At 65.2% G+C, this 56763-nt stretch carries 48 protein-coding genes (2 of these 48 cut by a window edge); 29 read left to right on the plus strand and 19 right to left on the minus strand.

What is annotated here, in order from left to right:
* A protein-coding gene (locus LRX75_RS04275) for a DNA translocase FtsK (RefSeq protein ID WP_420851145.1) crosses the window boundary here: on the minus strand, nt 1-1491 show its 5' portion. Its footprint begins 1191 nt before the window's first position; only the first 1491 of its 2682 coding nucleotides appear in the window; the start codon lies at nt 1489-1491; its stop codon lies off the left edge, out of view.
* A 284-nt stretch (nt 1492-1775) separates the two neighbouring features.
* Between LRX75_RS04275 and LRX75_RS04280 the strand changes: the two genes are divergently transcribed.
* The 4 genes from LRX75_RS04280 to pbpC all read left to right on the plus strand — a co-directional run bounded on the left by LRX75_RS04280 (nt 1776) and on the right by pbpC (nt 11602).
* Nucleotides 1776-2171, plus strand: a complete 396-nt coding sequence (locus LRX75_RS04280) for a BRA0787 family protein (RefSeq protein ID WP_113149859.1) — start codon at nt 1776-1778, stop codon at nt 2169-2171.
* Between the two features lie 264 nt (nt 2172-2435).
* Nucleotides 2436-3833 (plus strand): FAD/NAD(P)-binding protein, encoded by a 1398-nt coding sequence (locus LRX75_RS04285; protein ID WP_231812209.1) that lies wholly within the window; start codon nt 2436-2438, stop codon nt 3831-3833.
* 186 nt (nt 3834-4019) lie between these two features.
* Entirely contained in the window at nt 4020-9473 is a 5454-nt protein-coding gene (locus tag LRX75_RS04290; protein ID WP_231812211.1) for an alpha-2-macroglobulin family protein, read from the plus strand.
* Nucleotides 9473-11602 carry a penicillin-binding protein 1C gene (pbpC, locus tag LRX75_RS04295; protein ID WP_231812213.1) on the plus strand — a complete coding sequence of 710 codons (2130 nt, stop codon included), beginning with the start codon at nt 9473-9475 and terminating at the stop codon, nt 11600-11602. Before LRX75_RS04290 ends, pbpC begins: the two co-directional genes overlap by 1 nt.
* Nucleotides 11603-11627: 25 nt before the next feature.
* Here the strand turns inward: pbpC and LRX75_RS04300 are convergent, their stop codons facing one another.
* Nucleotides 11628-11837, minus strand: coding sequence for a hypothetical protein (locus LRX75_RS04300; RefSeq protein WP_162742919.1), 210 nt, complete (start codon nt 11835-11837; stop codon nt 11628-11630).
* A 390-nt stretch (nt 11838-12227) separates the two neighbouring features.
* On the opposite strand from LRX75_RS04300, the gene LRX75_RS04305 reads away from it, so the two are divergent.
* Entirely contained in the window at nt 12228-12440 is a 213-nt protein-coding gene (locus LRX75_RS04305) for a hypothetical protein (RefSeq protein WP_113149855.1), read from the plus strand.
* Nucleotides 12441-12458: 18 nt separating this feature from the next.
* On the opposite strand, the gene LRX75_RS04310 is transcribed toward LRX75_RS04305, so the two are convergent.
* A complete protein-coding gene (locus tag LRX75_RS04310; RefSeq protein ID WP_231812215.1) occupies nt 12459-15482 on the minus strand; it encodes a PAS domain-containing protein in 3024 nt (1007 codons plus the stop codon).
* A 355-nt stretch (nt 15483-15837) separates the two neighbouring features.
* Between LRX75_RS04310 and LRX75_RS04315 the strand changes: the two genes are divergently transcribed.
* Nucleotides 15838-17790 (plus strand): AI-2E family transporter, encoded by a 1953-nt coding sequence (locus tag LRX75_RS04315; protein ID WP_420851146.1) that lies wholly within the window; start codon nt 15838-15840, stop codon nt 17788-17790.
* 19 nt (nt 17791-17809) lie between these two features.
* Here LRX75_RS04315 and LRX75_RS04320 read toward each other — a convergent pair whose 3' ends face one another.
* Nucleotides 17810-18511 carry a FadR/GntR family transcriptional regulator gene (locus tag LRX75_RS04320; RefSeq protein ID WP_231812217.1) on the minus strand — a complete coding sequence of 234 codons (702 nt, stop codon included), beginning with the start codon at nt 18509-18511 and terminating at the stop codon, nt 17810-17812.
* Between the two features lie 248 nt (nt 18512-18759).
* On the opposite strand from LRX75_RS04320, the gene LRX75_RS04325 reads away from it, so the two are divergent.
* From LRX75_RS04325 to hydA, 5 genes are all read left to right on the plus strand, one after another.
* Nucleotides 18760-19557, plus strand: coding sequence for a transporter substrate-binding domain-containing protein (locus LRX75_RS04325; protein ID WP_231812219.1), 798 nt, complete (start codon nt 18760-18762; stop codon nt 19555-19557).
* Between the two features lie 63 nt (nt 19558-19620).
* Nucleotides 19621-20292 carry an amino acid ABC transporter permease gene (locus LRX75_RS04330; RefSeq protein ID WP_231812221.1) on the plus strand — a complete coding sequence of 224 codons (672 nt, stop codon included), beginning with the start codon at nt 19621-19623 and terminating at the stop codon, nt 20290-20292.
* Nucleotides 20292-21053, plus strand: coding sequence for an amino acid ABC transporter ATP-binding protein (locus LRX75_RS04335; RefSeq protein WP_269456055.1), 762 nt, complete (start codon nt 20292-20294; stop codon nt 21051-21053). Before LRX75_RS04330 ends, LRX75_RS04335 begins: the two co-directional genes overlap by 1 nt.
* Nucleotides 21054-21080: 27 nt before the next feature.
* Complete coding sequence (locus tag LRX75_RS04340) at nt 21081-22346, plus strand: cysteine desulfurase-like protein (RefSeq protein WP_231812223.1); 1266 nt, start codon at nt 21081-21083, stop codon at nt 22344-22346.
* Between the two features lie 22 nt (nt 22347-22368).
* The gene (gene hydA / locus LRX75_RS04345; protein ID WP_231812225.1) at nt 22369-23814 is read left to right on the plus strand and encodes a dihydropyrimidinase; all 1446 of its coding nucleotides are present in this window, start codon (nt 22369-22371) and stop codon (nt 23812-23814) included.
* 11 nt (nt 23815-23825) lie between these two features.
* Here the strand turns inward: hydA and LRX75_RS04350 are convergent, their stop codons facing one another.
* Nucleotides 23826-24740: a polyprenyl synthetase family protein gene (locus LRX75_RS04350; protein ID WP_231812227.1), complete on the minus strand. Its 915-nt coding sequence runs from the start codon at nt 24738-24740 to the stop codon at nt 23826-23828.
* A gap of 416 nt (nt 24741-25156) precedes the next feature.
* On the opposite strand from LRX75_RS04350, the gene mtgA reads away from it, so the two are divergent.
* The 4 genes from mtgA (at nt 25157) to LRX75_RS04370 (ending at nt 27577) form a co-directional block, all read left to right on the plus strand.
* On the plus strand, nt 25157-25843 hold the full coding sequence (mtgA, locus tag LRX75_RS04355) for a monofunctional biosynthetic peptidoglycan transglycosylase (RefSeq protein ID WP_231812229.1): 687 nt from the start codon (nt 25157-25159) through the stop codon (nt 25841-25843).
* A 71-nt stretch (nt 25844-25914) separates the two neighbouring features.
* Nucleotides 25915-26562: a glutathione S-transferase family protein gene (locus tag LRX75_RS04360; protein ID WP_231812230.1), complete on the plus strand. Its 648-nt coding sequence runs from the start codon at nt 25915-25917 to the stop codon at nt 26560-26562.
* A 173-nt stretch (nt 26563-26735) separates the two neighbouring features.
* Nucleotides 26736-26918, plus strand: a complete 183-nt coding sequence (rpmF, locus tag LRX75_RS04365) for a 50S ribosomal protein L32 (RefSeq protein WP_062477634.1) — start codon at nt 26736-26738, stop codon at nt 26916-26918.
* 251 nt (nt 26919-27169) lie between these two features.
* Nucleotides 27170-27577, plus strand: a complete 408-nt coding sequence (locus tag LRX75_RS04370; RefSeq protein ID WP_231812232.1) for a hypothetical protein — start codon at nt 27170-27172, stop codon at nt 27575-27577.
* A gap of 69 nt (nt 27578-27646) precedes the next feature.
* Here the strand turns inward: LRX75_RS04370 and phaR are convergent, their stop codons facing one another.
* Complete coding sequence (gene phaR / locus LRX75_RS04375; protein ID WP_113149843.1) at nt 27647-28228, minus strand: polyhydroxyalkanoate synthesis repressor PhaR; 582 nt, start codon at nt 28226-28228, stop codon at nt 27647-27649.
* 223 nt (nt 28229-28451) lie between these two features.
* Here phaR and LRX75_RS04380 point away from each other — a divergent pair, with 223 nt between their 5' ends.
* The 6 genes from LRX75_RS04380 (at nt 28452) to LRX75_RS04405 (ending at nt 35935) form a co-directional block, all read left to right on the plus strand.
* Nucleotides 28452-29633, plus strand: coding sequence for an acetyl-CoA C-acetyltransferase (locus LRX75_RS04380; RefSeq protein WP_231812234.1), 1182 nt, complete (start codon nt 28452-28454; stop codon nt 29631-29633).
* A 111-nt stretch (nt 29634-29744) separates the two neighbouring features.
* On the plus strand, nt 29745-30470 hold the full coding sequence (gene phbB / locus LRX75_RS04385; protein WP_113149841.1) for a beta-ketoacyl-ACP reductase: 726 nt from the start codon (nt 29745-29747) through the stop codon (nt 30468-30470).
* A gap of 151 nt (nt 30471-30621) precedes the next feature.
* On the plus strand, nt 30622-33897 hold the full coding sequence (locus LRX75_RS04390; protein WP_231812236.1) for a helicase-related protein: 3276 nt from the start codon (nt 30622-30624) through the stop codon (nt 33895-33897).
* A gap of 13 nt (nt 33898-33910) precedes the next feature.
* A complete protein-coding gene (locus tag LRX75_RS04395; RefSeq protein ID WP_231812238.1) occupies nt 33911-34336 on the plus strand; it encodes an RNA-binding S4 domain-containing protein in 426 nt (141 codons plus the stop codon).
* Nucleotides 34337-34634: 298 nt separating this feature from the next.
* On the plus strand, nt 34635-34973 hold the full coding sequence (gene fdxA, locus LRX75_RS04400) for a ferredoxin FdxA (protein ID WP_110729830.1): 339 nt from the start codon (nt 34635-34637) through the stop codon (nt 34971-34973).
* 389 nt (nt 34974-35362) lie between these two features.
* Complete coding sequence (locus LRX75_RS04405; RefSeq protein WP_092989597.1) at nt 35363-35935, plus strand: CarD family transcriptional regulator; 573 nt, start codon at nt 35363-35365, stop codon at nt 35933-35935.
* 318 nt (nt 35936-36253) lie between these two features.
* Here LRX75_RS04405 and typA read toward each other — a convergent pair whose 3' ends face one another.
* Nucleotides 36254-38086 carry a translational GTPase TypA gene (gene typA, locus LRX75_RS04410; RefSeq protein WP_092930901.1) on the minus strand — a complete coding sequence of 611 codons (1833 nt, stop codon included), beginning with the start codon at nt 38084-38086 and terminating at the stop codon, nt 36254-36256.
* A gap of 135 nt (nt 38087-38221) precedes the next feature.
* Nucleotides 38222-40309 carry a M3 family metallopeptidase gene (locus LRX75_RS04415; RefSeq protein WP_269456056.1) on the minus strand — a complete coding sequence of 696 codons (2088 nt, stop codon included), beginning with the start codon at nt 40307-40309 and terminating at the stop codon, nt 38222-38224.
* Between the two features lie 256 nt (nt 40310-40565).
* Between LRX75_RS04415 and LRX75_RS04420 the strand changes: the two genes are divergently transcribed.
* Nucleotides 40566-41096, plus strand: a complete 531-nt coding sequence (locus LRX75_RS04420; RefSeq protein WP_231812240.1) for a MarR family winged helix-turn-helix transcriptional regulator — start codon at nt 40566-40568, stop codon at nt 41094-41096.
* Between the two features lie 20 nt (nt 41097-41116).
* A complete protein-coding gene (locus LRX75_RS04425; protein ID WP_231812242.1) occupies nt 41117-42310 on the plus strand; it encodes a multidrug effflux MFS transporter in 1194 nt (397 codons plus the stop codon).
* A 36-nt stretch (nt 42311-42346) separates the two neighbouring features.
* On the opposite strand, the gene LRX75_RS04430 is transcribed toward LRX75_RS04425, so the two are convergent.
* Both LRX75_RS04430 and tenA read right to left on the minus strand, forming a co-directional pair.
* Nucleotides 42347-43570, minus strand: coding sequence for an argininosuccinate synthase (locus LRX75_RS04430; RefSeq protein ID WP_231812244.1), 1224 nt, complete (start codon nt 43568-43570; stop codon nt 42347-42349).
* 154 nt (nt 43571-43724) lie between these two features.
* On the minus strand, nt 43725-44387 hold the full coding sequence (gene tenA, locus LRX75_RS04435) for a thiaminase II (protein ID WP_269456057.1): 663 nt from the start codon (nt 44385-44387) through the stop codon (nt 43725-43727).
* Between the two features lie 96 nt (nt 44388-44483).
* Between tenA and LRX75_RS04440 the strand changes: the two genes are divergently transcribed.
* The gene (locus tag LRX75_RS04440; RefSeq protein WP_231812246.1) at nt 44484-45125 is read left to right on the plus strand and encodes a LysE family translocator; all 642 of its coding nucleotides are present in this window, start codon (nt 44484-44486) and stop codon (nt 45123-45125) included.
* A 119-nt stretch (nt 45126-45244) separates the two neighbouring features.
* Here the strand turns inward: LRX75_RS04440 and LRX75_RS04445 are convergent, their stop codons facing one another.
* The 3 genes from LRX75_RS04445 to LRX75_RS04455 form a co-directional block, all read right to left on the minus strand.
* Nucleotides 45245-45466 (minus strand): amino acid transporter, encoded by a 222-nt coding sequence (locus tag LRX75_RS04445; protein WP_231812248.1) that lies wholly within the window; start codon nt 45464-45466, stop codon nt 45245-45247.
* Between the two features lies 1 nt (nt 45467).
* Nucleotides 45468-46688 (minus strand): dual-specificity RNA methyltransferase RlmN, encoded by a 1221-nt coding sequence (gene rlmN / locus LRX75_RS04450; protein WP_231812478.1) that lies wholly within the window; start codon nt 46686-46688, stop codon nt 45468-45470.
* Nucleotides 46689-46951: 263 nt separating this feature from the next.
* On the minus strand, nt 46952-47455 hold the full coding sequence (locus tag LRX75_RS04455; protein ID WP_092935801.1) for an invasion associated locus B family protein: 504 nt from the start codon (nt 47453-47455) through the stop codon (nt 46952-46954).
* Nucleotides 47456-47923: 468 nt separating this feature from the next.
* On the opposite strand from LRX75_RS04455, the gene LRX75_RS04460 reads away from it, so the two are divergent.
* Complete coding sequence (locus LRX75_RS04460) at nt 47924-48496, plus strand: sigma-70 family RNA polymerase sigma factor (RefSeq protein ID WP_113149832.1); 573 nt, start codon at nt 47924-47926, stop codon at nt 48494-48496.
* Nucleotides 48497-48516: 20 nt separating this feature from the next.
* Here the strand turns inward: LRX75_RS04460 and LRX75_RS04465 are convergent, their stop codons facing one another.
* The 4 genes from LRX75_RS04465 to LRX75_RS04480 form a co-directional block, all read right to left on the minus strand.
* On the minus strand, nt 48517-48897 hold the full coding sequence (locus tag LRX75_RS04465; protein ID WP_113149987.1) for a YkvA family protein: 381 nt from the start codon (nt 48895-48897) through the stop codon (nt 48517-48519).
* 82 nt (nt 48898-48979) lie between these two features.
* Nucleotides 48980-49288, minus strand: coding sequence for a 4a-hydroxytetrahydrobiopterin dehydratase (locus LRX75_RS04470; protein ID WP_231812250.1), 309 nt, complete (start codon nt 49286-49288; stop codon nt 48980-48982).
* A 46-nt stretch (nt 49289-49334) separates the two neighbouring features.
* The gene (gene thpR, locus LRX75_RS04475; RefSeq protein WP_231812252.1) at nt 49335-49925 is read right to left on the minus strand and encodes an RNA 2',3'-cyclic phosphodiesterase; all 591 of its coding nucleotides are present in this window, start codon (nt 49923-49925) and stop codon (nt 49335-49337) included.
* A gap of 189 nt (nt 49926-50114) precedes the next feature.
* Nucleotides 50115-50750: an arylesterase gene (locus tag LRX75_RS04480; RefSeq protein ID WP_420851147.1), complete on the minus strand. Its 636-nt coding sequence runs from the start codon at nt 50748-50750 to the stop codon at nt 50115-50117.
* A gap of 63 nt (nt 50751-50813) precedes the next feature.
* On the opposite strand from LRX75_RS04480, the gene LRX75_RS04485 reads away from it, so the two are divergent.
* The 4 genes from LRX75_RS04485 (at nt 50814) to LRX75_RS04500 (ending at nt 55690) form a co-directional block, all read left to right on the plus strand.
* Complete coding sequence (locus LRX75_RS04485) at nt 50814-51530, plus strand: ATP-binding cassette domain-containing protein (RefSeq protein ID WP_113149828.1); 717 nt, start codon at nt 50814-50816, stop codon at nt 51528-51530.
* The gene (locus LRX75_RS04490) at nt 51527-54076 is read left to right on the plus strand and encodes an ABC transporter permease (RefSeq protein WP_231812256.1); all 2550 of its coding nucleotides are present in this window, start codon (nt 51527-51529) and stop codon (nt 54074-54076) included. The genes LRX75_RS04485 and LRX75_RS04490 overlap by 4 nt, the downstream gene beginning before the upstream one ends.
* Before the next feature lie 184 nt (nt 54077-54260).
* A complete protein-coding gene (locus LRX75_RS04495) occupies nt 54261-54998 on the plus strand; it encodes a Bax inhibitor-1/YccA family protein (RefSeq protein ID WP_231812258.1) in 738 nt (245 codons plus the stop codon).
* A gap of 134 nt (nt 54999-55132) precedes the next feature.
* Nucleotides 55133-55690: a GNAT family N-acetyltransferase gene (locus LRX75_RS04500; RefSeq protein WP_231812480.1), complete on the plus strand. Its 558-nt coding sequence runs from the start codon at nt 55133-55135 to the stop codon at nt 55688-55690.
* A 42-nt stretch (nt 55691-55732) separates the two neighbouring features.
* Here LRX75_RS04500 and LRX75_RS04505 read toward each other — a convergent pair whose 3' ends face one another.
* On the minus strand, nt 55733-56128 hold the full coding sequence (locus LRX75_RS04505; RefSeq protein ID WP_231812260.1) for a DUF2794 domain-containing protein: 396 nt from the start codon (nt 56126-56128) through the stop codon (nt 55733-55735).
* 521 nt (nt 56129-56649) lie between these two features.
* On the minus strand, nt 56650-56763 hold the final stretch of the coding sequence (locus LRX75_RS04510) for a DUF1223 domain-containing protein (protein ID WP_231812262.1). It continues 684 nt past the right edge of the window; 114 of the gene's 798 nt are visible here — the last part of the coding sequence; its start codon lies off the right edge, out of view; it ends in the stop codon at nt 56650-56652.

Below are 56763 nucleotides of genomic sequence, written 5' to 3' on the forward strand. Positions count from 1 at the left end.
GAACTTCGTTTCCTCGTAGCTGTGTGACTCGATCATCTCGCGGAAATAGACGGTTTCGCGCACCGGGTTCGGCAGTTCGATGCCGATGACGTTGCGGCCGGGAACGACGGCGACGCGGGCGGACAGCGCCGACATGGAGCGGGCGATATCGTCGGAAAGGCCGATGACGCGCGAGGATTTGACGCCCGGTGCCGGCTCGAATTCATAGAGCGTGACGACCGGACCCGGCCGCACGTCGATGATCTCGCCGCGCACGCCGAAATCTTCCAGCACGCTTTCGAGCAGGCCCGCGCTCTGTTCCAGCGCCTCCTGGCTCATGGAGGTGGTCTGCTGGATCACCGGTTCCTGCAGAAGCTCGACCGACGGCAGCTGGTAACCTTCCATCTCCGGCAGAACCGAGAGATCGATGGCGCGCGCAGCGGCGCTCAGCTGCAGCGACGGCGTCAGCCGGGCGGCAAGCTGCGTGGCCCGGATGCGCGGCTTGACGGCGGCCGGCGCGTCCTCGGCAGGCTCGGGCGCGGCCAGCACTTCGGCGACCGGTTCCGGTGCGGCCTGCGGCTCCGCCTCGGCGACCGCTTCGACCGGTGCGGTCCCGTCCATGGCGGAGGGGGCCGCGACCTTTGCCGGGCCGACCTCGATCACGCGATAGAGCGCCGTGACCGATTCCGGGCTGGTCCGGAAGGCGATCGTCGGCGGCACGGGGGCAGGCGTTTCGGCCGCAAACGGGATCGCCATGGTTTCGCGCCCGGCTTTCACCGATGCCGTTTCCCGGATAGCAGGCGCCGGGATGAGGGAGAGCGACGGATCGAAATCCGGGTTGGAGAGCAGCGTTTCGAAGAAGATCGCATCGTTGATCGCGAAGCTGAAGGCGCGGGGCGCCAGCGAGACCGGCGCGGGCGTCTCTGCCGGGGCAGCGACGTCTTCGATCGCGGGTGCGGCTTCGGCTTCGGGCTCGGCGGCCACGACGACACTCTCCGGCTCAGTGTTTGCCGGTGCGTCCAGCTGCGCCATCTGCGGCCAGGCATCGGCCTGGGCGAATTCGCGGCGCAGCTTCAGGGCCAGAGCCAGGGCGCCGCGCGCGGTCGCGAAATCGGGTTCCGGCAGATCGAAGGTCTGTGTCATTTCGGGTCGTTCCATCGAGGCCGTTGCCTCTGTCATGTCGGAGATCGACGCTGGGGGATGCTCGTCGATCTGTACCATTTCGAGCATGGGCGGCGATTTCGGGCTGCGCTTGGGATAGGCGCTGTCCGGCGTGCGGGTGAAGCGGACGTTCGGGCCGATGACGAAGTTGCTCTGCCAGATCGGCGCGCGTCCTTCGATCTCGCCGGCGGCCATCTCGTCGGCATTCTCCGTATCGGTGCCCGACAGGAAAGCGCCGCCGAGCGTCTCCGGCGTACCGTAGATCCGCTTGACCGGCTCGATGCGCGGGGGCGCATCCTCCGCCTTCGCATTGTCGATACCGTGGGGAAGATTCGTTCTGGATAGACGCATGGGAACCTGCAAACTCGGGAACATGAGGGCCGATGGGCACCTCTATTCAATAGAAAATAAAGGTTAATCAGCCCTTTCCACGCAGCGCCGGCAAGGAGGACGAAAGACTGGCGTGCCGGTGCAAAGCTATTGTAATCCTTGGCTTAAGGATTTGCGCCCACACGAAATGCGCAAAAAAATTTCTCGAAAGGGTGGAACCCGTCGGCAAAGCGGGTCATTAATGTGTCCGGCGGAAATGTGCAGGCGCGACCCGCCCGCGTCGAAGCAAATGTGAGGAGACGCAGATGAACACTCTACTGCCAGAACTTCACCAGGGGCATGCTCCGATTACGCTGCATCAGCTGTTCCGCGAGGCGATCGACGCCTACGAGGAATGGGACGGGGGCGCGGATGCGCCGACCATCTACTTTCAGGGTGCACTCCTGCCGATCGCGCTGGTCTTCGATCATATGCGCGGATGCACCGATATTCTGCCGACGTCCGTCCGGGAGGTGGTGACGTCGCAGCTGACCAAACCGTGGTCGAGCGAGAGCCCGCTCGACGATATGACGGTCTCCACGGCTGCCCGGATCATGGGTATCATGATCCGCAAGCGCCAGGTGCGCAGCGGACGGGCCGATATCAACGCCTTCCTTCGCAGGATGGAGCGACAGCAGGCGCATCGCCTCGTTCGCACGTAAGTCAAAGGGGCCGCGAAAGTGGCCCCTTTCTTGTGGGGGAGGCCTCCCATGCGCGGGCCTACCCGATGATGGCAGACGTTAACGGAACGTGAAAACCGCTTGCTGGCGGACGAAACCCGTGTTGTAATCCACCGCTGATGACATGACCGCATATGTGTGAACGCATGCGCCCGGACGTTACCTCTTCATCGAGGACGACCAGGGCGAGGGCATCCGGTTCAACGATCCGACACCTGCTGGAGGCGGCAGGAAGGGAGGAATGATATGACGGTTCACGACCTTTCCGCGTCCGGCCGACGCGCATCCGGCGACCCGCTCGACATCGCGGTGGTCGGCCGTGGCTTCTCCGGCATCATGATGGCGATCGCCCTTCTGAAGACGGTGACGCAACCCTTCCGGCTGCGCCTGTTCGATCCGGCGCCCACGATCAGCGGCGGCCAGGCGCTGGCCGGCGCCCGCTCGACGGAAATCCTCAACAGCCGCGCCCGCGATCTTTCGGTCGCGACCGGGGAGCCGAAGGATTTCACGCGCTGGCTGCAGGCGAGCAGCGAATTTCGCGATGCCGTGTCTGCCGCCATTCCCGGTTTCGGGCAGATCTTCGTGCCGAAATCGATCTTCAGCGACTATGTCTACCAGCGCTTTTCCGAGGCGCTCGCCCAGCGGCGCGACGTGACGGTGCAGATGTCGCACGACGTCGCCGACGATATCCGTCGGCTCGATCATGGCGGCGTTCGCCTCGGCTTTGCCGATGGTGGCGCCATGGTGTTCGACGACGTGATTCTGGCGACGGGCTACGGCCTGAAGGCCGATGCGGGCGATGTAGCGCGGGCGCTGACCCGCGAGATCACGACGCCGCAAAGCATCGAGAAGCATGTGATCGTCATGGGCAGCGGCCTTCGCGCCGTGGATCAGGTGCTGCAGCTGCGCGATGCGGGTTTCGCCGGCCGGATCTCCATCCTCTCGCGCCGCGGCTTCCTGCCCCAGCCGCACACGCGGCTGGCCGCCGATTCGGTGTTTCCCACCCAGCCCATGCCCTCGCAGCTGCGCCATATCCTGCGCTTCGTGCGCGAGGCCTGTGCGGAGGCGGAGGAGAACGGCTGGAGCTGGCAGGCGGCCATGAACGGGCTGCGCAAGCGCGCCAGTTCGCTCTGGTCGTCCCTTCCGCCCAGCGAGAAGCGGCAGTTCAACCGGCATCTGCGCTCGATCTACGACGCTCACCGCAACAGGCTGCCGGCCGACGTCCATGCCCGGCTGGAGCGCGAGCTTGGAGCGGGGCTCACCGAACTGCGGCGTGGCACGGCGCTGCGCCGCTCCTCTCAGGGCCTCGTCGTCCGCTGGGCGGGCGAGCAGGCGGAAAGCCTGTTCACGGCCGACCGCATCATCGATTGCCGCTGCCTCTCGGCCGATCTCGACGTGCCAGTGATCGCCGCCGCTCTCCGCAACCAGCTCGCCGTCACCGACGAGCTGCACCTCGGCCTCTCCGTCAATCCGGCCGGCGAGCTTCTCGATGCGCGGGGACGCTCCCTCGGCCTCTTCGCCATCGGCCCCCTCGGCCTCGGCTCCCTGCCGGATATCGATCTGGTGCCGGAGATCGTCGCCCAGACCTATGCCGCCGCCGCCCTCATCGATATGCGCGCCCGCCCGCAGCGTCAGGCCGGCTGACGCGCCAGCGCCGCCGATCGGGAAGCGGGCCGGCCGGGAGAGGGTCCCGGATCTCAGATGCCTGTTCCTGGGCTCGCGACCCCCTCTCCGGATGTGCCTCCGCATTGACAATGACGGGGTCCGGACGGAGAGTGGCGCCGGAACCGGCCGCCTCGAGCAGGCCGGACCTTGAGGGGGAAATACGGCATGCGCGCGACACTTCGGTTCTCCTTGGGCCTCTTGATGCTGCTCGGCTCGCTGGGCTCGGTCGCAGCCGCCGGCGGGCGGACCGTCGCGACGACGAAAGATCACGACTATTTCGGCTTCGACCTGCGCACGGAGCAGAACCTGTCGCTCGCCGACTGCGAAAAGGTCTGCATCGCCGATCGCAACTGCCGGGCCTTCACCTACAATCCCAAGGTGAAGTGGTGCTTTCTCAAATCCGATTTCCACACGCTGAATGCCTTCCCCGGCGCGGTTGCCGGCCGCATCGTGGACGCCGCCAGCGCCGGCCCGGATATCGGTGCCGCCCTTTCTCTGCCCTTCCTGTCGGAGGAGCTGGTCAGCCAGGCGCGCGAGGCCAAGCGCGCGCTCGTCGTGCCGGAGGATCGCGCAGACGCCGGTCGCGCGGCGCTCGTTGCGCAGGCCGCCCGCGAACGGCAGGAAGGTGCCAACGAGGCCGCGCTCCAGAGCCTCATGGCCGCGCTCGCGATCGATGCCGAGGATGGCCGCGTGTGGACGCAGGCGTCCCGCACCGCGAACCTCATCACCGGCAATGCGACCGTCGCCAACCAGTCGGCGCTTGCCGCCATCAATGGCTACGAGCTCTCGCGCACCGCCACCGATCGCGCCGATGCGCTCGCCATGCTGGCGCAGGCACTTGCCGCCACCGAAAGCTTCCGTCCGGCGCTCGAAGCCTACAAGGCGAGCCTCGCGCTCGTGGAAAACCCGACGATCCGCGCCGCGTTTGCCGATCTGCGCAGCAAGAACGGCTTTCGCGTGATCGGCAACACGGTGGAGGCGGAAGCCGTATCGCCGCGCGCCTGCGTCCAGTTTTCCGAGCCGCTGCAGCCGGGCGTCGATTATACGCCCTTCCTGACGCTGGATAGCGCAGCGCCGCAGGCGGTCGAGGCGAAGGACAGCCAGATCTGCGTCGAGGGTCTGACCCACGGCCAGCGCTACAAGCTCGCGCTGCGCCCCGGTCTCCCCTCGTCCGTCGAGGAGCCGCTCGAGGCGGCCGTCGATCTCGATCTCTATATTCCCGACCGCCCGGCCATGGTCCGTTTCACCGGCGACAGCTTCGTGCTGCCGATGACCGTGCGCCGCGGCATTCCCCTCGTGTCGGTCAACACGACCAGCGCCAACCTCAAGCTCTATCGCGTCGGCGATCGCAACATCGCCCAGCTGCTGACGAATTCGCAGTTCCTCACCCAGCTCGACGGCTACAGCGCCGACCGCATCCGCGACGAGAGCGGCGAACTCGTCTGGCAGGGCACGATCGACCTCCAGACGGATCTCAACAAGGAGGTCGTCACCAGCTTTCCGGTGGACGAGGCCCTGCCGCAGCGCAAGCCCGGCGTCTACGTGCTGACGGCCGTGTCGGCGACCGGCGCCTCCAACGAATGGGACAACCGGGCCACGCAGTGGTTCGTCGTGTCCGATATCGGGCTCTCGACCTTTGCCGGCACCGATGGCCTGAGCGTCTTCACCCGCTCGCTCTCGTCGGCAAAGCCCCTGTCCGGCGTCGCGCTGGAGCTCGTCGCCAAGAACAACGAGGTGCTGGGCACCGCGACCACCGACGCCGATGGCCGTGCCGTCTTCGCCGCGGGTCTTCTGCGCGGTGGGGATGCCACGCTGCCGGCCGTCATCGCGGCCCGCGCCGGCAGCGACGACTATGTCTTCCTCGACATGACGCGCGCCGGCTTCGACCTGTCGGACCGCGGCGTCACCGGCCGCCCGGCCCCGGGCGCCGTCGATGTGCTCACCTGGACGGAGCGCGGCATCTATCGGGCCGGCGAAACGGTGCATGTGTCGGCGCTCGCCCGCGATCCTGCGGCAAGTGCCGTTTCCGACCTGCCGCTCACCTTCGTCTTCCTGCGCCCGGATGGCGTGGAGGACCGCCGCATCGTGTCGTCCGACAGCAAGCTCGGCGGCTACACGCTCGACATGGTCCTCCAGCCGAACGCCATGCGCGGCACGTGGACGGTGCAGGTCTTCACCGATCCCAAGGCGAAAGCCATCAGCGAAAAGGCGTTTCAGGTCGATGACTTCGTGCCGGACCGCATCGAATTCGACCTTGCGAGCACTGCGCCGGCCATCACGCCCGGTACGCCGGTGCCGGTCACCGTCGATGGACGCTTTCTCTATGGCGCGCCGGCAGCGGGTCTCGAACTCGAAGGCGACGTTCTTCTGAAGCCGACGCAGGAAAGTGCCGACTACCCCGGCTACGTCTTCGGCCTTGCGGACGAGGAGAATACCGAGGACAGCCGGCAGACGCTCGACATGCTGCCGCCGCTCGATGCGGACGGCAAGGCGAGCTTCGATGTCGATCTCGCCGACGTCCCGGCCACGACCCAGCTCGTCAACGCCACCGTCGCCGTGCGGCTTCAGGAAGCCGGCGGACGGGCGGTCGAGCGGACATTGGAGCTTCCCGTGCGTGCCGAAACCGACCGGATCGGGATCAAGCCGAATTTCAGCGGTGCTCTGACCGAGAATTCCACCGGCACGTTCCATGTGATCGGCATCGGGCCGGATGGCGCCCGCAAGGCGATGACGGGGCTGACCTGGAAGCTCCTGAGCGTCGAGCGGCAATACCAGTGGTATCGGGACGGCACGGCGTGGCGCTACGAGCCCATCCTGTCGACCAAGCTTCTGTCGAACGGCACGGTCGATGCCCCTGTTGGTCCCGGCGTCGATGGCGGCACGGTCAGCGTTCCCGTCACCTGGGGCCGCTACCGCCTGGAGATCGCGGCGCCCGGCGGCGATCCGGTTTCGAGCGTCGAGTTCGATGCCGGTTTCTATGTCGCGGCGACCTCCACCGAAACGCCCGACGGGCTCGAGATCGCCCTCGACAAGGACAGCTACAAGGTGGGGGAAACCGCCACCCTCAACGTCTCGCCGCGGTTTGCCGGCGAACTTCTGGTCACCGTCGGGTCCGAAACGCTGATCGCGACCAAGACCGTCTCCATTCCCGCGACCGGCGACAAGATCGCCCTGCCGATCACCGCGGAGTTCGGCGCCGGTGCCTATGTCACGGCCACGCTCTATCGTCCCGGCGACGCGCAGGAAAGCCGCATGCCGATGCGCGCCATCGGCGTCAAATGGCTGTCGGTCGATCCGGCCGAGCGCAAGCTCGATGTGTCGCTGGCGCTGCCGGACAAGACGCTGCCGAGGCAGACGCTGAATATCCCCGTGACCGTTGCCGGCACGGGTGTCGGCGAGGAAGCCTATGTGACGCTTGCCGCCGTCGATGTTGGCATTCTCAACCTCACGCGCTATCAGGCGCCGGATCCCGACGGCTGGTACTTCGGCCAGCGCCGTCTCGGCCTCGAAATCCGCGATCTCTACGGCCGGCTGATCGATGGCTCGCTGGGGGCGACGGGACGTCTGCGCACCGGCGGCGACGGCGGTGCCATGGCGCTGCAGGGCAGCCCGCCCACGGAAAAGCTGGTCGCCTTCTTCTCCGGGCCGGTCAAGCTCGATGCCGAGGGCAAGGCCATCATCGGCTTCGATATTCCGCAGTTCAACGGCACCGCCCGCGTCATGGCCGTGGCCTGGACGAAATCCGGCGTCGGCCATGCGAGCGCCGATGTCGTCATCCGCGATCCCGTCGTCGTTACCGCCAGCCTGCCGAAGTTCCTGGCGCCCGGCGACAGTGCCGAGCTGCGCCTCGATATCGCCAATACCGACGCCCCGGCCGGCGATCTCGCGATCACGGTCGAGGCCGATCCCTCCCTCTCCGTCGATACGGCGTCGCTCGCCCAGAGCTTCGCCATTCCGGCCGGCTCGAAGATCGATGTGACCCTGCCGCTGAAGGGCGTGCATCCGGGCGACGGGACCGTCACCGTCAAGATCGCCGGGGCCGATGGATTGTCGCTCGACCAGACGCTGTCGATTCCTGTCCGGCCCGCCTCGCTTCCCGTCACCACGCGTCTGCCGGTGGAGCTGAAGCCCGGCGCGAGCCTCGTCGTGGACGAGGGCCTGCTTGCGGAGAGCCAGCTGCGCGGCGCGTCGGTCAGCCTCAGCGTCAGCCGGGCTGCCGCCTTCGACATTCCGGCGCTTCTGATGGTGCTCGACCGCTACCCCTATGGCTGCGCGGAGCAGACGACGAGCCGCGCGCTGCCGCTTCTCTATCTCAGCGAACTTTCGGCGCAATCCGGTCTGCCCGAGGATGCCGACGTGCGGACGCGGGTTCAGGATGCGATTCACCGCGTCCTCTCCTACCAGTCCTCGTCGGGCAGCTTCGGGCTCTGGGGTCCGGGGTCCGGCGATCTCTGGCTCGACAGCTACGTCACCGAGTTCCTGACCCGTGCCCGCGAAAAGAATTTCGACGTGCCGGAACAGGCCATGGTGCAGGCGCTCGACAATCTGCAGAATTCGCTGTCCTACGATGTCGATGTGACCGAGCAGGGCAATGGCATCGCCTATGCGCTCTACGTTCTCGCGCGCAACCGGAAGGCCGCGATCAGCGATCTGCGCTACTATGTCGATACGAAGCTCGACGCCTTCCCGACCGCCCTGTCCAAGGGCCATCTGGCCGGAGCCCTGTCGCTTTATGGCGATGCGAACCGTGCCGAAAGCGTGTTCTCGCAGGCCGCGACGATGTCGCAGGCGGCGAAGATCTCCGACCTTGCCCGGTCGGACTACGGCTCCGCGCTTCGCGACGATGCGGCGGTGCTCACGCTTGCGGCCGAAAGCCGCCCGGTCCCGACGATCATTCCGGCCCTTGCCAGAAAGGTCGCTGCTGCCTGGGACCGGTCATCGACCACCAGCACCCAAGAGCAGTTGTGGATGTTGCTTGCGGCGCGTGCCGTGTCGGGCGGCGACGAAGGCCTCGCTTTGACGGTGGACGGCGTGGCGTCATCCGGCGCCTTTGCCGCCCGCAAGACCGGCGACGAGATCCTCGCCCGTCCCGTCACCATCGCCAATGCCGGCAAGGACCCGGTGACGGCAACGGTGACGACGGTCGCTGCCCCCGCCTTCCCCTTGCCGGCCGGCGGCAACGGCTATGCCATCGAGCGGAGCTACTACACGCTCGACGGCGAGCCGGCGAATGTCAGCGAGGCCCGGCAGAACGAGCGCTATGTCGTGGTGATCAGGGCGACCGATCTCAACCCCGGTCCCGCCCGCATCCTCGTTACCGACCTCCTGCCCGCAGGCTTCGAGATCGACAATCCGACGCTGGTGGACAGCGCCAAGCTGTCGAATTTCGAGTGGCTGGGCGAAATGCAGGCGGCCCATAGCGAGTTCCGCAGCGACCGCTTCGTCGCCGCCTTCGACCATGCCGCCGCCGATGCGAACGAGATGACGGTCGCCTATGTCGTGCGTGCCGTCACCCCCGGCACCTACGATCATCCGGCCGCAACCGTCGAGGATATGTACCGCCCGCAATTCTCCGCGCGCACGGCAACGGGTCGCATGGAGGTTCAGGCGGTCGAGTGATGCGTCTGTCGTTGCGCCCATCCGCCGTCTCTGGCCGTTTCGCCCGGACCCTCGCGGCCGCCCTCGTCGGCGGCAGCATTCTGGTCGGCCTTGGCGTGTCCGCCGGTTTCGGCATCGATGCAGCCGATCATGCCTATCCGCCGCCGCTCGATGGCGCAGCGCTTGCGACCTCCGCCGAAATGGTCGATCGCGATGGCCGGCTGTTGCGGGCCTTCGCGACAGCGGATGGCCGCTGGCGGCTGAGGACGACGGCGCAGGATGTCGATCCGCAATTCGTCCGCATGCTCATCGCCTATGAGGACCGACGCTTTGCCGAGCACGGAGGAATCGATCTCCGTGCGCTCGCGCGTGCCGCCGTGCAGTTCGTCACCCACGGCCGCATCGTTTCCGGCGCCTCGACCCTCTCCATGCAGGTCGCCCGGCTGATCGAGCCGCGCGAAAGCCGCTCGCTCGGGGCGAAGATCCGGCAGATGGCCCGCGCCTGGCAGCTGGAGCGCCGGCTGACCAAGGCGCAGATTCTCGATCTCTATCTCACCCACGCGCCCTATGGCGGCAATCTGGAAGGCGTGCGCGCGGCAAGCCTGGCCTATTTCGGCAAGGAGCCGCGGCGGCTGACGGTCGCGGAGGCCGCCCTCCTCGTCGCCCTGCCGCAGTTGCCCGAACGACGGCGTCCCGACCGGCATCCGAAGGCGGCCGACGTCGCGCGGGCCCGTGTGCTGGAGCGGGCTGCCGTTGCCGCCGTCATCGGCGAAGGCGAGGCGGAGCGGGCGGCCATGACGCGTGTCCCCGAAAGCCGTCGTGCGCTGCCGACGCTCAGCCCGCATCTCGCCGAAACTGCACGCCGCAAGGCGCCGGCCGCACCGACGCTCCACACGACGCTCGTCGCGCCCGTCCAGGCCGCGCTGGAGGCTGTCGCGAAGACGGCCGCCGAGCGGGCGGGGCCGCGCATTTCGGTCGCCATGGTCATGGCCGATGCGGCGACCGGGGAGATCCTGGCCGAGGTGGGATCGGCGGATTATCTCGATTCGAGCCGCAAGGGCTGGATCGACATGACCCGCGTGCCGCGCTCGCCGGGATCGACCCTGAAGCCTTTCATCTACGGGCTCGCCTTCGAAGAAGGGCTGGTGTCGCAGGAGACGATGATCGAGGACCGGCCCGCCGACTTCTTCGGCTACCGTCCGCGCAATTTCGACATGACCTATCAGGGCGACGTCACGATCCGGCAGGCGCTGCAACTGTCGCTGAACGTGCCGGCCATCCGGCTTCTGGATGCGGTCGGCCCGTCGCGGCTGATGCTGCGCATGCGGCGGGCGGGCCTCAACCCGGTCCTGCCGCCACAGGAGGCGCCGGGTCTTGCCATCGGCCTCGGCGGTCTCGGCGTGACGCTGCGCGATCTGGTGCAGCTCTATGCCGGGCTGGCCAATGAAGGCCGGCCCGTGCGGCTCGGCGACGGGGTGGATTCGGTGCCCGGGCCGATCGCCGGCGAACCCATGCTGGAGGCGGCGGCGACATGGCAGGTTGCCGATATTCTCTCGGGCGTGCTGCCGCCTGCCGGCAGCGCCCGTCGCGGCATCGCCTACAAGACGGGCACGAGCTACGGCTATCGCGATGCCTGGTCGGTCGGATATGACGGCCGGACGGTGCTCGGCGTCTGGGTCGGCCGCGCCGACAATGGCGCCGTGCCCGGCATCACCGGCTATGCGACGGCGGCACCGGTCCTGTTCGAGGCCTTTGCCAAATCCGGCATCGCCGGCGTGCCGCTGCCGCGCGCGCCGGCCGGCGCCGTGCGCATCGCGGCGCAGGACCTGCCCATCAGCCAGCGCCGCTTTTCCATGACGACGAGCGGCCTTCTGCGCGCCAGCATCCGCGAAGCCGCACCGCAGATCGTCTATCCGCCGGAAGGCGCACGCGTCGATCTCGGCAAGGATGTCGCCGGCATGCCACTGCCGCTGATGCTGAAGCTGCAGGGTGGGCGGGCACCGTTCCGCTGGCTGGCAAACGGCCGGCCGCTCGCGGACCTCACGCAGCGGCGCATCAACCCGTGGGTGCCCGACGGGGCCGGCTATTCCACGCTGACCGTCATCGATGCCGCAGGCCGGGCGGCCAGCGTTCGGGTGTTTCTGCAGTAGACTTTGATCCCAAGGCCCGCCGGCGTCAGTTCTTCTCGTCGAGAGCCTTCAGGACGCGCCGCAGCAGCTCCTCTTCCTCCAGCACGCCATGGCGATAGAGCGTAAGGACGAGGGCTGCCACAGGGTTGCTGGCATCGCTGTCAGGCGCGATCTTGCGCTTCTTGCGGGCGGCGTCATAGACGCGCTGACAGAGATCGACATGCTCGGGCAGCATGGGTTGGTTACGCCAAGGCATCGGTTCCGTCTCTTCTCTTTCCAGCTGCCGGCCGAGAGGCGGACAGATTATGCGTTCGGGATATGACCCGGATGAAAGGAGGTGGTTTCGGGCAAAAGTGTAAAACCTCATTTGGTCCGTTTTGCGGAAAAAATAATAGGCCCGACGAAAAAAGGAATGCGTAGAAGGAAAGAATTCTCCAGCGCCGACGTCTTATAAACGGGGAGCCGGCTTGAAGAGGCAAGGTTGTCGTCTGTGTTTTTACGAAACGTCTTTCCTCCCGTACTACAACTTTCGCGGCATATTGAAATGGCCCGGCGAAACGTTACGTCCCAAAGAAAGGAACGCGTGGCGGTGAGAACCGCGGCGGATCGACCAACAGGGCTGCCGCAGGGCAGCCGGGAGCATGTCATGCTGGGCTCGTATGTCTTTCAGGAAGGCACCGTCATTACGCCGACGGAAATGGATATGCTCTTTCGCGTTTTCCAGCGCCTCTGCGATCATCGCCAGATTCCCAGCACCGGACCGCAGGCGGAGATCGAGGCTGCCTATCTCGTCGCCCTCTTCAGCGACGGCCTGAACACGGAAGAGCTTCTGTGGAGCGTGGTCGCCGCAGAGGCGTGAGGCCGTTGCCGCGCACGATCAGGTCGCGGACGCCCGCCGCGCCGCTGCCGTGATGGCCGCTTTCAGCCCGTCCGCATCATAGGGTTTGCGCAGCAGCACCGCGTCCGGCGGCGCGCCGTCCGGTGCCCGGTCGTTTCCCGTGGCGAAGACGACGCCGAGCGACGGATGGAGCGCCAGCGCTTCCGCGGCCAGCTCCGCGCCCGAGGCGTCAGGCAGGCCGAGATCGGTCACGAGCACGTCGACCGATGCGCCGGCAAGCCGCGTTCTCGCCTCCTTCGCCGTGCCCGCTTCGATGACGGCATGGCCGAAATCCTCGATGAGCTCCACCGTGTTGGCCCGGATCAGCGGATCGTCCTCGACGACGAGAACCGTCAGCGGCGCCGGCTCGGGCGCGCGCGTCACGGCAGGCGCGGGGCTGGGGACAACGGGGTCGGGACCAGCGGGAAGGGGATCGATCGGGCCGGTCGCCGGGGTGTCGGGTGCGGCCGCGGCGGAGGTCCGCGAGATCACGGCGGAGCGTTGCTTCTGGTTGGCGATGACATGGCGGATCTTTCGCGCCAGCGCCTCGCGGGTATAGGGCTTGGAGAGAAGCTCGACGCCCGCATCCAGCCGTCCGCCATGGACGATGGAGTTTTCGGTGTAGCCGGAGGTGAAGAGCACGGCGATATGCGGCAGGCGCTCCTTGGCCTTGCGCGCCATGTCAACGCTTTTCAGCGGGCCGGGCATGACGACATCGGTGAAGAGGAGGTCGATGGCTATGCCGCTTTCGACCACGCTCAGCGCGTTCTGCGCGTTGGTCGCCTTCAGCACGCCGTAACCCAGATCGCTCAGCATCTCGACGACGGTGTTGCGCACCTCGTCGTCGTCCTCCACCACGAGGATCATTTCCGTGCCGCCGACGACGGGTCCGGACTGGATCGTCACCTCGCGGTCCTCGCTGGCCGTGGCCCGCGGCAGGTAGAGCTTGACCGTCGTGCCATGGCCGACCTCGCTGTAGATCTTCACATGGCCGCCCGATTGCTTGACGAAACCATAGACCATCGACAGGCCGAGACCGCTGCCCTTGCCCTCGGCCTTCGTGGAGAAGAACGGCTCGAACACCTGCTCCAGCACCTCGGGTGCGATGCCCGATCCCGTGTCGCTGACGGCGAGCACGACATACTGGCCGGCTTCGACGTCGGCATGATGGCGGGCATAGTCGTCGTCGAGATAGGCGTTGCCCACCTCGATCGTCAGCTTGCCATTGCCCTCCATCGCGTCGCGCGCGTTGATCGCGAGGTTCAGCACCGCGTTCTCGACCTGCACCGGATCGACGAAGCTGTTCCACAGCCCGCCGGCGACGATGGTTTCCAGCTCGATCGCCTCGCCGATGGAGCGCCGCAGCAGGTCGTCCATGCCCGACATGAAGCGCCCGACATTGATGACCTTCGGCTCCAGTGCCTGCCGTCGGCCGAAGGCCAGAAGCTGGCTTGCGAGCTTGGCGCCGCGGCTGACGCCGGCCAGCGCGTTGGCGACCCGCCGCTCGGCCCGCTCGTTGCCGGCCACGTCCTTGGCGAGAAGCTGCAGATTGCCGGAGACGACCTGCAGCAGGTTGTTGAAGTCATGGGCGACGCCGCCGGTGAGTTTGCCGATGGTCTCCATCTTCTGGGCCTGTTGCAGGGCGCGCTCCGCCTGACGCCGCACGGCGATCTCCTCGCCGACGCGGGCTTCCAGCGTCTCGTTGAGCAGGCGCAGCTGCTCCTCGGCGCGCTGGCGGTGGCGGACCTGACGCTCCAGATGCACGGCATGGCGACGCAGTTCGTCTTCGGCCTGCCGCTGCTCGCTGATATCCGTGTGAACGCCGACCCACTCGCTGATGTCGCCCTGTTCGTCGAAGATGGGCACGCCGCGAATGGCGAACATCCGCCATGCGCCATCATGCCGGCGCACGCGATGTTCCCAGATGAAGGTGCGCCGGTCCGCGACGGCGGAGTTCCAGGCCTCGACGGTGGCCTGCCGGTCGTCGGGATGCACCGCATCCGCCCAGCCGTAATCCTGATAGGCCTCGTGGGGCTGCCCGGTCAGCTCGGCCCAGCCGGGCTGCTGGCCGATCATCCGGCCATCGGCACTGTTCGTCCAGAGAACCCCATGCACGGCGTGAACGGCGGCGCGAAACCGGTTGTTGCTCGCCAGAAGCTCCTTCTCGGCGCGCTTGCGGTCCTCGATGTCGATCAGCAGGATATAGATGCCGTCCACCGTGCCCGCATCCGTCAGGCGCGGCATGTAGCGCACCTCGGCCGTGCGATGATCGCCGCCCGGCCGGCGGATCACCGTATCTGTAATGATGGGCTCGCCGGAAAAGGCGCGCTCGAGATAGGAGATGCGCTTGCGATAGTATTCCTCGCCGATGATCTCGCGGATGTGCCGGCCGATGACCGCGCTCGCCGGATGGCCGAACCATTCGAGGTAGCCCTTGTTGGCGAAGCGGTAGACGTGATCGACATCGAGAAACCCGACGAGAATGGGCAGCGCATCGCTGATCCGGCTGAGCTCCGCCTGGCTTTCGGCCAGCGCCCGCACGGCCCGCACCCGATCGGTGTTTTCGAGCACCGTGCAGAGCACGCCATCGACCCCGCCCTCGTCGTCGTAGATCGGCGTGTAGAACAGGTCGAAGACGATCTCCTCCGGCCGTCCGTTCCTGTGCAGCACCATGGGCTGGTCGCGAAAGCTCTGGACCTCGCCCTTGAATCCGTTCTCCAGAACGCGGCTGTTCCAGTCCCAGATTTCCGGCCAGATCTCCGGCACCGTGCCGCCGAGCGCGCGGGGATGATAACCGCCGGCAATCTCGCGGTAGCCGTCATTGTAGATCATCACATGATCCGGACCCCACATCAGCACCTGCGGGATCGGCGAATTGATCAGGGAATTGACCTTGATCCGCAGATTGGCGGGCCAGGTGGCGATCGGACCGAGCGACGTCGAGGCCCAGTCGAAATTCCGGATACGCTGCCCGAGCTCGCCGCCGCCGAAAGGCCAGGCTGCCTTGCTGGAACCAATGCTCATGATACTCGTATCTCGCCGGGTGTGCGTAAGGGATCGGGACAGGGGAGTTCTACTGCATTTTGCCGGAAACCGGAATCATTTCTGGGTAAAAAATCCCGCGACAGCTCAACGCCTTAGAGCCCCGCTGCCGTCCAGCGGCCGTCATCTCGCACAGCCCTGTCTTGCCCGCCCGCAAAAGGTCTTCACGGCCGCTCCGGCGCCCGAAAACCGGCATCGCCGGACTGGCGGGGGAGGCGAAAGGGCCGGCCCGGATTTCTTGCCGGATATCGAGCCGGCGAACGGAACCAATATTCGGCATCAGTGTTCTCTAAAGCTCGGTCTTCAGCCGCGCAATCAGCGGGTCTTGGAGAGTCATGTGAGCACGAAAGCGACCGTTACCGCGCCTCTTCGCAAGGCGGATCTCTATCCGCCCCACGACCCCAATACGCGCAACAAGCTTTCGGGCCACGTCATCCTCATCCTGCTCGGCGCGACCGTCGTTCTCAAGGTGGGCCAGGAGATCTTCGTTCCGCTCGCGCTGTCGCTGCTCCTTACCTTCACGCTCGCCCCGATCGTGTCCTTCCTGCGCCGCCGTTCGGTGCCGAAGATCGCGGCCGTGATGATCGCGGTCGCCTCCGCCTTCTGCGCCATCGCCCTCTTCAGCGTCATCGTCGCCAGCCAAGTGTCGAACCTCGCCCAGAACATTCCGGCCTACCAGCGCAATATCGTCGTCAAGGTGCAGACGCTGGCGCAGGCCGGCTCCGGCGACGGCCTCATGAAACACCTGAGCGGCATCGTCGAGCGGGTGGGCGAGGAGATCCAGACGCGGGCCGTGGAGAGCCAGGAGGATGCGGCGGCCGCGACGCCTGCCCCGCGCGAACCCATGCCGGTCGAGATCGTCACGCGCTCCAATCCCATCCAGACGCTCGGCAACTTCATCCTGCCGCTGATCAGCCCCTTTGCGACGGCGGGCCTCGTGATCGTGCTCGTCATCTTCATGCTGCTGGAGCGCGAGGACCTGCGCGACCGCTTCATCCGGCTGGTCGGCCTCAACGATCTCCATCGAACCACCGAGGCGCTGCAGGATGCCGGCAAGCGGGTCGGCAAGTATCTGCTGATGCAGCTGGTGGTGAACGCGCTCTACGCCTTCCCGATCACCATCGGCCTCTGGATCCTCGGCATTCCCAATGCCATCCTGTGGGGTCTTCTCACGCTGGTCCTGCGGTTCGTCCCCTATATCGGTCCCGTCATCGGCATGATCCTGCCGCTGTTCCTCGCGCTCGCGATCGCGCCCGGCTGGTCGCTCGTGCTCTGGGTCGGCGCGCTGTTTCTCACGACCGAACTGATCAGCAACAATGTCGTCGAACCCTGGCTTTACGGGTCGCATACCGGCCTGTCGCCGCTTGCCATCATCATCTCCGCGATCTTCTGGTCCTGGCTCTGGGGGCCGCTCGGGCTGATGCTGTCGACGCCGCTGACGGTCTGCCTCGTGGTTCTCGGCCGCTATGTGCCGCAGTTCAGCTTTCTCGACGTGCTGCTCGGCAACGAGCCCGTACTGGAGCCGCATGAAAAGCTCTACCAGCGGCTTCTGGCGGGCGATCCGGACGAGGCGACGGCCAATGCGGAAGACTATCTGGAAGACGAATATCTGCTCGACTATTACGAAAAGGTCGGCATGCCCGCGCTTCTCCTCGGCGAGGTCGATCGGCAGCGCGGGGTGATGACGGATGCGCAGGTCGAGCGCTTCTCGGGCAGCGTTCGGTCGCTGGTCGACAATCTCTCGGAGATCGCCGACGAGGAGGAAAGCGAGGAGGAGGGCTCGAGCGACGAGGACGCCCGTGACGGGGCGGAGAAGGCCGGCGAGGACGCCGATCTGCCGGACGGCACGGGACATTCGCTGCTCTGCATCGGCGGGCGCGGAGAGATCGACGACGCGGCCGCCGCCATGCTCGCCCAGCTTCTCGAGATCCAGGGTGCCGACGCTGCCAGCATTGCGCATTCCACGACAGACATGCGGATGTTCGGGGATAGCGATAGGATCGACACCGTCGTCTTCACTTTCCTCAACGGAAACTCCAAGACGCATGCCCGCAATCTCGTCCGCCGCCTCAAGCGCATGAAGCCGGACCTACGGGTCGGTCTCTTCGTGCCGCTGGCCAATGGCCAGGACCATCCGCGCCTGACGCTGGAGGATACGAATGCGGACTTCATCGCGCTGACGCTGGCGGATACCGTCCGCTCGGCCCTGACCGAGACCGGCCCGGTGCCGCTGATGACGATCACGCGCAAGCTCGGCCGCCCGCGCATCCGTCTGGCGAAGACGGCCTGACGAGCGGTCGGCGCTGCGATCAGGGCGAAAGCCCGGCGCAGCGTGCGGTGTTGCGGATGTGCGCTTCCATTTCCTGGCGCGCCGCTGCGGCATCGTTGTTCCGCAGCGCGGCGATGATCCGGCGATGTTCGGCGATCGAGTGGCGCATGCGTTCGGGATCGGTGATCGGAATCGGCTGGCGCTGCGTTTCCGTCACCTGGTCTCGCACGGTCTGATAGAGCGCCTTCAGCATGGCGTTGGAACAGGCGGAGACGATCGTGCCGTGAAAGGCGAGGTCCGCCTCGACATTGGACAGGAGATCCTGCCGCGCCCAGCATTCCTCCATGGTCTGCGTCGCCGTCTCCATCCGGTCGAGCTGCAACTGCGTCAGGCGGCCGGCCGACAGCCGCGCAATCTCGCCCTCCAGCAGGATGCGCGTCTGGAAGACGTCGAACACCGAATAGCTGTCGGAATAGCGCCACGGGGCCATGTGGCCGGATGCGCTCGTCGTACCGTTCGCCGCCGCGGTCGCCACGAAGGTGCCACGCCCGGCTTCCGTCTTGAGGAGGCCGAGCGTTTCCAGCGTCAGCAGCGCCTCGCGCAGGGAGGCGCGGCTGACGCCGAGCGTCTGCGAGAATCCGCGCTGCGAGGGGATCTTCTCCCCCGCCTTCAACGTGCCGTTCCGGATCATCGCCTGGATCTCGCGAGCGACCGACTGCGGGACGAGCGTCTTGTTCAACATGAAAACCCCAATTCGAACCCCCAAGCCCCATGGCACCGCCCGCGACCGAGCCCTGAGCGCTTCGCTCCGTCGCTGGCAACCGACATCTCGACGTTGCCGTGCCCACGGCCGACATCCGTGACGGATGCCCAATCTATTTTCTTCCCAGCCATTGCCAAGCGGAAAGCATCGTGCTTCTTTGGCCTGACTGGTCTGACCAGTCAGGCCACTGTAGATTGAGTCATGTTCAAATAACAAGGGGAACTCTCATGAAACGCACGAACACTCTCAAGACAACGCTTCTCGCCGGTGTGCTCGCCGCCTTCGGCACGGCCGGTGCCTTCGCCGCCGATCTGACCGTCGGCGCCAATATCGGCAACGTGCCGTGGGAATTCGAGGATGCGAGCGGCAAGGTCACCGGCTTCGAGGTCGATCTGGTCAACGAGATCGCCAAGCGTCTCGGCAAGACGGTCGAGTTCGTCAACACGCCGTTCAACGGCCTCTTCCCGGCCGTGCAGTCCGGCCGCATCAACATGGCGGTCTCCTCGATCACCATCACCGAAAAGCGCCTGGCCTCCGTCAGCTTCGCCCAGCCCTATTACGACAGCGACCAGTCGCTGACCGTCACCGCCGCCTCCGGCATCAAAGGCCTGAAGGACATGAGCGAAAAGGTCGTCGGCGTCGATACCGGCTCGACCGGCGACATGTGGGCCGATGCGCACAAGGCCGAGTACAAGCTCGGCGACATCCGTCGCTTCGAAGGCCTGCAGCCCGCCATGCTCGACCTCGTCGCCGGCCGCGTCGACGGCTACATCTCCGACATCCCGGCGCTGCTCTACTACGTCAAGGACAAGCCGGAGCTGAAGGTCGTCGAGCGGATCCCGACCGGCGAGAAATACTCGATCATGTTCAACAAGGGCGACCCTCTCGCCGTCGAGGTCAACGACGTGATCACCAAGCTCAAGGGCGAAGGTTTCATCGCCAAGCTTCACGAGACCTGGTTCGGTGCCAAGGCCGAGGAGACGACCTCGACCGTCGCCGTTCTGGACATGCCCAAGGCCAAGTAAGCCGCAACCGCACCGGCAGGATCGCACAAAGGTCCTGCCGGATGCCAGGGAGCCGTCTCGGCCATGAACCTCCTCAATACGTTCTTCAACATGCAGGTGCTGGCGGACAGCCTGCCGCAGCTCATGTGGGGCCTTCTGGTCACGCTGCAGATCGGCGTCACCAGCATTCTCTGCGGTCTTGCGGGCGGCCTGTTCCTCGCCATTGCGCGGCTCTATGCGCCGGCTTTCTTCAAGCTGCTGATCCGTATCTATATCGATATCTTCCGCTCCATTCCGCTGCTCGTTCTCCTGATCGTCATCTATTACGCGCTTCCCTTCGTCGGCATCCGCCTGTCGCCCTTCCTCTCCGCGGTCGCGGCCCTGTCGCTGGTGTCGGCCGCCTATACGGCGGAGATCTTCCGCGCGGGCATCGAGGCCATTCCGCATGGCCAGTTCGAGGCGTCGGCCGCGCTCGGCCTCTCCAACCGGCACACGATGATCGACGTTATCCTGCCGCAGGCCGTCCGCATCGTCATTCCGCCGCTCACCAACAATTGCATCAACGTCATGAAGGACACGGCGCTCGCCTCCGTCGTCGCCATGCCGGACCTTCTGAAACAGGCGACGCAGGCGCAGGCCCTCTCGGCCAATCCGACGCCGCTGATCGGTGCCGCCATCATCTATGTTCTGCTGCTCTGGCCGATGGTCGCCGTCGTCGCGCGCCTCGAAAAGCATTTCGCCCGGGGGAAACGCTGATGAGCCCGCCCATCTCCACCCCCGATGCCGCGATCATCTCCATCCGCGGCCTCACCAAGGCCTATGGCACATTCACCGTTCTCCACGGCATCGATCTCGATATCGCCGAGGGCGAGGTCGTTTGCGTCATCGGTCCGTCCGGCTCCGGCAAGTCAACGCTGATCCGCTGCATCAATCATCTGGAAGCCTTCTCCGCCGAGAGCACGATCACGGTCGATGGCATCCGCGTCGCCCCCGGTCCGTCTCTGGCCAAGGTGCGGGCCGAGGTCGGCATGGTGTTCCAGTCGTTCAACCTCTTCCCCCACATGACGGTGCTGAAGAACGTCATGCTCGCGCCCATGCGGGTGCGGGGCACGACGACGCCGGAGGCGGAGCGCAAAGCGCGTGAATTGCTCGCCCGCGTCGGTATCGGCGAACAGGCGGAGAAGTTTCCGGCCCAGCTGTCCGGCGGCCAGCAGCAGCGCGTGGCCATTGCCCGGGCGCTTGCCATGGAGCCGCGGGTGCTGCTCTTCGACGAGCCGACATCCTCGCTCGACCCGGAAATGGTGGGCGAGGTGCTGGACGTGATGCGCAAGCTCGCCGGCACCGGCGTGACCATGATCATCGTCACGCACGAAATGGGTTTCGCCCGGCAGGTCGCCGACCGCGTCATCTTCATGGACGGCGGACGGCTGGTGGAAGCCGGCACGCCCGCGCAGATCTTCGACAGCCCGCGGCAGGAGCGCACCCGCAGCTTCCTGCGCGCTGTCCTCAACCACTGAACAAGAAACGGACGGAGGACACCCCGAATGGCCAACACGACGCCGCTCGATCTCGATTATGTGCGCAGCCAGTTTCCAGGCCTGGCGAAAGGCTGGGCCTTTTTCGACAATGCCGGGGGATCGCAGATCCTCAAGGGCGCGATTGAGCGCATCAACACGTTCCTGATCGACAAGAACGTGCAGATCGGCGGCTCGTACGACGTCTCGCAGGAGGCCGCTCGCGCGCTCTACGAGGCACGCACAGCCGCCATGCATCTCGTCAACGCCCATCGCCCGGAAGAGATCGTCTTCGGCAGCTCGACGACCGCGCTTCTCCAGAATCTCGCGCGGGCCATGCAGAGCCAGCTTTCGCCCGGCGACGAGATCGTCATCACGGTCAGCGACCACGAGTCCAATATCGGCCCCTGGGACCGGTTGCAGGCGGCGGGCATCGTGCTGAAGATCTGGCCGCTGAACACGGAAACGATGACGCTCGATCTGGCCGATCTCGCGCCGCTGATGACGGAGCGCACGAAGCTTGTCTGCGTCACCCACGTCTCCAACATCCTCGGCTCGGTCAATCCGATCCGCGAGATCGCCGATTTCGTGCATGCGCGGGGCGCGCTTATCTGCGTCGATGCCGTCGCCTATGCGCCGCACCGCGCCGTGGACGTGCAGGCCTTCGATGCCGACTATTACGTCTTCAGCCTCTACAAGACCTACGGGCCGCATTACGCGCTGATGTACGGCAAATACGACCTGCTGCTGGAGCTCGACACGATCTACCACTACTTCTACGGCAAGGACAAAGTTCCGGGCAAGCTGGAACCCGGCAATCCGAACTACGAGCTCGCTTACGCCACCTGCGGCATCGTCGATTATCTCGCCACGCTCGGCGAACAGGCCGGCGAGACCGGCTCGACCCGGCGGAAGATCGAGGCCGCCTTTGAGGCGATCACGGCGCAGGAGAATGCGCTGGCCGAGCGGCTCCTCGCCTATCTCCGGGCGCGCAACGACTGCCGCATCGTCGGGCAGGCCACCAACCGGAACGACACGCGGGTGCCGACCATCGCCTTCCGCTTCGATGGCCGCGATGCCGGCGCGCTCTGCAAGGCGATGGACGCGGAGAAGATCGCCATGCGCTTCGGCGATTTCCACTCGCGCCGCCTTGCCGAATATCTCGGCCTCACCGACCATGGCGGCATGTTGCGGGTCTCCATGGTCCACTACAACACGCTGGACGAGGTCGATCGCTTCACGGCAGCCCTCGACCGCATCCTTGCGGGCGATGCCGGGCTGGCAAAGGCAAGCTGAACATAGGGAAAAGGAGAGAGCGATGCGCTTCGACACGGTGATCCGCCATGGAACGGTGGTGACGGCCTCCGATACGTTCAAGAGCGATATCGGCATCCGCGACGGCCGCATCGTGGCCCTTGCGGCCGAGCTGACGGACGCCGACGAGATCATCGATGCGACCGGTCTCCTCGTCCTTCCCGGCGGCATCGACAGCCATGTGCATCTCGACCAGCCCTCCGGCGACGGCATCGTCATGGCCGACGATTTCGACAGCGGCACGCGCTCTGCCGCCATCGGCGGCAACACGACCGTCATGGCCTTCTGCATGCAGGAGAAGGGCCAGTCGCTGCGCGAGGCCCTGAAGATCTATCATGCGAAGGCGCAGGACAAATGCCATGTGGACGTGTCGTTCCACATGGTCATCACCGACCCGACGCCGGAGGTGCTCGGGCAGGAGGTGCCGGCACTGGTCGAAGACGGCTATACCTCGATGAAGGTCTTCATGACCTATGAGGGCCTGCGCCTGCGCGACGACGAGATCCTCGCCACCCTCGACACGGCGCGGCGCACCGGTGCGCTCGTCATGGTCCACTGCGAGAACGAGGATGCCATCCGCTACCTCATCGGCCGTCACGAGGAGGAGGGGAAGTTCGCCCCGAAATTCCACGCGACGACCCGGCCGGTCGCGGCCGAGCGCGAGGCGACGCACCGCGCTCTGTCGCTTGCCGAAATCGTCGATGTGCCGATCGTGATCGTCCACGTCTCCAATCGCGAGGCGATGGAGGAGATCCGCCGTGCCCGCCAGCGCGGCCAGAAGATCGCGGGCGAAACCTGCCCGCAATATCTCATGCTGACGGCGGACGATCTCGACCAGGATGCGCTCGAAGGCGCGAAATACGTCTGCTCGCCACCGCCGCGCGACAAGGCGAGCCAGGACGCCTGCTGGGAAGGCCTCGAACAGGGCGTCTTCGACCTGTTCTCCTCCGACCATTGCCCCTTCCGCTTCGATGATCCCGAAGGCAAGCTGAACGAGAAGGGCAAGCGCCATTTCCGCTGGATTCCGAACGGCATTCCGGGCGTCGCCACGCGCCTTCCCATCCTCTTTTCCGAAGGCGTCATGAAGGGCCGCATCGACCTCAACACCTTCGTCGCGGTGACGGCCACCAACCACGCCAAGCTCTATGGCCTCTATCCGCGCAAGGGCACCATCGCCATCGGCGCGGATGCCGATCTCGCGCTCTGGGACCCGGAAAAGCGCACGACGCTCACCAACGACCTGCTGCATCACGGCGCCGACTATACGCCTTACGAAGGCCTCGACATCCGGGGCTGGCCGATCCGCGTCATGCTGCGCGGCCGGACGATCGTCGAGGACGGCGAGCCTGCCGGGGACGACACGCCGACAGGCACCTATCTGTCGAGGGGCAAGTCCGCGCTGGTCCGGTCAGTGGGGGCCGATGCAGCCGCGATGGATCGTTCAGACTGAACCTGACGGACTCAGTGATCGCGATTGGCGACGAAGGCGGCGGCGTCGATCAGCGTTTCCGCCGCGTCGCCATAGGGTGAAAGGAGGGCGCTGGCCTCTGCCACCAGACGCGCGAGTTCGGCCTCGGCCCAGTCGGTGCCCCGGCGGGCGACCAAAGTCGCCTTGCCGCGGGCTTCGTCCTTGCCGGTCGCCTTGCCCATGGTCCGAGCGTCCGCCTTGAGGTCGAGCAGGTCGTCTGCAAGCTGGAAGGCGCGGCCGATGCGTTCGCCGAACTGGCGCAGGCGCGCGCGGTCCTCGGCGCCCGTGCCCGAGACGATCGCGCCGGCTTCGCAGGCAAACCGGATGAGCGCTCCGGTCTTCATGGCCTGGAGGGTGACGATGCCCTGTTCGTCGGGGGCGGCCGTTTCCGCTGCCAGATCGAGCGCCTGCCCGCCGGCCATGCCGCCGAGGCCCGAGGCGCGGGCGAGCGCGAGCACGAGCGCCGTCTTCACGGCATCGGGGAGCGTGGTTTCGGGCCCGGCCAGGATGTCGAAGGCAAGGGTCAGCAGGCTGTCGCCGGCGAGGATGGCATTCGCCTCGCCATAGGCGATGTGGACCGTCGGCTGGCCGCGGCGCAGGTCGTCGTCGTCCATGGCCGGCAGATCGTCGTGGACGAGGGAGTAGCAATGCACGCATTCGAGAGCGGCGGCGACCCGGATGGCGGCGTGCGCGTCTCCGCCGAACAGCGCCGTGCTTTCCATCACCAGAAAGGGGCGCAGCCGCTTTCCGCCGTTCAGCACGCCATGGCGCATGGCGGCGAGCAGTGCGGGCGGACGGGCGATCTCGTCGGGCGCGACCGCGTCGCTCAGGAGCGCTTCGAGGCAGGCGGTGACCTGGTCGGCACACCGGCGAAGTTGGGTATCGAAGGTCTGGGCAGCGGCGTTCATGGCGGCTCTTTGGCATGCGCGTGCGGCGTGTTCAATAAATTTCACCCGGAAGCGCGTCTCGACCGGGGACAGCGGTGAAAAGGACGTTCAAATCCGCCCGATCTTAGACTATGACGGAAAGCGCGGATGGGGCGGCGGACGGGTTGATCAGTCGGGACGATCAGAGTTGGGATATCGTACCCGAACCACGTGAGCCAGAATCGCGGGGGCAAGACCTCCGTCAGCGCCCGCTCGCGGAAACGTGGGAGCCGGAGACCGCGGATGTCGGTCCGGCGAGCCCCGAGCCTCAGAGGAACGAGGTTCGCGCCGAAGACGCGCCCGTGCACGACGATGTCCGGTCGGATGCCGCACGACAGGACATGCGGGGTCCGCAGACAGGTGGAGATGAGGAACTGCCGTCAAACGCCAAACGAGGCATGTTCGCGCGGATCAGGCGCCGGTGGCGCCAGCTTCTCGTCATCGCGGTCGTCCTCTTCCTGCTGCCCTATGCCCTGATCATCCTCTATTCGCCGAATTTCGTGCATCCGGTCTCCTCGCTCATGCTGCGCGATCTGGCCCTTCTGCGCGGCTACGATCGGCAATGGGTGCCGTTCGAGAAGATTTCGCCCAATCTCGTGCAGTCGGTGATGATGTCGGAAGACGGGCAGTTCTGCATGCATGCCGGCGTCGACTGGGTGCAGATGCGCGGCGTGGTCGATGATGCACTGGAAGGCGAGCAGACGCGCGGCGCGAGCACCATCCCCATGCAGACGGCGAAGAACCTGTTTCTCTGGAACGGCCGGTCCTTCGTGCGCAAGGCGATGGAACTGCCGCTGGCGCTCGCGGCCGATTTCGTCTGGACCAAGCGGCGGCTGATGGAGATCTATCTCAACATCGCCGAATGGGGCCCGGGCATCTATGGCGCGGAAGCCGCGGCCCAGCATCATTTCGGTGTGCCGGCCTCCAAGCTGACGCGGCGTCAGGCGGCGCTTCTGGCGGTGTCCCTGCCCAATCCCATCGACCGCAATGCCGGCAAGCCGGGCCGCGGCCTGCGGCGGCTGGCCTCCATGATCGAGCGGCGCGCCGGGGCGTCCGGCGAATACATCAAGTGCCTTTATCCCTGAAATCACGGCTTTTCATTGGATGGGCTCCCCAGGGTCTGCTCTAAGCGTGAGCAGAGACCGGAGAATTGAGCATGAGCGACCTCGTCCTGTATGTCGGCAACAAGAACTATTCCTCCTGGTCGCTGCGGCCGTGGCTCGCTCTCAAGGGCTGCGGCGTGCCGTTTGCCGATGTCGTCATTCCCTTCGATTTTCCGAATGGCAATCCGCGCTTCCGGGAAATCTCTCCGACGGGCCGGGTGCCCGTTCTGCACCATGGCGCGGTTCGCGTGTGGGAATCGCTCGCGATCATCGAATATGCCGCCGAGCTCTTCCCGGAGGCCGGCCTGTGGCCGGAGGATCGGGTCGATCGGGCCACGGCCCGCAGCCTCTCAATGGAAATGCTGGCGGGGTTCCGCGCGCTTCGCGGGGCCTGCCCGATGAACATCCGCCGCCCGGTCGGCGCGATCGCCCTGCCGGAGGGGGTGATGGAGGATGTCGCGCGGATCGAGACCATCTGGGCGGACGCGCTGGCCAGATCCGGCGGGCCGTTCCTGTTCGGCCGGTTCACCGCTGCGGATGCGATGTTCGCTCCGGTCGTCAACCGGCTGGAGATCTATGCGCTGACGCATAATCCGGTGTCGCTCGCCTATATGGCTGCCGTCAAGGCGCATCCGGCCTTTCTCGCCTGGCAGACGGATGCGCTGGCGGAAACCTGGGTCGTGCCGGAAGACGAAGCCTGAGCGTGCCGTTTTCGAAAGTTCGCAATGCCTGGGCAAAAAAAACCTGTGGGGTCTGGCCAAGATGGCATCCGGCATGTATAAGCCCGGCCAATTCCGAGATTGAAACGCCTTCATCCCGGCCCGTTCAACGGTCCGCAGACTGGTGGTTTCCCCCGATACGTGGAGTGTTTGAAATGGCTGTTCCTAAGAGAAAAACGAGCCCGTCGAAGCGCGGCATGCGCCGTTCCGCAGACGCGCTGAAGACCCCGACCTACATCGAAGACAAGAACTCCGGTGAACTGCGTCGCCCGCATCACATCGACATGAAGACCGGCATGTACCGCGGTCGTCAGGTTCTGACGCCGAAGGCAAGCTGATCGTCTTCCCGTCCCGCAGGTGCCCTCTGGGCGAGGCTGCGGACGGGTGGTCGAGACGACCGACATTCAGGAAAAGGCTGGCCGTCGCGCCGGCCTTTTTCGCGTTTCGGTGATGCCGGTATCCTGCCTATCGGTCGCAGGTCCATCGCGCAAAGCCGGCCGCTGCCTTGATTGCCGCACATCGCTGGTTCATACCGGCGGCGAGGCCTTGCACGCGGGCCGACGATGTCGCCAGCCCCAGGAACCATGACATGCTCGCTTCCATCCCGCTCCTGATCCTGCCGTTCGCGCTCTACAACCTCGCCATGACGGGGGCTCTCGGGGCGGGCGGTGTCGCGGTGTTCGAGGAGACCGTGACGAGCCTTGCGATGCTGTCCGGTGCCACGTGGCGCATGAGCGTCGGCGATCTCCTGATCGTCGGCAGTCTCGTTCTCCTGTTCGTGGAGATCCTCAAGGCCACCCGAACGAGCGCCAAGACGCTGGTCGATCACATCCTGTCGATGGTGCTCTTCATCGTCTTTCTGGTCGAGTTTCTGCTGGCGGCGGGGGCGGCGACCGACGTCTTCTTCATCCTGATGGCGATCAGCTTCATCGACGTCATCGCCGGCTTCACCATCTCGATGCGCACTGCCGGGCGTGACGTGTCGATCGGGCTCTGACGGCTCCGGCAGGGGAACAAGGGACGGCAAGCCGATGGAACCGCCGTCCGTTCCGACGGACGCGTGATCTCAGGTCAGATTCTCGAGCTTGCTCTGGAGCGCGCGCAGCTGCTCCTTCAGTTCGTCGATGTCCTTGGCCTCGGCCTTGCGCGGTTCGCGCACCTGCGGGGCTGCGGCCATGAAGGGCGAAAACATCTGCATGGCCTGGTGGAACATCTCGGTGTTGCGCTTGACCTGTTCCTCGACCAGTTGCAGCGGCACCTGAAGGTTCTTGCTCAGAGGCGTATCGCCGAAGGCCTTGCCGATCTGCTCGCGCATCTGCACCTGCTGATCGGTGAAGGCCTGCATGGAATGTTCGAGATAGCTCGGCACGACCGCCTGCATCTGGTCGCCGTAAAAGGCGATGAGCTGGCGCAGGAAGGAGATCGGCAGGAGCGTATTGCCGGTCTTGCTTTCCTGCTCGAAGATGATCTGCGTCAGGACGGAATGGGTGATGTCCTCCCCGCTCTTGGCGTCCTGGACGTTGAACTCCTCCCCCTTCTTGACCATGACCGCGAGATCGTCGAGCGTGACGTAGGTGCTCGTTCCCGTGTTGTAGAGCCGGCGGTTGGCGTATTTCTTGATAACGATCTGCCCGTCTTGCTTCGCCATCAGGGTCTCCTCCCCAAATTGCTGTTTTTATAGCATTTCATGAGGATATGCGGAAATCGCGCCATAAGACAATCTCTTTGTGCGCTGCAGTGATCACGCTCGCGTAACGACGTGCAGCTTTCCCCCACTTACACTTTGACTTGCGCGCGAACCTCGTTCAGTCTTGGCTCACGAAGGGGTCTCGCCAGCCGGATCCGATTGCATTCTCAGGGAGGAGACCGTGATGAGCACACCATCCATCGTCATCGCCAGCGCGGGCCGGACGGCCGTCGGCGCGTTCAATGGGTCCTTTGCCAATACGCCGGCCCACGCGCTCGGTGCCGCCGTGATCAAGGGTGTTCTGGCGCGCGCCGGCCTCGAGGCGGCCGAGGTGGACGAGGTTATCCTCGGGCAGGTGCTTTCGGCAGGCGAGGGGCAGAACCCGGCGCGGCAGGCGGCCATGAAGGCGGGCGTGCCGCAGGAGAAGACGGCCTGGGGCATGAACCAGCTCTGCGGCTCCGGCCTGCGCGCGGTCGCGCTCGGCATGCAGCAGATCGCCACCGGCGACGCGTCCGTCATCGTGGCCGGCGGCATGGAGTCCATGTCCATGGCGCCGCACTGCGCGCATCTGCGCTCGGGCGTGAAGATGGGCGACTTCAAGATGGTCGATACCATGATCAAGGACGGCCTGACGGACGCGTTCCATGGCTACCACATGGGCGTGACCGCCGAAAACATCGCCAAGAGGTGGCAGCTGTCGCGCGACGATCAGGACCAGTTCGCCCTCGGCTCGCAGAACAAGGCGGAAGCCGCCCAGAAGGCCGGCCGCTTCGTCGATGAAATCATTCCCTTCGTCGTCTCCACGCGCAAGGGCGACGTGACCGTCGACAGCGACGAGTATATCCGCCATGGCGCGACGATCGAGAGCATGGCGAAGCTGCGCCCGGCCTTCGACAAGGAAGGCACCGTGACCGCCGCCAATGCCTCCGGCCTCAATGACGGGGCGGCGGCAACGCTTCTGATGAGCGAGCAGGAAGCCGCGCGCCGCGGCATCACGCCGCTTGCCCGCATCGCCTCCTGGGCGACGGCCGGCGTCGATCCGCAGATCATGGGCACGGGCCCGATCCCGGCGTCGCGCAAGGCTCTGGAGAAGGCCGGCTGGTCCGCATCCGATCTCGATCTCGTGGAAGCCAACGAGGCCTTTGCCGCGCAGGCCTGCGCCGTCAACAAGGATCTTGGCTGGGACACCTCGATCGTCAACGTCAACGGCGGTGCGATCGCCATCGGCCATCCGATCGGCGCCTCGGGCGCGCGCATCCTCAACACGCTGCTGTTCGAGATGAAGCGCCGCGGCGCCAAGCGCGGCCTTGCCACGCTCTGCATCGGCGGCGGCATGGGCATCGCGCTCTGCGTCGAGGGTCTTTGAGGAGGGCTCTTTGCGACAAGGCCGGCACCGAGCCGGCCATTTCCTTTCATCGCTGTCGGCCGGGATCATACGAGATACGTTGAAGATAAGAACAATTGAGGGAGGACGTGCATGAGCAGGGTTGCCTTGGTAACGGGTGGAACGCGCGGCATCGGCGCGGCCATTTCGATTGCGCTCAAGGGTGCCGGTTATCGCGTGGCGGCGAACTATGCCGGCAATGAGGAAAAGGCGCAGGCCTTCTCCGACGTCACGGGCATTCCGGTCTTCAAATGGGACGTCTCGGACTATGCGAGCTGCGCGGCAGGTGCCGCCACGATCGAGGAGGCGCTCGGGCCGGTCGAGGTTCTCGTCAACAATGCGGGCATCACCCGTGACGCCATGTTCCACAAGATGACGCCGTCGCAGTGGAACGAGGTCGTGAACGTCAACCTGAACGGCCTCTTCAACATGACGCATCCGGTGTGGTCGGGCATGCGGGACCGCAATTTCGGCCGCGTCGTCAATATCTCCTCGATCAACGGGCAGAAGGGCCAGATGGGCCAGGCCAACTATTCCGCCAGCAAGGCCGGCGACATCGGCTTCACCAAGGCGCTCGCGCAGGAAGGTGCCGCCAAGGGCATCACCGTCAATGCCATTTGTCCCGGCTATATCGGCACGGAGATGGTGCGCGCGGTGCCGGAAAAGGTGCTGAACGAGCGGATCATCCCGCAGATCCCCGTCGGCCGGCTGGGCGAGCCCGAGGAGGTGGCACGCTGCGTGGTGTTCCTCGCCTCCGACGATGCCGGCTTCATCACCGGTTCGACGCTGTCGGCGAATGGCGGGCAGTTCTTCGTCTGAGAAATCGCGTCCATCGCGCCGCGACGGACGGTCTTTTTGCCCGCGCGGCCTTGTGTTTCCTGTGCCGCGTGGTCATGTGTGTCGCGCTGCGGACGCTTTGCCGTTTGCCGCCCATACAATGCGCAAGGTCTGAAACGTGCCTGACCAACCGATGATCTTGAGTGGCCGCGGCGTGATCGCGGTCCTCGGCCCGACCAACACCGGCAAGACGCATTATGCGATCGAACGCATGGTCGCGCACGAATCCGGCGTCATCGGCCTCCCCTTGCGCCTTCTCGCCCGCGAAGTTTACACGCGGGTCGTCGAGCGTGTGGGCGCGCACAATGTCGCGCTCGTCACCGGCGAAGAAAAGATCACGCCGCATCTCGCCCGCTATTCCGTCTGCACCGTCGAGGCGATGCCGCGCGAGACAAAGGCGGCCTTCGTCGCCATCGACGAGGTGCAGCTGGCCGGCGATCTGGAGCGCGGGCACATCTTCACCGACCGGCTCATGCATCTGCGCGGACGGTCTGAGACGCTGCTCCTCGGCGCCTCCACCATGCGCCCGATCCTCGAACATCTCCTGCCGGGCATCACCATCGTCGAGCGTCCGCGCCTGTCGCAGCTGCTTTATGCCGGCTCCAAGAAGATCACGCGCCTGCCGCAACGCTCGGCAATCGTCGCGTTTTCGGCCGACGAGGTCTATGCGATCGCCGAGCTGATCCGCCGCCAGCGCGGCGGGGCCGCCGTCGTGCTCGGCGCGCTCAGCCCCCGCACGCGCAATGCGCAGGTCGCGCTCTACCAGGCAGGCGAGGTCGAGTATCTGGTCGCGACCGATGCGATCGGCATGGGTCTCAACCTCGATGTGGACCATGTCGCCTTCGCGCAGGACCGCAAATATGACGGCTACCAGTTTCGCAACCTCAATCCGGGCGAGCTGGCCCAGATCGCGGGACGGGCCGGGCGGCATCTGCGGGATGGAACGTTCGGCGTCACCTCGCGGGTCGAGCCCTTCGACGACGACCTCGTGCACCGCATCGAGCAGCACCAGTTCGATCCGGTGCGGGTGCTGCAGTGGCGCTCCAAGGCGCTCGACTTCACCTCGGTGACGACGCTGAAGAAGACGCTGGAAACCCCGCCCGCCGTTCACGGCCTGACGCGGGCGCTGCCGGCGGTCGATCAGCAGGCGCTCGAATTCCTGACGACGCTTCCCGAGGTCAAGGCGCTCGCGACGAACGCACAGACGGTGGAAAAGCTCTGGGAGGCCTGCGCGCTTCCCGATTACCGTCGGATCGCGCCGGCGCAGCATGCCGATCTGATCGCCAGTATCTATTCCGACCTCGTCCGGCGCGGCACCGTCAACGAGGATTTCATGTCCGAGCAGGTGCGCCGGGCAGACCATACGGACGGGGAAATCGACACGCTGTCGGCGCGAATCGCGCAGATCAGAACGTGGACCTATGTGTCGAACCGGCCCGGTTGGCTTGCCGATCCGACACACTGGCAGGAAAAGACGCGGGAAATCGAAGATCGATTGTCCGACGCGTTACATGAACGGTTGACGAAACGGTTCGTTGACCGCAGGACATCTGTGCTCATGAAGCGGCTGAGAGAGAATGCGATGCTGGAAGCGGAAATCAGTGTGAATGGCGATGTCTTCGTGGAAGGACATCATGTGGGACAACTCACCGGTTTCCGGTTCGTGCTGGCCACCACGACGGACGGGCTGGATGCCCGCGCCGTGCAGGGAGCGGCCCAGAAGGCGCTGGCGCTGGAGTTCGAAGCCCGCGCCGCACGTCTGCACGCTGCCGGCAATGCCGATCTGGCGCTGTCGTCCGACGGCCTCGTGCGCTGGCTGGGCGATCCCGTCGCGCGGCTTGCGGCCAGCGACCACATCATGCGGCCGCGCGTGCTCCTGCTGGCCGACGAGCAGCTGCAGGGTGCGGCGCGCGATCACGTCTCCGCCCGCATCGAGCGCTACGTCAATCACCACATCGCGACCGTGCTCAAGCCGCTCGACGATCTGTCGCGTGCCGAAGACCTGCAGGGTCTCGCCAAGGGCCTCGCCTTCCAGCTGGTCGAAAGCCTCGGCGTCCTCTTCCGGCGCGATGTCGCCGAAGACGTGAAGTCGCTCGATCAGGAAGCCCGCGCCTCCATCCGCCGCCACGGCATCCGCTTCGGTGCCTATCACATCTTCATGCCGGCGCTCCTGAAGCCGGCGCCTGCCGAACTCATCACGCTCCTCTGGGCGCTGAAGAACGACGGTCTCGACAAGCCCGGTTATGGCGACCTCATTCCGGTTCTCGCCGCCGGCCGCACGTCGATCGTCACCGATCCGTCCTACGAGCGCATGTTCTACAAGCTTGCCGGTTTCCGTTTCCTCGGCAAGCGCGCGGTGCGCATCGACATTCTCGAGCGCCTCGCCGATCTCATTCGCCCGCTCCTGCAGTGGAAGCCGGGCACGACCGCGCGGCCGGACGGCGCCTATGACGGCCGCCGGTTCACGACCACGACGGCCATGCTGTCGATCCTCGGCGCCACGCCCGACGATATGGAAGAAATCCTCAAGGGTCTCGGCTATCGCGCCGACAGCGTGAAGCCGGAGGACGCCGCAGCGTTCCTCGGGGCACAGGCCCCGGCAGCCGGCAGTGCCGCGCCGAAGGCGGAGGCCGAGGCAGCCGAGCCTGCAACGAGCGACGCCCAAGCATCGGACGATGCCGCTCCTGCATCGGACGATGCGGCCGCGGTGGAGGCGGTTTCCGACGCGGGTGCGGCTGGCGATGTCGCGACCGAGGAGACGGCTGTCGAGGCGGCACCTGCCGACGACACCGAATCCGTTTCGGAGGCACCGGCGACCGACGATGCCCTTGCCGCCGAGGAGACGCCCGTTTCCGAAGAGGCGGCCGAGCCTCTGCCGGTCGAGGCATCTGCCGACGCGTCGGACGCCGTGGCAAGCGAGGCGCCCGAAGCCGAGGTGAAGCCCGTGCTTCTCTGGCGTCCGGGTGGGCGCAGCGACAATCAGCGCCAGGGCGAACGTCGTCCCGGACAGCGCGATGCCCGCAATGGCGATCGCCGCGGCGGCAACCGTCCCGGACAGGACAAGGCAGCGTCCGCACCGACCGACGGTTCCGCGCCGGCCCAGGGTCGCCGCGACGAGCGTGACGGCGAGCGCAAGGCTGGCGGCGGCCGTCCTGACGGCGGACGTCCGGACCGCAACCGCGGTCGCGACGGCAAGCCGGGAGAGGGCGCACGCCCCGACCACAAGGGCGACCGTGGCGAGCGCCGCGACCGCAACGACCGGCCGGGCGGCAAGCCCTCCGGCAGCGGCCATGGCAAGTCTCAGGCGCCGGCCACCTTCGAGGCCCGCCCGCCGCGCAAGGACAAACCGATCGATCCGGATTCGCCCTTCGCCAAGCTCGCTGCTCTCAAGGAGCAGATGAAGAAGTAGGAGCCGCGACGTCATGGCCGAACAGGAGATTACGCCCACAGAGGCTGCCTCCCGCCAGCGCCTCGACAAGTGGCTGTTCTTCACGCGTCTCACAAAGTCCCGCTCGATCGCCCAGAAGGCGATCGAGGGCGGCAAGGTCCGGGTCAACGACCAGCGTGTCACGCAGCCCTCGCATGCTCTGAAGACCGGCGACGTGGTGATGCTGTCGCTCGACCGGCGGGACGTGACGGTGCGCATGCGCCATGGCGGCAGCCGGCGCGGCCCTTTCGAGGAAGCGCGGTTGCTCTACGACGATCTGACCCCCGTGCCCGTTCCCGGAGAGCGCCTGACGCCCTTCGAACAGGCGACGCGGGAGCCGGGCAGCGGCCGCCCGACCAAGCGCGAGCGCCGGGAGACCGACCGCTTGCAGGACGGGTGGGACCTGGGCGACGAGGAGTAAAATCCTCCGTTCGCGCGCCCTCGATTGGAACGCAAGAGCCTTGCAAAGGTTGGGCAAAGCCGTTACCTCACGCAGCAACACCTGGGAATGCCGAGGGGCGACGTGCGCCGCGGCCCGACGATCGGGCTGAAGCGCCGTCGGGCTCGCGCAGGCCCCGGCTGCAGGCCGGCGCAACGAGGCACCGGACCATGCGGTTCTTCTGACGATCGGGCCCATCGGGCCGAAGCTGTATGATCCTCGCTCACCCCAAGGCTTCCCAAGCGCCCGGGTTCGAGACGAGACCGACTGGAGTGAGAGCATGACCTACGTCGTCACCGACAATTGCATCCGCTGCAAGTACACCGATTGCGTCGAGGTGTGCCCGGTCGACTGCTTTTACGAAGGCGAGAACTTTCTGGTCATCCACCCGGACGAATGCATCGACTGCGGCGTCTGCGAGCCGGAATGTCCGGCCGGCGCGATCAAGCCCGATACGGAGCCGGGCCTCGACATGTGGCTCAAGGTGAACGCCGATTTCGCGACACAATGGCCGAACATCACGATCAAGCGCGACGAGATGCCGGAAGCCAAGGAAATGGACGGGATTGAAGGGAAGTACGAAAAGTTCTTCTCGCCCAACCCGGGTCAGGGCGACTAAGGTCGCCAGGCCGCGCGTCCCGCAGCGCGTGATTCGATAACGGTCTCCCCAGGGGAAACCGGCACGCCGTTTTGAACGACACGCGGCGAAGCTTGCCTGTGGCTTAAGCAAAACATTGATTTCGGCAGATTTTTGTGGTAGGGTCCGGATACTGATCCACATCGTGGCACTTTTGCGTGCCCGAAACCATCACGAAAGCAAATTCTCCTTCGCCACGGTTCATGTCTCCATGCAACGTCCGTTGCTTGCGTGTGGTCTGTTCGCCGAAGCGTTTGAATTCGTTTGGTGCGTTTCAGTAAGGAGTGACCCGCAGGATGCCCGTCCATCCCGGGCCTGACTGACCCGACCCCGGCCCATGCCGGGAGCGTAACAGGGAGTTTTTGAAACGAATGACGACCCAGCAGAAAAAATCCTCCACGCGCCATGGCTTCAAAACCGGTGAATCGATCGTTTATCCGGCTCATGGTGTTGGACAAATCGTCGCGATCGAAGAGCAGGTTGTCGCCGGCATGTCGCTCGAACTGTTCGTGATCGATTTCGACAAGGACAAGATGCGTCTGAAGGTGCCGGTTGCCAAGGCCGTCAGCATCGGCATGCGCAAGCTGTCGGAAACGGATTTCGTCGAGCGTGCGTTGAAGGTCGTCCAGGGCAAGGCTCGCGTCAAGCGGACCATGTGGTCGCGCCGCGCGCAGGAATATGATGCCAAGATCAATTCCGGCGACCTGATCGCCATCGCGGAAGTCGTTCGCGACCTGTACCGTGCCGAGAACCAGCCGGAGCAGTCCTATTCCGAACGGCAGCTTTACGAAGCCGCTCTCGACCGGATGGCTCGTGAAATCGCCGCCGTCAACAAGATGTCCGGCACCGAGGCCGTGCGTCTCGTCGAAGCAAACCTTGCCAAGGGTCCCAAGCGCGGCAAGACGGTCGATGAAGACGAAACTCAGGAAGAAGAAGCCGCATAAGCGTCTCACCTTCTTTCCGTTCAAAAACCCTGCCTTGCGAGAGGCGGGGTTTTTTTATGCCTGGGTCTCTGGGCACACCGGGGCTGTCCCTGGGCCGGCTGTTGTCATCCCTCTGGTCTCCACAGGCGGAAAGAGGCTCTGGAGGCCCTTCAGGGCGCGCAGGGAGGCATCGGCGCCCATCGGGCACAACCACGGTCATCCCGACCTGTCGCGGCCTCGGCGCGGACGTGCGAGAGGAGCGCGACCGTGAGCCTTGGACATGAAAAAGCCCCGCCTTTTGCAAGGCAGGGCTCCGTCGTCAGTTCGGGTCCGATGCCTTTAAGCGGCGGCGCCCTTGCCGCCCTTGCCGAAGCGCTTGCGGTCGTTGGCGTCGAGGTAGGTCTTGCGCAGACGGATGTTCTTCGGCGTGACTTCCATCAGTTCGTCGTCCTGGATCCAGGAGAGCGCGCGGTCGAGCGTCATGCGGATCGGCGGGGTCAGGCGAACGGCTTCGTCCTTGCCGGCCGAACGGATGTTGGTGAGCTGCTTGCCCTTCAACACGTTAACCTCGAGGTCGTTGTCCCGGCTGTGGATGCCGATGATCATGCCGGCATAGACCTTTTCGCCCGGCTCGATGATCATCGGGCCGCGGTCTTCCAGGTTGAACATGGCGTAGGCCACGGCTTCGCCGGACTGGTTGGACAGAAGAACGCCGTTGGTGCGCCCGCCGATTTCGCCCTTGAAGGGCTGATAGTCATGGAACAGACGGTTCATGATCGCGGTGCCGCGGGTGTCCGTCAGCAGTTCCGACTGGTAGCCGATGAGGCCGCGCGTCGGGGCGAAGAACTTGAGGCGGACGCGGCTGCCGCCGGAGGGACGCAGCTCGGCGAGTTCGGCCTTGCGCTCGGACATCTTCTGCACGACGACACCGGAATGCTCTTCGTCGACGTCGATCACGACCTCTTCGATCGGCTCCAGAACGTTGCCGTCCTCGTCCTTGTGCATGACGACGCGCGGACGCGACACGGCCAGCTCGAAGCCTTCGCGGCGCATGGTTTCGATCAGAACGGCCAGCTGCAATTCGCCGCGGCCGGAGACGAAGAACGAATCCTTGCCTTCGGATTCCTCGATCTTCAGCGCGACGTTGCCTTCGGCTTCCTTGAACAGACGGTCGCGGATGACGCGCGAGGTGACCTTGTCGCCTTCGGTGCCGGCCAGCGGGCTGTCGTTGACGAGGAAGGACATGGTGACGGTCGGCGGGTCGATCGGCTGGGCTTCCAGCGCTTCGCTCACCGACGGGTCGCAGAAGGTGTCGGCAACCGTGCCCTTGGACAGGCCGGCGATGGCGACGATATCGCCGGCATGGGCTTCATCGATGGCGGTGCGCTCGATGCCGCGGAAGGCGAGAATCTTGGAAATACGGCCGGTCTCGACCACCTTGCCGTCCTGGCTCATGACCTTGACCGACTGGTTCGGCTTGATGGAGCCGGAATGGATGCGACCGGTGATGACGCGTCCGAGGAAGGGGTTGGCTTCCAAGAGCGTTCCGATCATGCGGAACGCGCCGTCTTCGTCGCCGACGCTCGGCTCCGGCACGTGCTCGAGCACGAGGTCGAGCAGCGGCGCGAGGCCCTGATCCTTCGGACCTTCCGGGTTGACGTTCATCCAGCCGTCGCGGCCCGAACCGTAGAGGATCGGGAAGTCGAGCTGCTCGTCGGTCGCGTCGAGGTTGGCGAACAGGTCGAAGACTTCGTTGATGACCTCTTCGTGGCGGCCGTCCGGACGGTCGATCTTGTTGATCGCGACGATCGGGCGAAGGCCGACCTTCAGCGCCTTGGAGACCACGAACTTGGTCTGCGGCATCGGGCCTTCCGAGCTGTCGACCAGAACGATGGCGCCGTCCACCATCGACAGGATACGCTCGACCTCGCCGCCGAAGTCGGCGTGGCCGGGGGTGTCGACGATGTTGATGCGAACGCCCTTCCACTCGATCGACGTCGCCTTGGCCAGGATGGTGATGCCACGTTCTTTTTCAAGATCGTTGCTGTCCATCATGCGCTCGACGGTGCGCTGGTTGTCGCGGAACGAGCCGGACTGCTTCAAAATCTCGTCAACAAGGGTCGTTTTCCCATGGTCGACGTGTGCGATGATCGCGATATTCCGCATTTTCATGGTTTTGGGTATCCGGGGGCTCGGGGCGTGTCTTGGGAACGCCGCAACTGCATTGCCCGGGCTCTTACATGTTTTTTTGCAAATGCGAAAGAGGGTGCCCGGCGCTCGGTTGGATGAGCGCCGGTTCGGGCCTTTTCAGGCGTCGCTGCCGGCAAGCGGCTCGGTCACGCCGAGCCCCTTTTTCCGCAGCATGGCGTCCGGGCTCGGCAACTTGCCGCGGAAGGCGGTGTAGGCATCCTCCGGGTCGATCGACCCGCCGACGGAATAGATATTGTCCCGCAGGCGTTTTGCCATGGCCGGATCGAACGGATTTCCGGTTTCCTCGAAAGCCGAGAACGCATCGGCATCCAGCACCTCCGACCACATGTAGGAATAGTAGCCCGCCGAGTAGCCGTCGCCGGCGAAGATGTGCTGGAAGTGCGGCGAGCGGTGCCGCATGGTGATCGATTGCGGCATCCCCAGGCGCTCCAGCACGGCAGCTTCGAAGGCTGCAGGATCTTCGACGCTGTCGGCGGTGTGGTAGGCCATATCGACCAGGGCCGAGGAGGTGAACTCCACCGTGTTGAAGCCGGCGTTGAAGGTGCGGGCGGCCATGACCTTGTCGAACAGCGCCTGCGGCATCGGCGCGCCGGTGGCCTCGTGCACGGCGTAGCGCTTCAGGATCTCGGGCACGGTCAGCCAGTGCTCGTAGAGCTGCGAGGGAAGCTCGACGAAGTCGCGCGAGACGCCCGTGCCGGAAACGGAGGGATAGGTCACGCTGGAGAGCATGCCGTGCAGGCCATGGCCGAACTCGTGGAAGAGCGTGCGGGCATCGTCGAGCGACAGCAGCGCCGGCTTGCCATCGGCGGGTTTTGCGAAATTGCAGACATTGTAGACGATCGGCAGCTCGCCCTTGGCACCGTTCGGCAGGGGCAGGCGGTGCTGCGACTGGAAGGCGCTCATCCAGGCGCCGGAGCGCTTCGACGACCGGGCGAAGTAATCGCCGAGGAACAGGGCGACGAGCGTGCCGTCGGCATTGCGGATGTCGAACACGCGGACATCCGGATGATAGCCGCGGACGCCGGTCTTTTCCGTGGCCGTGATGCCGAACAGTCGGTGTGCGACATCGAAGCAGGCCTCAATGATGCGATCGAGCTGCAGATAGGGTTTCAGTTCGCTCTCGGAGAAATCGAAGCGCTCGGCGCGCAGCTTCTCGGCATAATGGCGCCAGTCCCAGGGCATGACCGGGTGGTTGCGGCCTTCGCGGGCGATCAGCGCCGCGAGATCGGCCTCTTCCCGGCGGGCCTGGGTGACGGCCCTCTCCCAGACGGCGGTCAGGAGGCCGTTCACGGCTTCGGGGGTCTTCGCCATGGTGTTGTCGAGCTTCAGGGCGGCATAATGGTCGTAGCCGAGCAGGCGGGCCTTTTCGGCGCGCAGAGCCAGGGTTTCGCGGATCACGGCGCCTTTGTCCGTCTCGCCGCCGTTTTCCCCGCGGGCGGACCACGCACGAAACGCCTTTTCGCGCAGGTCGCGATTGTCGGAGAAGGTCAGAAAGGGCTCGACGATCGAACGCGAGAGGGTGACCGCATAGCCGCCCTCGATGCCGCGTTCGCGTGCGGCCGCCGCCATGGCGTCGCGCAGGAAGTCGGGAAGCCCGGCGAGATCTGCCTCGTCCTTCAGGACCATCGACCAGCCCTTCTCGTCGGCCAGCAGGTTCTGCCCGAAGGTGGCGCCGAGGCCGGCGAGACGCTCGTTGATGGCGGCAAGGCGCTCCTGCTCGGGCTTGGCAAGCCGGGCACCCGATTTGACGAAGCCCTTCCAGTGGCGCTCCAGCACCCGGGACTGTTCCAGCGACAGGCCGAGCGTGTCGCGCGCGTTCCAGAGTGTGTCGATGCGGGCGAAGAGCGTGGCGTCCATGCCGATCTTCGAGTAGTGCCGCGACATCTTCGGCGCGATCTCGCGCTCCAGTGCCTGGATCGTCTCGTTGGTGTGGGCACCGGCGCGGTTCCAGAACAGGGCCGACACGCGCGACAGGCTATCGCCGGCAATCTCGAGCGCGACGATGGTGTTCTCGAATGTCGGTGCCTCGGAATTGTGGGCGATGCCGGCGATCTCGCCGTCATGCTCGGCAAGGGCGGCGTCGAAGGCGGGGGCGAAATCCGTGTCCGCGACAGCCTCGAAGTGCGGGAGCCCGTCCGGGCCCGTCCAGTCTGTCAAAGCGGGGTTCAGGTCGGGCGTAGCCATCGTCAAAATCCTTCGGAAAAATCCTGCTGTGTTCAAAAGCGTCGGGTCGGGCGATTCACAACGCGGCGCAACAGAGGTAGCACTGCGAGGTGGCGCTTAGCAAAGCCGGCGTCAAGGGAGGGCGGTTGCTCGCACCTCCCGCGAATGATAAGGATTGCTTACTGCATCTCTGCTGAAACAGGAATGGGTTTCGCGCGTTATGCCGCGGTGATCCAGGCCTGTCACGACCGGTGCGGCGGCGCATATGGGAGACGTCATGACCTTCCGACTGGAAGCCGATACCGTCGGCATGCTTCTTACCGACGTTTCTCGCTTGCTGCGCAGCGCGTTCGACCGGCGGATCAATACCGCCAATCTCGGCGTGACGCCGGGAGAAGCGCGGGCGCTCATCCAGGTGGCCGTCAACCAGCGCATCAAGCAGGCGGATATCGCCATCCGCATGGGCATCGAGCCGATGACGCTCTCGACCTATCTCGACCGGCTGGAGGCGCTCGGCTTCGTCGAGCGCATTCCCGATCCCTCCGACCGCCGCGCAAAGAACGTGGTCGCGACACCGGCGGCCGACGGCGTGCTGCTGGATATCCGCACCCATGTCCGCGCGCTGATGGACGAGGTGACGGCGGGGCACGATGCGGCGGCGCTCGAGGTCTTGCGGCTCAGCCTGAAGATGATGCGCGACAACCTGCACGATCTCGACCGCAATCCGGCGCAGGCAGCCGTGCCGGAGCCGACGCAGGCGCAAGCGGCGGCACCGGCGGAGGCAACGGCGGATCGAACGCCCTCATGAGAGGTGGAGTCCGCGGGCGCATGAGCGAGCGTCGGACCAGCATTCTGGGCGCGCTGCTGGCAACGCTCGGGCCGATCTCCATGTCGATCTACACGCCGGCCATGCCGCAGCTGGTGAGCGCCTTTTCCTCCACCGAGTCGATGATCAAGCTGACGCTGACCGTCTATTTCGCCGGTTTCTCCGTCGCGCAGCTCGTGTCGGGTCCGTTTTCGGATGCCTTCGGCCGGCGGAACGCGACGCTGCTCTTCGTCGGTATCAATGCGCTCGGCGGCCTGATCTGCGTGCTCGCGCCCGATGTGACATGGCTGCTTGCCGGGCGGCTGGTGCAGGGCATCGGCGCCTCGGTCGGCATCACGGTGGCGCGCGCCGTCGTGCGCGACCAGTTCACGGGCGCCGAGGCCTCGCGGATCATGAACCTCATCGGCATCATGCTGGCGATCGGGCCGGCCATGGCGCCGGCCATCGGCGGCTTGCTGCTGGCCGCTTTCGGCTGGCATGCGATCTTCGTGATGCTGATCGGCTTTTCGCTGACGATCGCTCTTTCCGTGCTCGTCTTCATGCGGGAGACGGGACGGGCCGATCCTTCCCTTGCCCGGCCACGGCGGGTCGCTGCCTCCTATCTGGAGGTGCTCGGCGATATCCGGTTTCTCGCGGCGACGGGCGTTCTCGGCGGGGCGATCGGCTCGCTCTACGCGCAGGCGACCATGTTGCCCTTCATTCTGATCGACCGGGTCGGCCTGTCGCCGACGGCGTTCGGGCTCGGCATGCTCATGCAGTCCGGGTTCTATTTTCTCGGGTCGGTGTGCCTGCGGCTGACGGCCGCGCGGCTCGGGGGCGAGCGGTCCGTGCAGGTGGGGCTGGCGATGCTCGCCTCGGGCGGTGCGCTGATCGCGCTCTCCACGCATCTACTCCCGCCGACCTATCTCTCGGTCATGGCGCCGGTCGCCTTTTCGAGCTTCGGCATCGCCTTCCTCACGCCGCACATGACGACGGCCGCGCTGCAGTCGTTCCCGCATATCGCGGGATCCGCGTCCGCCATGCTCGGCTTCATCCAGATGGCGAGCGGATTTCTGGGCGGGCTGGCGGCCGCGCTCGTCGGCGTGCCGTTGATGGCGTTCGGCACGATCGTTCCGCTGATGTGTCTCGGCGCCGTCGTTTCCTACGGGGCGTTCGTGCGCCTGACACAGAGCGCCGTGGAGACGCCTGCAGAATAGGCTCGCGACCGGTCGCCCGGCCGCAGGCCCATCGGCTTACTTGCTGCGGTTGCGGGCCGCGAGCGTGCGCAGGCGCAGCGCATTGAGCTTGATAAAGCCGGCAGCGTCCTTCTGGTCGTAGGCGCCCTGGTCGTCCTCGAAGGTGACGAGCTTGTCGGAGTAGAGCGACTTGGCGCTTTCACGGCCGATGACCATGACATTGCCCTTGTAGAGCTTCAGTGTCACTTCGCCTTCCACATGCTCCTGGCTCTTGTCGATCAGGGCCTGCAGCATGTCGCGCTCGGGCGAGAACCAGAAGCCGTAATAGATCAGCTCCGCGTAGCGCGGCATGATCTCGTCCTTGAGGTGGGCGGCACCCCGGTCGAGCGTGATGCTTTCGATGGCGCGGTGGGCGGCGAGCAGGATAGTGCCGCCGGGCGTCTCGTAGATGCCGCGCGACTTCATGCCGACGAAGCGGTTTTCCACCAGATCGAGGCGGCCGATGCCGTTGTCGCGGCCGAGTGCGTTCAAAGCGGTGAGGATCGAGGCGGGGCTCAATTCCTTGCCGTCGATCGAGACGGCGTCGCCCTTGCGGAAGCCGATCTTGACGGTGGTCGCGACGTCGGGCGCTTCCTCCGGAGAAATGGTGCGCATGTAGACGTAGTTCGGTGCTTCTTGGGCCGGATCCTCCAGAACCTTGCCTTCGGACGACGAGTGCAGAAGGTTGGCATCGACGGAGAAGGGCGCCTCGCCCTTCTTGTCCTTGGCGACCGGGATCTGGTGTTTCTCGGCGAATTCGAGAAGATCGGTGCGGCTCTTGAACGACCAGTCGCGCCAGGGGGCGATGATCTTGATATCGGGGTTGAGCGCATAGGCCGAAAGCTCGAAGCGGACCTGGTCGTTGCCCTTGCCGGTCGCACCGTGTGCGATCGCGTCGGCGCCGGTTTCCCGGGCGATGTCGATCAGGTGCTTGGAGATCAGCGGGCGGGCGATCGAGGTGCCGAGCAGGTAGACGCCCTCATAGACGGCATTGGCGCGGAACATCGGGAAGACGAAGTCGCGGACGAACTCCTCGCGGACATCCTTGATGAAGATGTCCTTGATGCCCATCATCTCGGCCTTCTTGCGCGCCGGCTCCAGTTCCTCGCCCTGCCCGAGATCGGCGGTGAAGGTCACGACCTCCGCGCCGAGTTCCGTCTGCAGCCACTTGAGGATGATGGAGGTGTCGAGCCCGCCCGAATAAGCGAGCACGACCTTCTTGACGTCTTTGCGAAGTGCCATGGTGATCCGTTCCGTCTGGGGTAAACGCGCGTAGAGGGGATGAACGACGGCAGAATGCGCCGTTATCTCTTCGAAATGGCGGAACTCTTACTGCATATTCCCGACATCCGAAATCCCGCCTCAAGAGAAAATCACGAGCGTAGCATCGTCTCCGTCAGATGAGATCGAGGCCCATCTGCCAGAAATCGGCCTCCAGCCGGGTCGCGATGCCGAAAATCGCGCAGAGACGCGCGACGGCCGCGTCGTCCAGGCGCGCAAGCCGGCCGTCGAGCCAGTCGATCTCGCTTTGCACGAGCGCCTGATAGTCGGGGCTCGCATACATCTCGATCCAGGCCGTATAGGGATTTCCGTCCGTTTTCAGGAAGGGCTGGGCCTTGAGCCAGAGCGCAATCTCGCCATAGCCGATGATGCAGGGCGCAAGCGCCACATGCAGGTCGAGCAGGTCTCCGTGCAGGCCGGTTTCGAGAACGTAATCGGTATAGGCAAGGGTCGCGGGCGATGGCGGGAGGTCGGCGAGAGCGTTTTCCGGAATGCCCCATTCGGCGCAGTAGCCGACATGCAGGCCGATTTCCACGTCCACGATGGCCTTGAGACTGTCCAGCCCCTGGCGGATTTCATCGAGATCGCGGCTCTTGTAGACGGCGAGGCCCCAGGCGCGGGCGAACTGGACGAGAAAGAGATAGTCCTGCTTGAGATAATGGCGGAAGGCCTCTTCGGGCAGCGTTCCCGCACCCAGCCGGCACACGAAGTCATGCTCGCGATAGGCCTGCCACTCCCCGGCATTCCGGCTCTTCAGCGTTTCGAAAGACGATATCATGCGGGTGCCCTTCAGCGAGGATGGGGAGCTTCTTGCCTTGCCTGGGAATAGCTGCAAAAGCTGGCGAAGCACAGAACCCTTCTGCGAGACGATGCCATGGACTTCATTCCCAGCCTGCCGACGCTGCTGGCCTTTGCCGCCGCAAGTCTTCTGCTTGCGATCACGCCCGGCCCCGACATGACGCTGTGGATCAGCCGGGCGCTGTCGCAGGGCCGAGCGGCGGCCTTCCAGGTCAGTTTAGGAACCAACCTCGGGTGCCTGGTGCATACCTTCCTCGTCGCCTTCGGCGTCTCGGCGCTGGTCACGGCGTCGCCGACCGCCTTCTTTGTCCTGAAAACCGGCGGTGCGGCCTATCTGCTCTATATCGCCGTTCAGGCGATCCGCTACGGGTCGAGCCTGTCGGTCAAGCGCGTGGCGGCTCCCAAGGCCTCGCCGGTGGCGAATATCCTGTCCGGCCTGTCGGTCAATCTGCTCAATCCCAAGGTCATCATCTTCTTCATGACCTTCCTGCCGCAATTCGTCACGGCGGGCGATCCGAACCTGCGAACGAAGCTGATCGTGCTCGGACTGATCCTGATCGCCGTGTCCCTGCCGATCAACATCGCCGTCGTGCTGACGGCGGATCGGCTATCGGGATGGCTTCAGGCACGACCGGGCGTCATGCGCACCATCGACTACGTGTTTGCCGGGGTGTTTTCGTTGTTCGCGGTGAAGATCGTGCTGACGCAGGCGCGATAGGCGTCACTTGCCGGGATTGTTTTCCGGCCTGCGGTCTTTGCGTGTCACGAAAAGCATCAACGCGCCGATCAGCAAGCCGCCGATCGGCATGATCAGCATGGTCAGGAACTGTTCTGTGCTCATGGCTTCAGTCCTTTCAGCACGGATCGTGCAATGAAATGTAGGCCCACCGAACTGGAAATGCAAACGAAGCAGACGACGGCCACCGTCATGCCGGGCGCGGCCCCGCTATTCAGCCAGCCGATTGCAGGTGCAAACCCTCCAACGGCGAAGATAGCGATGGCAACACCATTCAGATAGGTCGCCGTCAGCTTCGTTCGCTCGTTGTGGATCAGGCTCATCTCAATCGTCGGCGCCGTGATTGGCGATCATCATCGCTTCGAAGGCCATGCGATCGACCTTGCGCATGCGCTCGGATTCCGATTTCAGCTGGCCGCAGGCGGCCAGGATGTCCCGGCCGCGGGGGGTGCGGATGGGCGAGGCATAGCCTGCGGCGTTGATGAAGTCGGCGAATTTCTCGATCTGGTCCCAGGAGGAGCACTGGTAGTTCGTGCCGGGCCAGGGATTGAAGGGGATAAGGTTGATCTTGGCGGGCACGCCCTTCAAGAGCTTCACCAGCTCCTTGGCATCCTCCAGACTGTCGTTCACGCCTTCCAGCATCACATATTCGAAGGTGATGCGGCGGGCATTGGAGAGGCCGGGATAGGCGCGGCAGGCGTCCATCAGGTCCTTCAGCGGATATTTCTTGTTGATCGGCACCAGCATGTCGCGCAGGTCGTCGCGCACGGCATGGAGCGAGATCGCAAGCATGACGCCGATTTCCTCGCCGGTGCGGTAGATTTCCGGCACGATGCCCGAGGTCGACAGCGTCACGCGGCGCTTCGACAGGGACAGGCCATCGCCATCGGTCGCGATCAGCAGCGCGGTCTTGACGCTTTCGAAGTTGTAGAGCGGTTCGCCCATGCCCATCATCACGACGTTGGAGACCTTGCGGCCTTCGGCCGGCGCGATCGTGCCGGGGGGCGTGTCGCGATCCGGAAAGTCGCCGAGGCGGTCGCGGGCGAGCAGCAGCTGGGCGAGGATCTCCTCCGCCGTCAGGTTGCGCACGAGCTTCTGCGTGCCCGTGTGGCAGAAGGAACAGGTGAGCGTGCAGCCGACCTGGCTGGAGATGCAGAGCGTTCCCCGGCCTTCCTCGGGGATGTAGACCGTCTCGATCTCGACCGGGCGACCGGCACCGCGCGCCGGAAAGCGCAGCAGCCATTTCCGTGTCCCGTCGGTGGAGATCTGCTCCTCCACGACCTCGGGTCGGGCAATGGTGAAATGCCGCTTCAGGGTTTCCCGCATATCCTTAGAGACGTTCGTCATATGGTCGAAATCCGAGACGCCGCGGACATAGAGCCAGTGCCAGAGCTGGCTGACGCGCATCTTCACCTGCCGCTCGGCCACGCCGACCTCGGCCAGCGCCTTGCCCATCTCCTCGCGGGTGAGGCCGATGAGGGAGGGCATTTCCTGCAGTGCCGCCGGCCGTGTGGCAGGACGTGCGGGGCGGTCGAGGGAAAGCATGTCGGTCATAAACAGTGTTCCTGTCGCAGCTTTGCCCGCAACGCCGAACGGTTCCCCGGTCGGCTGGACGAGAGGGACGGCAGGGCGGAACGGAAGCAGGCACTATAAGGCGCATGGGGAGCGTCTCACCCGTGCGGCATGTCGTTGTTGCGGCGTCTAGCACGAATTTGGCCGGGCGTCACCTCCTGCAGGCGGGCGCCGTGCGGGCGAAACGACAAAGGCCGGCGAGGCCGGCCTTCCATCGATCCGCTGTACAGAGGGCCTTACTTGCAGCTCTCGATCTGCTTCAGGGCCGCCGAGATGCCGGAGAGCGAGTAGGAATAGTTGGTCTGCGTGCCCTTGCGCGACTTTGCGACCACGGACATGGCCTTGCCGACCTTCATGGCCGCCACCAGAGCCGGCTCTTCGGCGGCGTTCTCGACCCAGGCGGAGTTGCCCTTGGTGAACAGCGTGAAGTTCTTGGCGTCGATGGTCACGGTGACCTTGGAGTTTTCCTGCAGGGCATAGCCCATCATGGCCTGCGGCTCGTAGGAAATGTTCTGTCCGGGACGCTGCGAGACCAGGAAGAAGATATCGCCGTGATCGACATTGGCGGGGCTCTTTTCCTTCGGCACCGACAGGACGTAGCAGACCTTCGACTTGCCTGACTGGTAGGAATAGGCCCCCCAGGCGTTGAACTGCTGGATGCGCGTCGGAGACTGTGCCGAAGCGATGCCTGCGCCAGCGAGAAGGAGTGCGAGTGCGGTTGAGAGCTGTCTTACAAACATCTTGTCCTGCCGGTTGTCTTGCTGCCAGCGCCCGTCCGATGCCGGGCGATGCATGGTCGCGATTACGATTATTGTGACTTCATTCAGGTTACCAAACCGTCAACACCACAAGAATAAGGCGGGAACGTGCGGAAACGGTACGCAACAGCCGCCCCGTGCATCGTTCGCGGCGACCGGCATCCTTGCCGGACCCGCCGTGCCTTCGTCCTGGATGGCGCTCTCAGACAGCCTGTTCGTCCTATCGGGGCTTTCGGGTTCGACGCGCCGCCGACATCCGCGGTCTGCGGCTGCCTTACGTGTTTCGAAAGGGTCAGGTAGGATCGGAAACGGTCCGATTTCGCGATAAATTCACCCCGATGGGCCGGTAATGTCACAAAGAATCGGGCAACAGTTTGACGTTTTCCGAATCAGCTTTACCTCTTGTTTCACATACACCAGATCTTGGGCTCGGAGGCCCTGAAGGCAGGCATGACAGGGGACGCGAGACAGCATTTCGCAGGGCTGGCGGATGCCGTCGCGAAACAGCGGGACCAAGCCGCTTTCGCCGAACTGTTTCATTTTTTCGCTCCCCGGCTGAAATCCTTCCTGCTGCGACAGAACACGCCGTCCAACGAGGCGGAGGAGATCGTGCAGGAGGTCATGATCGTCCTCTGGCACAAGGCGGATCTCTACGACGCCGAGAAGTCCTCGCTGTCCACCTGGCTCTTCCGGATCGCGCGAAACCGGCGTATCGACGCCGCACGGCGGCAGTTGACGCGCAAGCTGGACGAGAAGGACCCTCTTCTTTTACCGGCCGCACCGCCTGCGCCGGACGAGCTCGTCCAGAGCGGCGATCGGGAGGATGTGGTGCGCACGGCGCTGGCCAAGCTTCCGAGCGAGCAGCTCAAGCTGATCCAGCTCGCCTTTTTCTTCGGACAGTCGCATTCGCAAATCGCCGCCTCGACCGGCCTGCCCCTTGGCACGGTGAAGTCGCGGATCCGGCTTGCCTTTGGAAAGCTGCGCACGCTTCTTCACGATGACGGCATCGACGGGACGGAATAGGGGTTTCCCGCCGTATCGGGTCAGGCAGCGAGGCCTTCCTCGCCGAGCGCCGTGTCCGCCTTGCCGTAATGCTCCTCCTTGATCTGGCCGCTGATGGCGGCGAAGGCTGCGGTCAGCACCGCGATATCGTCGGAAAAGCCGACCATGGCGAGAACGTCGGGCAGGACGTCGAACGGCATGACGAAATAGGCGAGCGCGCCCAGCAGGATGCCGCGGGTACGCAGCGGCGTCGCAGGGTCCATGGCGCAATAATAGGCGGCGACGAGGTCACGGCTGAAGGGAACCTGTCGCACGGCACGCTTGAGGGTCGGCCAGAACCGGCGGCGAACCTTCTGCGCCTTGGATTCCTGCTCGCTACGGTCGCCCGGCAGGAGAATTTCGCCGATCTTGACCTCGTCCATCGTCGTTTCCGCTTTCATGCGCCATACCTCGCTGTTCTCTCATTGCAGATATGGGAAAACATTCGGGCAATTCAAACGATGGTCATGCGCGCGCGTGCGATGCGGCCGCCTCCATGCGCGCCGCGAGTGCGAGGTCGAGCGCCGTCACGCCTCTGGCGGTGTGCGTCGTCAGCGTCACGTCGACGCGATTGTAGACGTTGAACCATTCCGGGTGATGATCGAGCTTCTCCGCGGCCAGCGCGCTCTGGCTCATGAAGCCGAAAGCCTCGACGAAGGAGGGGAAGTGGTAGGTCTTCTCGATGGCAGACCCGTCCGCCGACAAGGACCAGCCGGTAAGGTCCGCAAGCCCTTCGGCGATATCGTCGGCGTTCAGTCTGTCGCGCTTGGTCATGCCGGTTCCTTCCCGTCTTCCGTCGGCACCGGAGGGTGCCGTGCGGTCACAGCATGCCTTTGGCTACCTGTTCCGCGTGCCTTGCAAAGCCGGAGGAGCGCGGCTCGTGGAGCTGGAACACCTCTTCCGTCAGGTAGGGGCCGCCACCGACGGAGTCGCGCGAAGACAGGAGCACAAAGCGCGAGACGGTGAACGGGTTGGTGTAGAAGCCGCCGCGCCCCGAGAGATAGTGCACCACGTCATCGACGCGCGAGGCGCGCAGGCGCGCCAGCGTCACATGGGGCGTGAATTTGCGGGGATCGGCGGGAAGGCCGAGACGCTGGCAGATGCGCTCGATCTCGGCCTGGAGGGCCACCAGCTCCGGCGGATTGGTGACGCCGGCCCAGACCGAATGCGGCTTCTTGGAGCCGAAGGCGCCGGTTCCCGTCAGTTGAAGTTCGAATTCCGGTCGCTCGATCCGGTCGAGGCGATCGACGATTTCGTCGGCCGTGCGATTGTCGACATCGCCGATGAAGCGGAGGGTGATGTGGTAGTTCTCGACGTCGATCCAGCGCGCGCCCGGAAGGCCCCCGCGCAGGAGGGACAGGCTCATCGCCGCGTTGCGCGGGATTTCGAGGGCGGTAAACAGTCTCGGCATGACGAGCTCCCCGAATCTTGCAAAAACCTCTTGCAGACATCCCCAGCCGATCACGACGCGCGACGGCAGGCAACTACAAATTCGCACCTGCAATATTTGTCCAACGGTGATTAACGCCCGCTGAACGGACCCCCTCGCCCGCCGATGGGTAAGCGGCGCGCAACGGTGTCGCCCGTTGGGCCACGCGAATCATTTCGGCAGGCCCGCGACGAAGGCCTCGACCACGGGGAGCATCCGCTCGACCATGACGCCGACCCCTTTCGGGTTCGGGTGCATACCGTCCTCGATCTTCAGGCCCGCATCCTCCACCACGCCGTCGAGGAAGAAGGGGTAGAGCGGGAGGCCGTAGGTCTTGGCGAGGTCCGGATAGATCGGGTTGAAGCGGTCCGCATAGTCGCCGCCCATGTTCGGCGGTGCGAGCATGCCGACGAGGAGCACGCCGATGCCGCGGGCTTTCAGCTTCTCGATCATCGCCACGAGGTTCTTGCGGCTTTCTTCCGGCGGAATGCCGCGCAGCGCATCGTTGGCGCCCAGTTCCAGGATGACGCCCCTGGTGCCGTCCGGAACCGACCAGTCGATGCGGGCGAGGCCGCCGGAGGTGGTGTCGCCGGAAACGCCGGCATTGGAGATGGACACGTCATGGCCCTTGTCGCGCAAGGCCTTCTCCAGCCGTGCGGGAAAGGCGTCGCCGGGCGCAAGCTGATAGCCTGCCATCAGGCTGTCGCCGAAGCCGACGAGTTCGACAGGCGCGGCGCGAAGCGGCCCCGCCGCGATCAAACCTGCGAGAGCAGCCAGGAAAAGCGCCCTGAAACCTTTCATTCGCATCAAGCCGCTCCTAAATCGGGATGTGAGCAATTGCAGCATAATCCACATATAGGGCGGACCAGCGTGGCAAAAACCATGATCGAACTGAAAAATGCGGATCTGACCCTCGGGCAGGCCGCAGCGTCGGTCCATGTGCTGAAAGGCATGAGCCTCGACATCGACGCCGGACAATCGGTCGGGATCGTCGGCCCCTCCGGCTCGGGAAAATCGACCCTGCTGATGGTGCTTGCCGGATTGGAGCGTCTGGACAAGGGCGAGATCGTCATCGACGGGACGCCGCTGCAGGGACTGAGCGAAGACCGCGTGGCCGATTTCCGCGGCCGCAACATCGGCATCGTCTTCCAGTCGTTTCACCTCATTCCCAATATGACGGCGCTCGAAAACGTCGCCGTGCCGCTCGAGCTTGCCAATGTGCGCGATGCCTTCGAGATCGCCCGCCGCGAACTGACGTCGGTCGGGCTCGGCGAGCGGCTGTCGCATTATCCGGGGCAGCTTTCCGGCGGCGAGCAGCAGCGCGTGGCCATCGCCCGGGCGCTCGCGCCCTCGCCGAAGCTTCTGATCGCCGACGAGCCGACCGGCAATCTCGACACCGAAACCGGGCGGCAGATCGCGGACCTGATCTTTTCCAAGCAGGCCGAACGCGACATGACGCTGATTCTGGTCACCCACGACAACAGCCTGGCGGCCCGCTGCTCGCGCCAGATCAAGGTCCGCTCCGGCACCATCGTGGATGATGGACGCGCGCTTGCGGATCTCGCGCCGTCAGCGGTTTCGGCATGATGGCGTCCTTGCGCCTGCCGAACCTGTCGCTCGCCTTGCGGCTGGCGCTGCGCGAAATGCGCGGCGGCCTGTCGGGCTTCTACATCTTCCTTGCCTGCATCGCGCTGGGAACGGCGGCGATCGCCGGCGTCAACTCGCTGTCGCAGGCCATCACCGGCTCCATCGCCTCCCAGGGGCAGGCGCTGCTGGCGGGCGATATCCGCTTCGAGCTGAACAACCGTCTGGCCAATACCGAGGAGAAGAGCTTTCTCGACGGTTCCGGCGATGTCTCACTCTCGTCCGGACTGCGCTCCATGGCGCGGCTTCCCGATGGTTCGAACCAGGCGTTGGTGGAGCTGAAGGCGGTGGATGCCGCCTATCCGCTCTACGGCGCGGTGGAAAGCGTGCCGCAGGCGCCGCTTTCCTCTCTTCTGTCGGCGGAAAACGGCACGTATGGCGCGCTTGCGGCACCGCTGCTTCTCGATCGTCTCGGCGTGAAGCCGGGAGATACGCTGCTGATCGGCAATGCGCGGGTAAGGATCTCCGGCACGCTGGTGCGCGAGCCGGATGCGCTTTCGGACGGGTTCGGTTTCGCGCCGCGGCTGATGGTGTCGCAGCAGGCGCTGGCGGCCAGCGGGCTCGTGCAGACCGGAAGCCTCGTGGAGCACGCCTACAAGGTGCGCCTTTCAGACCCCACGGGCGTGCCGGCCGTTCGCGCCCAGGCCGAGCAGCAGTTTCCGCAGGCGGGGTGGTCCATCCGCTCCAGCCAAAATGCCGCGCCGTCGCTGACGGCGAACATCACGCGCTTCTCGCAGTTCCTGACGCTGGTCGGGCTGACGGCGCTGATCGTCGGCGGGGTCGGAGTCGCGAATGCGGTTCGGGCCTATCTCGATGCCAAGCGCGGCGTCATCGCGGCGTTCAAATGCCTGGGCGCCCCCGGCGCGCTCGTCTCCACCATCTATCTTATCCAGATCCTGCTGATCGCGATGATCGGCATCGTCATCGGTCTCGTCGTCGGCGCCATCATTCCGCTGGTCGCCGCGCGGTTCCTCGCCGATATCCTGCCGATATCGACGGATTTGCGGCTCTATCCCTCGGCGCTCGGGCTCGCCGCTCTGTTCGGCCTGCTGACGGCGCTCGCCTTTGCCTGCCTGCCGCTCGGCCGCGCCCGCAGCGTGCCGGCAACCGCGCTCTTCCGCAATCAGGACTTCGACCGCAACCGCTGGCCGACCTGGCCCTATCTGGCGGCGGCAGGCTTGAGCCTCGCGGTGCTGGCGGCTCTCGCCATCTTCACGGCCTACGACCGGCTGATCTCGCTCGTCTTCCTCGGGGCCATCGCCTTCTCCTTCGTCGTCCTGCGCGGCGTGTCCGTGCTGGTGGCGGCGCTGGCGCGGCGGAGCCCGCGGGTATCCTCGCCGGCGCTGCGGCTGGCGATCGGCAATATCCATCGGCCCGGTGCGCTGACGCCCTCCGTCGTTCTCTCGCTCGGCCTCGGGCTGGCGCTCCTGGTAACACTGGCGCTGATCGACGGAAACCTGCGGCGGGAGCTGACGGGCAACCTGCCGGAGCAGGCGCCCAATTTCTTCTTCGTCGACATCCAGGGCAGCGAGATCGAAGGCTTTCGCGCACTTCTCAACACGGCGCTGCCGGCGGGCAAGGTGATCGAGGTGCCGATGCTGCGTGGCCGCATTCTCGCCTTCAACGGCGAGGACGTCGCCAAGCGCGAGGTCGCGCCGGCCGGGCGCTGGGTGCTGCGGGGCGACCGCGGCATCACCTATGCGACGAACCTGCCGGAGAATTCGCGCCTTGTGGAAGGTGCGTGGTGGCCCGACGGCTACAGCGGAGAGCCGCTCGTGTCCTTCTCCGAGCAGGAGGCGCGCGAGCTGGACCTGAAGGTCGGCGACACCGTCACCGTCAACGTTCTCGGCCGCAACATCACGGCCCGCATCTCCAATTTCCGCACGGTCGAATGGGAATCGCTGTCGATCAACTTCGTCATGGTATTCTCGCCGAATACCTTCGCCGGCGCGCCGCATGCCTGGCTTGCGACCGTCATCGATCCCTCGGCGACCGAGGCGCAGGAGGCGGCGGCGCTGCGCCAGATCACCAACACCTATCCGACCATCACCAGCGTGCGGGTGAAGGATGCGCTCGACATCGTCAACGGCTTGCTCGGACAGCTGGCCACCGCGATCCGCGCTGCGGCCGGCGTCGCGCTCGTCGCCTCGGTTCTCGTGCTCTCCGGCGCGCTGGCCGCCGGCAACCGCGCGCGCATCCATGACGCGGTGGTGCTGAAGACGCTGGGTGCGACCCGCGCGACGCTGATCCGCGCCTTCTGCTACGAATATGCGATCCTCGGCCTGTCCACCGCCATCTTCGCGCTACTGGCGGGCGGCGTGGCGGCATGGTTCGTCGTGGCGCGCATCATGACGCTGCCCTCGTCCTTCCTGCCGGACGTGGCCGTCCTGACCATCGTCATCGCTCTGGTCATGACGGTCGGCATCGGGCTGGCGGGGACATGGCGCGTGCTGGGGCAGAAGGCGGCGCCGGTTCTGCGCGATCTCTGAGGGCCGGCCGGGGCTCTGCGGCGTGTCTTCCCGCATTACAATTGCGTCATGCGACGGAGCCGCCCTTGAGAATGGGGCGGTTCCGCATCATATTGTCACCAAGGCTTGCTGAAGCTCAGCAGCGATGCCCGGTCCGATGTCCGTCGCGACCTGTCCGTCCCGTCGAGCTGATAAGAGGATAAGAATGTCCGATCCCAGAAACTATCGCATGCAGACCGCCGGCGCGCGCGCTGACGCTGCTGTCGACCAGGGCCTGCGCGCTTACATGCTGCGGGTCTACAATCTCATGGCGCTCGGCGTCGCCATTACCGGTGTCGCCGCGTTTCTCGCGTTCCAGTTCGCATTTGCCGACGGTCAGCTGACCGCGTTCGGCCAGGCGATCTATGTCAGCCCGCTGAAGTACCTGATCATGCTCGCCCCGTTCGGCATGGTGCTGTTCCTTAGCTTCCGGATCAATTCCATGAGCGTTTCGGCAGCCCAGACCACATTCTGGGTCTATGCCGCGCTGATGGGCCTGTCGCTCTCGTCGATCATGCTGATCTACACGGGTCAGAGCATCGTGCGCACGTTCTTCGTGACCGCGGCCTCCTTTGGCGCGCTGTCGCTCTACGGCTACACGACGAAGCGCAGCCTGTCGGCCATGGGCTCGTTCCTGGTCATGGGTCTGTTCGGCCTGATCATCGCCTCGCTCGTCAACATCTTCTTCGCGTCGTCTGCCTTGCAGTTCGCCATCTCGGTCATCGGCGTGCTGATCTTCGCGGGCCTCACCGCCTACGACACGCAGCGCATCAAGGAGATGTATTTCGAAGGCGACGGCTTCGAGGCGGCTGGCCGCAAGGCGATCATGGGCGCGCTGACGCTCTATCTCGACTTCGTCAACCTGTTCCTTTTCATGCTGCGCTTTCTCGGAAACCGCAACTAGGCTCAGGTTCCGACCTGCTCTTCGGAAAGGCGGCTTCGGCCGCCTTTTTTCGTGCGCGGGCGCGACCGCCTTGATCGGACCGGGGGAATGTGGAAGGACGTCGGACACCGATGTCCTTCGAGATTGCTGCCACCATGTCCTTCACGCTGCGCGATGCTTCCCTTGCCGATATCCCTGCCATCACGGACATCTACAGCGAGTCCGTTCGCAACGGCGTTGCGACCTACGAGATTGCCGTTCCCGACCAGGCGGAGATGACGACGCGCTTTTCCACCATTACCGGCAACAGCTATCCCTATATCGTCGCGGAAGATGCGGACGGCATGGTGATCGGCTATGCCTATGCCTCGGCCTTCCGCACCCGCAGCGCCTACCGGTTTCTTGTCGAGGATTCGATCTATCTTGCGCCCGAGGCGCGCGGACGCGGCGTCGGCAAGGCGCTTCTGAGCGAGCTGATCGCGCGCTGCACGGATCTCGGCTTCCGCCAGATGGTGGCCGTCATCGGCGGCGCCCATCCCGCCTCGATCGCCGTCCACCGGTCCACCGGCTTCGTGGATTGCGGCACGGTGAAGGGGAGCGGATACAAGTTCGGCCGCTGGCTCGATACCACCTTCATGCAGCTGGCGCTCGGCGAGGGCCTCGACACGGTGCCGGCCGATGGCGTCTATCCGGATACGCTCTACGGCGCCTGATAGCGCTTTCCGCCGAGACCCTTCAGGCGGACGCCCGCACGCTCAGCTTTTCACGACCTTCAGCAGCTTGTCGAAGACCTTCAGCACCTGGGCGAGCTCGTGCCCGCGCTTCAGGATCATGCCGTGGGTGTTGACCACGGCATAGGCGCCCTGCTTGGCGGCGAGCTTGGGGGTCTTCTCCACCCGGTAGAGCGGCTGTTCGCCCGAGCGCTTGAAGACGGAGAAGACCGCCTTGTCGCGCATATGGTCGAGCGCGTAGTCGCGCCACTCGCCTTCCCCGACCATGCGGCCGTAGACCCACAGGATCTGGTCGAGCTCGCGGCGGTGGAACGTTACGGGAAGGGGGTCCCTGGCATGTCGATAGTCGCTGAGATCGACGACAACGCTTTCAGATGCCTGGAGGGTTTGGCGACCTTGCAAATCCGTCTGATCGGTCATGCACATTCCGGCCTTTTGTTATGACAGGACGGTAACAGTGTGCCTGAGTGCCGCCGAAAATCAAGCTTGAATGGCATTCGGGCGCAAGGGCGAGGGAGGTCGGCAAGCGACGGCTTTTTTTGCACGGCCGCATTGCGGTCAAACCGGCGCCCGATTTCGACGGTTAAGTCGGTCCGTCGCCGCCGCTTCGGTTTTCCGAAGTGCCGCGCGCCGCCCGGCCGGTCGATCAGCGTCTCTCGTTCGCCGGCTCGGGGTTTCCGTGCTGCCCGCCCTGTCCGACCTCCGGTCATGCGGGCGCATGGAAGGTCACCGGCATCGGCATCGGCCTCGGGCCGGCGCCGCCCTGACCGCCCGGTCCGGTTCTATCGAAACCCTCAGCCCCCAGCCCTCGATATGCCGGACCGGGCCATTCTCGCAGGCCAGAGCGGTTCCGGTGAACATGGGTTCTCCGGAACGGATCTCGTCTCCTGTTTTGCCGCATTCTGCGACGCCGAAGCGATGCCGCTTCGACTGAAAATGCGTCAGGGCGCCGCCATCAGCGTCGCCGCCCCGACGATGGCGCCGGGTGTTTCCGCGTCTTTCATCTGCTGCAGCAGGATCGCGCAGCCGCTGTCCTTTTCCTGGTCGAGCACGGA

Source organism: Rhizobium quercicola, from assembly GCF_021168455.1.
Taxonomy (GTDB): Bacteria; Pseudomonadota; Alphaproteobacteria; order Rhizobiales; family Rhizobiaceae; genus Ferranicluibacter; species Ferranicluibacter quercicola.

What these genes read in the sequence shown, in the direction of transcription:
- LRX75_RS04490 (WP_231812256.1), top strand. Translation starts at nt 51,527, where the DNA reads ATGATGGCGTCCTTGCGCCTGCCGAACCTGTCGCTCGCCTTGCGGCTG.
- LRX75_RS04405 (WP_092989597.1), top strand. Translation starts at nt 35,363, where the DNA reads ATGACGACCCAGCAGAAAAAATCCTCCACGCGCCATGGCTTCAAAACC.
- thpR (WP_231812252.1), bottom strand. Translation starts at nt 49,925, where the DNA reads ATGCCGAGACTGTTTACCGCCCTCGAAATCCCGCGCAACGCGGCGATG.
- LRX75_RS04445 (WP_231812248.1), bottom strand. Translation starts at nt 45,466, where the DNA reads ATGAGCCTGATCCACAACGAGCGAACGAAGCTGACGGCGACCTATCTG.
- LRX75_RS04280 (WP_113149859.1), top strand. Translation starts at nt 1,776, where the DNA reads ATGAACACTCTACTGCCAGAACTTCACCAGGGGCATGCTCCGATTACG.
- LRX75_RS04370 (WP_231812232.1), top strand. Translation starts at nt 27,170, where the DNA reads ATGCTCGCTTCCATCCCGCTCCTGATCCTGCCGTTCGCGCTCTACAAC.
- rpmF (WP_062477634.1), top strand. Translation starts at nt 26,736, where the DNA reads ATGGCTGTTCCTAAGAGAAAAACGAGCCCGTCGAAGCGCGGCATGCGC.
- hydA (WP_231812225.1), top strand. Translation starts at nt 22,369, where the DNA reads ATGCGCTTCGACACGGTGATCCGCCATGGAACGGTGGTGACGGCCTCC.
- LRX75_RS04425 (WP_231812242.1), top strand. Translation starts at nt 41,117, where the DNA reads ATGAGCGAGCGTCGGACCAGCATTCTGGGCGCGCTGCTGGCAACGCTC.
- LRX75_RS04350 (WP_231812227.1), bottom strand. Translation starts at nt 24,740, where the DNA reads ATGAACGCCGCTGCCCAGACCTTCGATACCCAACTTCGCCGGTGTGCC.
- LRX75_RS04455 (WP_092935801.1), bottom strand. Translation starts at nt 47,455, where the DNA reads ATGTTTGTAAGACAGCTCTCAACCGCACTCGCACTCCTTCTCGCTGGC.
- LRX75_RS04290 (WP_231812211.1), top strand. Translation starts at nt 4,020, where the DNA reads ATGCGCGCGACACTTCGGTTCTCCTTGGGCCTCTTGATGCTGCTCGGC.
- LRX75_RS04320 (WP_231812217.1), bottom strand. Translation starts at nt 18,511, where the DNA reads ATGTTGAACAAGACGCTCGTCCCGCAGTCGGTCGCTCGCGAGATCCAG.
- pbpC (WP_231812213.1), top strand. Translation starts at nt 9,473, where the DNA reads ATGCGTCTGTCGTTGCGCCCATCCGCCGTCTCTGGCCGTTTCGCCCGG.
- LRX75_RS04470 (WP_231812250.1), bottom strand. Translation starts at nt 49,288, where the DNA reads ATGACCAAGCGCGACAGACTGAACGCCGACGATATCGCCGAAGGGCTT.
- LRX75_RS04495 (WP_231812258.1), top strand. Translation starts at nt 54,261, where the DNA reads ATGTCCGATCCCAGAAACTATCGCATGCAGACCGCCGGCGCGCGCGCT.
- LRX75_RS04305 (WP_113149855.1), top strand. Translation starts at nt 12,228, where the DNA reads ATGCTGGGCTCGTATGTCTTTCAGGAAGGCACCGTCATTACGCCGACG.
- LRX75_RS04380 (WP_231812234.1), top strand. Translation starts at nt 28,452, where the DNA reads ATGAGCACACCATCCATCGTCATCGCCAGCGCGGGCCGGACGGCCGTC.
- LRX75_RS04460 (WP_113149832.1), top strand. Translation starts at nt 47,924, where the DNA reads ATGACAGGGGACGCGAGACAGCATTTCGCAGGGCTGGCGGATGCCGTC.
- LRX75_RS04440 (WP_231812246.1), top strand. Translation starts at nt 44,484, where the DNA reads ATGGACTTCATTCCCAGCCTGCCGACGCTGCTGGCCTTTGCCGCCGCA.
- LRX75_RS04390 (WP_231812236.1), top strand. Translation starts at nt 30,622, where the DNA reads ATGATCTTGAGTGGCCGCGGCGTGATCGCGGTCCTCGGCCCGACCAAC.
- LRX75_RS04360 (WP_231812230.1), top strand. Translation starts at nt 25,915, where the DNA reads ATGAGCGACCTCGTCCTGTATGTCGGCAACAAGAACTATTCCTCCTGG.
- tenA (WP_269456057.1), bottom strand. Translation starts at nt 44,387, where the DNA reads ATGATATCGTCTTTCGAAACGCTGAAGAGCCGGAATGCCGGGGAGTGG.
- LRX75_RS04420 (WP_231812240.1), top strand. Translation starts at nt 40,566, where the DNA reads ATGACCTTCCGACTGGAAGCCGATACCGTCGGCATGCTTCTTACCGAC.
- LRX75_RS04465 (WP_113149987.1), bottom strand. Translation starts at nt 48,897, where the DNA reads ATGGACGAGGTCAAGATCGGCGAAATTCTCCTGCCGGGCGACCGTAGC.
- LRX75_RS04285 (WP_231812209.1), top strand. Translation starts at nt 2,436, where the DNA reads ATGACGGTTCACGACCTTTCCGCGTCCGGCCGACGCGCATCCGGCGAC.
- LRX75_RS04505 (WP_231812260.1), bottom strand. Translation starts at nt 56,128, where the DNA reads ATGACCGATCAGACGGATTTGCAAGGTCGCCAAACCCTCCAGGCATCT.
- LRX75_RS04480 (WP_420851147.1), bottom strand. Translation starts at nt 50,750, where the DNA reads ATGCGAATGAAAGGTTTCAGGGCGCTTTTCCTGGCTGCTCTCGCAGGT.
- LRX75_RS04330 (WP_231812221.1), top strand. Translation starts at nt 19,621, where the DNA reads ATGAACCTCCTCAATACGTTCTTCAACATGCAGGTGCTGGCGGACAGC.
- rlmN (WP_231812478.1), bottom strand. Translation starts at nt 46,688, where the DNA reads ATGCTTTCCCTCGACCGCCCCGCACGTCCTGCCACACGGCCGGCGGCA.
- LRX75_RS04500 (WP_231812480.1), top strand. Translation starts at nt 55,133, where the DNA reads ATGTCCTTCACGCTGCGCGATGCTTCCCTTGCCGATATCCCTGCCATC.
- phbB (WP_113149841.1), top strand. Translation starts at nt 29,745, where the DNA reads ATGAGCAGGGTTGCCTTGGTAACGGGTGGAACGCGCGGCATCGGCGCG.
- LRX75_RS04310 (WP_231812215.1), bottom strand. Translation starts at nt 15,482, where the DNA reads ATGAGCATTGGTTCCAGCAAGGCAGCCTGGCCTTTCGGCGGCGGCGAG.
- LRX75_RS04430 (WP_231812244.1), bottom strand. Translation starts at nt 43,570, where the DNA reads ATGGCACTTCGCAAAGACGTCAAGAAGGTCGTGCTCGCTTATTCGGGC.
- LRX75_RS04300 (WP_162742919.1), bottom strand. Translation starts at nt 11,837, where the DNA reads ATGCCTTGGCGTAACCAACCCATGCTGCCCGAGCATGTCGATCTCTGT.
- LRX75_RS04395 (WP_231812238.1), top strand. Translation starts at nt 33,911, where the DNA reads ATGGCCGAACAGGAGATTACGCCCACAGAGGCTGCCTCCCGCCAGCGC.
- phaR (WP_113149843.1), bottom strand. Translation starts at nt 28,228, where the DNA reads ATGGCGAAGCAAGACGGGCAGATCGTTATCAAGAAATACGCCAACCGC.
- LRX75_RS04335 (WP_269456055.1), top strand. Translation starts at nt 20,292, where the DNA reads ATGAGCCCGCCCATCTCCACCCCCGATGCCGCGATCATCTCCATCCGC.
- LRX75_RS04340 (WP_231812223.1), top strand. Translation starts at nt 21,081, where the DNA reads ATGGCCAACACGACGCCGCTCGATCTCGATTATGTGCGCAGCCAGTTT.
- LRX75_RS04325 (WP_231812219.1), top strand. Translation starts at nt 18,760, where the DNA reads ATGAAACGCACGAACACTCTCAAGACAACGCTTCTCGCCGGTGTGCTC.
- fdxA (WP_110729830.1), top strand. Translation starts at nt 34,635, where the DNA reads ATGACCTACGTCGTCACCGACAATTGCATCCGCTGCAAGTACACCGAT.
- typA (WP_092930901.1), bottom strand. Translation starts at nt 38,086, where the DNA reads ATGAAAATGCGGAATATCGCGATCATCGCACACGTCGACCATGGGAAA.
- LRX75_RS04415 (WP_269456056.1), bottom strand. Translation starts at nt 40,309, where the DNA reads ATGGCTACGCCCGACCTGAACCCCGCTTTGACAGACTGGACGGGCCCG.
- mtgA (WP_231812229.1), top strand. Translation starts at nt 25,157, where the DNA reads ATGTTCGCGCGGATCAGGCGCCGGTGGCGCCAGCTTCTCGTCATCGCG.